The organism is Roseateles sp. GW821-FHT09H10 (assembly GCF_059415865.1).
Map to the genome: position 1 here is coordinate 1 of NZ_JBWKOB010000005.1, position 54748 is coordinate 54748.

Annotated in this window: 56 protein-coding genes and 1 tRNA gene (1 of these 57 cut by a window edge); 19 read left to right on the forward strand and 38 right to left on the reverse strand. The window is 67.2% G+C overall.

What is annotated here, in order from left to right:
- The 8 genes from AC07OY_RS21180 to AC07OY_RS21215 all read left to right on the forward strand — a co-directional run.
- The coding region (locus AC07OY_RS21180) for a hypothetical protein (RefSeq protein WP_495044571.1) at positions 1 to 196 on the forward strand (196 nt) is incomplete at its 5' end.
- 32 nt (positions 197 to 228) lie between these two features.
- A complete protein-coding gene (locus tag AC07OY_RS21185) occupies positions 229 to 1494 on the forward strand; it encodes a hypothetical protein (RefSeq protein ID WP_495044572.1) in 1266 nt (421 codons plus the stop codon).
- A gap of 28 nt (positions 1495 to 1522) precedes the next feature.
- Positions 1523 to 3505, forward strand: coding sequence for a hypothetical protein (locus AC07OY_RS21190; RefSeq protein WP_495044573.1), 1983 nt, complete (start codon positions 1523 to 1525; stop codon positions 3503 to 3505).
- Positions 3506 to 3535: 30 nt separating this feature from the next.
- On the forward strand, positions 3536 to 4204 hold the full coding sequence (locus AC07OY_RS21195) for a hypothetical protein (RefSeq protein WP_495044574.1): 669 nt from the start codon (positions 3536 to 3538) through the stop codon (positions 4202 to 4204).
- Positions 4205 to 4247: 43 nt separating this feature from the next.
- Positions 4248 to 5342, forward strand: a complete 1095-nt coding sequence (locus tag AC07OY_RS21200) for a hypothetical protein (RefSeq protein WP_495044575.1) — start codon at positions 4248 to 4250, stop codon at positions 5340 to 5342.
- Between the two features lie 12 nt (positions 5343 to 5354).
- Entirely contained in the window at positions 5355 to 5855 is a 501-nt protein-coding gene (locus tag AC07OY_RS21205) for a hypothetical protein (RefSeq protein WP_495044576.1), read from the forward strand.
- A 2-nt stretch (positions 5856 to 5857) separates the two neighbouring features.
- Positions 5858 to 6625 (forward strand): hypothetical protein, encoded by a 768-nt coding sequence (locus AC07OY_RS21210; RefSeq protein WP_495044577.1) that lies wholly within the window; start codon positions 5858 to 5860, stop codon positions 6623 to 6625.
- Positions 6626 to 6639: 14 nt separating this feature from the next.
- The gene (locus AC07OY_RS21215; RefSeq protein WP_495044578.1) at positions 6640 to 7665 is read left to right on the forward strand and encodes a DUF4438 domain-containing protein; all 1026 of its coding nucleotides are present in this window, start codon (positions 6640 to 6642) and stop codon (positions 7663 to 7665) included.
- Between the two features lies 1 nt (position 7666).
- Here AC07OY_RS21215 and AC07OY_RS21220 read toward each other — a convergent pair whose 3' ends face one another.
- Positions 7667 to 8620 (reverse strand): NAD-dependent epimerase/dehydratase family protein, encoded by a 954-nt coding sequence (locus AC07OY_RS21220; protein WP_495044579.1) that lies wholly within the window; start codon positions 8618 to 8620, stop codon positions 7667 to 7669.
- Positions 8617 to 9813, reverse strand: coding sequence for a glycine C-acetyltransferase (kbl, locus tag AC07OY_RS21225; RefSeq protein WP_495044580.1), 1197 nt, complete (start codon positions 9811 to 9813; stop codon positions 8617 to 8619). The genes AC07OY_RS21220 and kbl overlap by 4 nt, the downstream gene beginning before the upstream one ends.
- 99 nt (positions 9814 to 9912) lie before the next feature.
- On the opposite strand from kbl, the gene AC07OY_RS21230 reads away from it, so the two are divergent.
- Complete coding sequence (locus AC07OY_RS21230) at positions 9913 to 10476, forward strand: helix-turn-helix domain-containing protein (protein WP_495044581.1); 564 nt, start codon at positions 9913 to 9915, stop codon at positions 10474 to 10476.
- Between the two features lie 28 nt (positions 10477 to 10504).
- On the forward strand, positions 10505 to 11482 hold the full coding sequence (locus tag AC07OY_RS21235; RefSeq protein WP_495044582.1) for a Bug family tripartite tricarboxylate transporter substrate binding protein: 978 nt from the start codon (positions 10505 to 10507) through the stop codon (positions 11480 to 11482).
- Between the two features lie 3 nt (positions 11483 to 11485).
- Here the strand turns inward: AC07OY_RS21235 and AC07OY_RS21240 are convergent, their stop codons facing one another.
- Together AC07OY_RS21240 and AC07OY_RS21245 are read right to left on the reverse strand one after the other, a co-directional pair.
- The gene (locus tag AC07OY_RS21240; protein WP_495044583.1) at positions 11486 to 11941 is read right to left on the reverse strand and encodes a YccF domain-containing protein; all 456 of its coding nucleotides are present in this window, start codon (positions 11939 to 11941) and stop codon (positions 11486 to 11488) included.
- A 17-nt stretch (positions 11942 to 11958) separates the two neighbouring features.
- Positions 11959 to 13251, reverse strand: coding sequence for a YihY family inner membrane protein (locus AC07OY_RS21245; RefSeq protein ID WP_495044584.1), 1293 nt, complete (start codon positions 13249 to 13251; stop codon positions 11959 to 11961).
- A gap of 21 nt (positions 13252 to 13272) precedes the next feature.
- Between AC07OY_RS21245 and AC07OY_RS21250 the strand changes: the two genes are divergently transcribed.
- Entirely contained in the window at positions 13273 to 13653 is a 381-nt protein-coding gene (locus AC07OY_RS21250; RefSeq protein WP_495044585.1) for a DUF2069 domain-containing protein, read from the forward strand.
- Positions 13650 to 15053 (forward strand): FAD-binding oxidoreductase, encoded by a 1404-nt coding sequence (locus AC07OY_RS21255; protein ID WP_495044586.1) that lies wholly within the window; start codon positions 13650 to 13652, stop codon positions 15051 to 15053. The genes AC07OY_RS21250 and AC07OY_RS21255 overlap by 4 nt, the downstream gene beginning before the upstream one ends.
- On the opposite strand, the gene AC07OY_RS21260 is transcribed toward AC07OY_RS21255, so the two are convergent.
- The 24 genes from AC07OY_RS21260 to rpsO form a co-directional block, all read right to left on the reverse strand.
- A complete protein-coding gene (locus AC07OY_RS21260) occupies positions 15050 to 18271 on the reverse strand; it encodes an efflux RND transporter permease subunit (RefSeq protein ID WP_495044587.1) in 3222 nt (1073 codons plus the stop codon). The two genes, AC07OY_RS21255 and AC07OY_RS21260, sit on opposite strands and share 4 nt — an antisense overlap.
- 18 nt (positions 18272 to 18289) lie before the next feature.
- Positions 18290 to 19456, reverse strand: a complete 1167-nt coding sequence (locus AC07OY_RS21265; protein WP_495044588.1) for an efflux RND transporter periplasmic adaptor subunit — start codon at positions 19454 to 19456, stop codon at positions 18290 to 18292.
- A gap of 245 nt (positions 19457 to 19701) precedes the next feature.
- Positions 19702 to 20346, reverse strand: coding sequence for an NUDIX domain-containing protein (locus tag AC07OY_RS21270; protein ID WP_495044589.1), 645 nt, complete (start codon positions 20344 to 20346; stop codon positions 19702 to 19704).
- Positions 20267 to 20569: a DUF2818 family protein gene (locus AC07OY_RS21275; protein WP_495044590.1), complete on the reverse strand. Its 303-nt coding sequence runs from the start codon at positions 20567 to 20569 to the stop codon at positions 20267 to 20269. The genes AC07OY_RS21270 and AC07OY_RS21275 overlap by 80 nt, the downstream gene beginning before the upstream one ends.
- 151 nt (positions 20570 to 20720) lie before the next feature.
- On the reverse strand, positions 20721 to 22202 hold the full coding sequence (gene nuoN / locus AC07OY_RS21280) for an NADH-quinone oxidoreductase subunit NuoN (protein ID WP_495044591.1): 1482 nt from the start codon (positions 22200 to 22202) through the stop codon (positions 20721 to 20723).
- Positions 22203 to 22223: 21 nt separating this feature from the next.
- Positions 22224 to 23696 carry an NADH-quinone oxidoreductase subunit M gene (locus AC07OY_RS21285; RefSeq protein ID WP_495044592.1) on the reverse strand — a complete coding sequence of 491 codons (1473 nt, stop codon included), beginning with the start codon at positions 23694 to 23696 and terminating at the stop codon, positions 22224 to 22226.
- Between the two features lie 21 nt (positions 23697 to 23717).
- Positions 23718 to 25760 carry an NADH-quinone oxidoreductase subunit L gene (nuoL, locus tag AC07OY_RS21290; protein ID WP_495044593.1) on the reverse strand — a complete coding sequence of 681 codons (2043 nt, stop codon included), beginning with the start codon at positions 25758 to 25760 and terminating at the stop codon, positions 23718 to 23720.
- A gap of 12 nt (positions 25761 to 25772) precedes the next feature.
- Positions 25773 to 26102, reverse strand: a complete 330-nt coding sequence (gene nuoK / locus AC07OY_RS21295) for an NADH-quinone oxidoreductase subunit NuoK (RefSeq protein WP_310270317.1) — start codon at positions 26100 to 26102, stop codon at positions 25773 to 25775.
- Positions 26099 to 26740 (reverse strand): NADH-quinone oxidoreductase subunit J, encoded by a 642-nt coding sequence (locus tag AC07OY_RS21300; RefSeq protein ID WP_495044594.1) that lies wholly within the window; start codon positions 26738 to 26740, stop codon positions 26099 to 26101. Before AC07OY_RS21300 ends, nuoK begins: the two co-directional genes overlap by 4 nt.
- Positions 26741 to 26794: 54 nt before the next feature.
- A complete protein-coding gene (gene nuoI, locus AC07OY_RS21305; RefSeq protein WP_119046407.1) occupies positions 26795 to 27283 on the reverse strand; it encodes an NADH-quinone oxidoreductase subunit NuoI in 489 nt (162 codons plus the stop codon).
- Positions 27284 to 27293: 10 nt separating this feature from the next.
- On the reverse strand, positions 27294 to 28391 hold the full coding sequence (gene nuoH / locus AC07OY_RS21310) for an NADH-quinone oxidoreductase subunit NuoH (RefSeq protein ID WP_495044595.1): 1098 nt from the start codon (positions 28389 to 28391) through the stop codon (positions 27294 to 27296).
- Positions 28392 to 28405: 14 nt separating this feature from the next.
- Entirely contained in the window at positions 28406 to 30712 is a 2307-nt protein-coding gene (gene nuoG / locus AC07OY_RS21315; protein WP_495044596.1) for an NADH-quinone oxidoreductase subunit NuoG, read from the reverse strand.
- Positions 30713 to 30733: 21 nt separating this feature from the next.
- Positions 30734 to 32074 carry an NADH-quinone oxidoreductase subunit NuoF gene (gene nuoF / locus AC07OY_RS21320; protein ID WP_495045048.1) on the reverse strand — a complete coding sequence of 447 codons (1341 nt, stop codon included), beginning with the start codon at positions 32072 to 32074 and terminating at the stop codon, positions 30734 to 30736.
- An 8-nt stretch (positions 32075 to 32082) separates the two neighbouring features.
- The gene (locus AC07OY_RS21325; protein ID WP_495044597.1) at positions 32083 to 32586 is read right to left on the reverse strand and encodes an NADH-quinone oxidoreductase subunit NuoE family protein; all 504 of its coding nucleotides are present in this window, start codon (positions 32584 to 32586) and stop codon (positions 32083 to 32085) included.
- Positions 32583 to 33839 (reverse strand): NADH-quinone oxidoreductase subunit D, encoded by a 1257-nt coding sequence (locus tag AC07OY_RS21330; protein ID WP_495044598.1) that lies wholly within the window; start codon positions 33837 to 33839, stop codon positions 32583 to 32585. Before AC07OY_RS21330 ends, AC07OY_RS21325 begins: the two co-directional genes overlap by 4 nt.
- A gap of 3 nt (positions 33840 to 33842) precedes the next feature.
- On the reverse strand, positions 33843 to 34439 hold the full coding sequence (locus AC07OY_RS21335; protein ID WP_495044599.1) for an NADH-quinone oxidoreductase subunit C: 597 nt from the start codon (positions 34437 to 34439) through the stop codon (positions 33843 to 33845).
- Positions 34440 to 34458: 19 nt separating this feature from the next.
- Positions 34459 to 34935 carry a NuoB/complex I 20 kDa subunit family protein gene (locus AC07OY_RS21340; protein ID WP_046113908.1) on the reverse strand — a complete coding sequence of 159 codons (477 nt, stop codon included), beginning with the start codon at positions 34933 to 34935 and terminating at the stop codon, positions 34459 to 34461.
- A gap of 33 nt (positions 34936 to 34968) precedes the next feature.
- Positions 34969 to 35328, reverse strand: a complete 360-nt coding sequence (locus tag AC07OY_RS21345; RefSeq protein WP_310270349.1) for an NADH-quinone oxidoreductase subunit A — start codon at positions 35326 to 35328, stop codon at positions 34969 to 34971.
- Positions 35329 to 35547: 219 nt separating this feature from the next.
- Positions 35548 to 35632 (reverse strand) — tRNA-Leu (locus tag AC07OY_RS21350).
- 113 nt (positions 35633 to 35745) lie between these two features.
- Positions 35746 to 36126: a preprotein translocase subunit SecG gene (gene secG / locus AC07OY_RS21355; RefSeq protein ID WP_495044600.1), complete on the reverse strand. Its 381-nt coding sequence runs from the start codon at positions 36124 to 36126 to the stop codon at positions 35746 to 35748.
- Positions 36127 to 36186: 60 nt separating this feature from the next.
- Positions 36187 to 36930 carry a triose-phosphate isomerase gene (gene tpiA, locus AC07OY_RS21360; RefSeq protein WP_495044601.1) on the reverse strand — a complete coding sequence of 248 codons (744 nt, stop codon included), beginning with the start codon at positions 36928 to 36930 and terminating at the stop codon, positions 36187 to 36189.
- A 9-nt stretch (positions 36931 to 36939) separates the two neighbouring features.
- Positions 36940 to 37926, reverse strand: a complete 987-nt coding sequence (locus tag AC07OY_RS21365) for an NAD(P)H-quinone oxidoreductase (protein WP_495044602.1) — start codon at positions 37924 to 37926, stop codon at positions 36940 to 36942.
- Positions 37927 to 37937: 11 nt separating this feature from the next.
- Entirely contained in the window at positions 37938 to 40097 is a 2160-nt protein-coding gene (pnp, locus tag AC07OY_RS21370) for a polyribonucleotide nucleotidyltransferase (RefSeq protein WP_495044603.1), read from the reverse strand.
- Between the two features lie 201 nt (positions 40098 to 40298).
- A complete protein-coding gene (gene rpsO / locus AC07OY_RS21375) occupies positions 40299 to 40565 on the reverse strand; it encodes a 30S ribosomal protein S15 (protein WP_057299620.1) in 267 nt (88 codons plus the stop codon).
- A gap of 386 nt (positions 40566 to 40951) precedes the next feature.
- Between rpsO and AC07OY_RS21380 the strand changes: the two genes are divergently transcribed.
- Entirely contained in the window at positions 40952 to 41341 is a 390-nt protein-coding gene (locus AC07OY_RS21380; protein ID WP_495044604.1) for an Hsp20/alpha crystallin family protein, read from the forward strand.
- A 7-nt stretch (positions 41342 to 41348) separates the two neighbouring features.
- On the opposite strand, the gene tsaD is transcribed toward AC07OY_RS21380, so the two are convergent.
- The 9 genes from tsaD to uvrB all read right to left on the reverse strand — a co-directional run bounded on the left by tsaD (position 41349) and on the right by uvrB (position 50010).
- Positions 41349 to 42389: a tRNA (adenosine(37)-N6)-threonylcarbamoyltransferase complex transferase subunit TsaD gene (gene tsaD / locus AC07OY_RS21385; RefSeq protein WP_495045049.1), complete on the reverse strand. Its 1041-nt coding sequence runs from the start codon at positions 42387 to 42389 to the stop codon at positions 41349 to 41351.
- The gene (fdx, locus tag AC07OY_RS21390; RefSeq protein WP_495044605.1) at positions 42389 to 42727 is read right to left on the reverse strand and encodes an ISC system 2Fe-2S type ferredoxin; all 339 of its coding nucleotides are present in this window, start codon (positions 42725 to 42727) and stop codon (positions 42389 to 42391) included. The genes tsaD and fdx overlap by 1 nt, the downstream gene beginning before the upstream one ends.
- A 9-nt stretch (positions 42728 to 42736) precedes the next feature.
- Positions 42737 to 44581 carry a Fe-S protein assembly chaperone HscA gene (gene hscA / locus AC07OY_RS21395; protein WP_495044606.1) on the reverse strand — a complete coding sequence of 615 codons (1845 nt, stop codon included), beginning with the start codon at positions 44579 to 44581 and terminating at the stop codon, positions 42737 to 42739.
- Positions 44582 to 44583: 2 nt separating this feature from the next.
- Positions 44584 to 45102 (reverse strand): Fe-S protein assembly co-chaperone HscB, encoded by a 519-nt coding sequence (gene hscB, locus AC07OY_RS21400; RefSeq protein ID WP_495044607.1) that lies wholly within the window; start codon positions 45100 to 45102, stop codon positions 44584 to 44586.
- A 63-nt stretch (positions 45103 to 45165) separates the two neighbouring features.
- Positions 45166 to 45489 carry an iron-sulfur cluster assembly protein IscA gene (gene iscA / locus AC07OY_RS21405; RefSeq protein WP_057299626.1) on the reverse strand — a complete coding sequence of 108 codons (324 nt, stop codon included), beginning with the start codon at positions 45487 to 45489 and terminating at the stop codon, positions 45166 to 45168.
- A gap of 2 nt (positions 45490 to 45491) precedes the next feature.
- A complete protein-coding gene (gene iscU / locus AC07OY_RS21410; protein WP_495044608.1) occupies positions 45492 to 45884 on the reverse strand; it encodes a Fe-S cluster assembly scaffold IscU in 393 nt (130 codons plus the stop codon).
- A gap of 21 nt (positions 45885 to 45905) precedes the next feature.
- A complete protein-coding gene (locus AC07OY_RS21415) occupies positions 45906 to 47126 on the reverse strand; it encodes an IscS subfamily cysteine desulfurase (protein ID WP_495044609.1) in 1221 nt (406 codons plus the stop codon).
- A 34-nt stretch (positions 47127 to 47160) separates the two neighbouring features.
- The gene (iscR, locus tag AC07OY_RS21420; protein ID WP_025563988.1) at positions 47161 to 47694 is read right to left on the reverse strand and encodes a Fe-S cluster assembly transcriptional regulator IscR; all 534 of its coding nucleotides are present in this window, start codon (positions 47692 to 47694) and stop codon (positions 47161 to 47163) included.
- A gap of 186 nt (positions 47695 to 47880) precedes the next feature.
- On the reverse strand, positions 47881 to 50010 hold the full coding sequence (uvrB, locus tag AC07OY_RS21425; RefSeq protein WP_495044610.1) for an excinuclease ABC subunit UvrB: 2130 nt from the start codon (positions 50008 to 50010) through the stop codon (positions 47881 to 47883).
- Between the two features lie 115 nt (positions 50011 to 50125).
- On the opposite strand from uvrB, the gene AC07OY_RS21430 reads away from it, so the two are divergent.
- From AC07OY_RS21430 to AC07OY_RS21455, 6 genes are all read left to right on the forward strand, one after another.
- On the forward strand, positions 50126 to 51313 hold the full coding sequence (locus AC07OY_RS21430) for an amino acid aminotransferase (RefSeq protein WP_495044611.1): 1188 nt from the start codon (positions 50126 to 50128) through the stop codon (positions 51311 to 51313).
- A gap of 132 nt (positions 51314 to 51445) precedes the next feature.
- A complete protein-coding gene (locus tag AC07OY_RS21435) occupies positions 51446 to 52777 on the forward strand; it encodes a polyhydroxyalkanoate depolymerase (protein WP_495044612.1) in 1332 nt (443 codons plus the stop codon).
- Positions 52774 to 53418: an electron transport complex subunit RsxB gene (rsxB, locus tag AC07OY_RS21440; RefSeq protein WP_495044613.1), complete on the forward strand. Its 645-nt coding sequence runs from the start codon at positions 52774 to 52776 to the stop codon at positions 53416 to 53418. Before AC07OY_RS21435 ends, rsxB begins: the two co-directional genes overlap by 4 nt.
- Positions 53419 to 53428: 10 nt before the next feature.
- Positions 53429 to 54073, forward strand: a complete 645-nt coding sequence (gene nth, locus AC07OY_RS21445) for an endonuclease III (RefSeq protein WP_495044614.1) — start codon at positions 53429 to 53431, stop codon at positions 54071 to 54073.
- A gap of 13 nt (positions 54074 to 54086) precedes the next feature.
- Positions 54087 to 54302, forward strand: coding sequence for a DUF904 domain-containing protein (locus tag AC07OY_RS21450; RefSeq protein ID WP_495044615.1), 216 nt, complete (start codon positions 54087 to 54089; stop codon positions 54300 to 54302).
- The gene (locus AC07OY_RS21455; RefSeq protein ID WP_495044616.1) at positions 54299 to 54598 is read left to right on the forward strand and encodes a cell division protein ZapA; all 300 of its coding nucleotides are present in this window, start codon (positions 54299 to 54301) and stop codon (positions 54596 to 54598) included. The genes AC07OY_RS21450 and AC07OY_RS21455 overlap by 4 nt, the downstream gene beginning before the upstream one ends.
- Here AC07OY_RS21455 and AC07OY_RS21460 read toward each other — a convergent pair.
- Positions 54595 to 54748, reverse strand: the final stretch of a protein-coding gene (locus AC07OY_RS21460) for a M48 family metalloprotease (protein WP_495044617.1). It continues 1709 nt past the right edge of the window; 154 of the gene's 1863 nt are visible here — the last part of the coding sequence; the start codon falls outside the window, past its right edge; the stop codon is at positions 54595 to 54597. The genes AC07OY_RS21455 and AC07OY_RS21460 overlap by 4 nt on opposite strands.

Here is a 54748-nt window from a genome sequence, read left to right on the forward strand (position 1 = left end):
CCGCGCTACGCCGCGCGGCCAGGCCGCCCAGGCGGTGGCCCGCCAGGTCGCGCCTATCGCCCGCCAGGTGGCCGCCACGACCGGCCGCGCCGCCGCCGGCGCCCCCTTGCGAGCGGGCCATGTCTGCGCCAACTGCCGCGGCAACCGCCGCATCCTGGCGCGCGGCCCGGTCGTCATCAACCTGCGCTGCCGCTGAGCGGCGGACGGCATCAAGCGGAGGAGCGGGCCATGAGCGTGCGACGTTTCCTGCAGGCCAAGATCACCGGGCTGTCGGCCCGGCTCTCCCGGCTCGCGCGGGTGGACAACGCCTTCGTCGGCCTGCGTCCCCAGGACATGCCCTATGCCCCCTCGCCCGAGCATTTCCGCGTGGCCAACGCGCGGCTGGCGGCGGTGGAGCAGCGCATCAAGCAGCGCTTCGACGAGCTGCAGACCGATGCCGGCCAGCGCGCCCCGCAGCGCGTGCTCGTCGACATCGCCCTGGTCGAGCGCGAGCTGGACCGGGCGCGGCGCCTGTTCGGCATGTTCTACGAGGTGTTCGCCCAGCGCGGCACGGCCTTCGGACCCTCCCTGGCCGCGCACGACAACATCGCCGCCGACTGCTACGCCGCCATCCGCCAGTCCTCCCCGCGCCTGTTCGAGGGGCCTTTGCTCAAGCCGGTGTCCTATATGGAGCACGGCTACTCGCCGGCGACCATGCGCCGAGGCGTGTCGCTGTCGCGCCTGCTGGGCGAGGCCAACCCCTTTCCGCTGATCCGCATCCCCTGGGATAGAGACCAGCCCTGGCAGTCGGTCTTCCTGCATGAAGTGGCCCACAACATCCAGGCCGACGCCGGCATCTGGCAGGAGAACCGCCAGGCCGTGCTGCGCCGTGTCATGGGTCGCGCAGGCAGCCCCATGCTGGCCTCCACCTATGGCCGCTGGCACAAGGAGATCTTTGCCGACCTGGCCGCCATCCTGCTCGGCGGGCCGGCGGCAGCCTGGGGCATGGCGGACTTCCTCGCCCACCCGCAGCCGCGCACCATGACCTTCCGCCCCGGCGGCGCCCATCCGACGGCCTATCTGCGCGTCTACATGCTGGCCGAGATGCTGCGCCGCATGGGCTTTGCCAGCGAGGCGACGCAGCTGCTGCGCGTCTGGCAGGCCCTGTACCGCAGTGAAGGCGGCCATCGCATCCCCGCCGGCCTGATGAGCAGCGCGCCCCGGCTGATCCCCGAGGTGGTCGACGAGATCGCCTTCCAGACGCGCCGCAACCTGGCGCACCGGGCGCTGGCCGACATCATCCATTTCAGCCGCGGCGACCAGGACGCCATCCTGGAAGGCGCACGCCGCCTGCAGGCCGGCCAGACGGCCGATCTGCCGCCCCGCCACGTCGTCAGCGCGGCGCACTACGCGCTGGAAAGCGGCCGCATCCCGGCGCAGCGCCTGGCGCATGCCGTGACCGACCAGCTCAGCGGCAGCAGCAAGCGACGCCCTGCCCTGCGCCTGGCCGCCTGAACCGAACCCCAACACCCAAGGACCCCTCATGGCCTCCTCCAACACCCTGTCCACCGTGCACACCGGCCAAGACCGGCTGGTGCTGGACAACCTGATCCGCCGGGAGCTCAAGGTCGGCGACCCGAACGACCCCAACCAGGTGGCCCAGGCCCTGCTGACCCGCTACAACGCCGACCCGCGCGCCCAGGCCATCGGCCAGGAGTCGCGCGGCCTGCCCTTCCTGCAGGCGGCCAATGCCGGGCCGCCCGTCGTGCAGATGCTGACCGCCGCCGGCGGCGCCGAGTGGCAGCAGGCCCTGGAGGACATCAATGTCGACCTCGACCACCTGACCCGCAGCGCCATCCTGAAGGACGTGGCGCCCGAGCTGCGCGGCTGGGGCCATGCCATCCGGGCCGCCCTCACCGAGGGCTACAACGCGGCCCGTTTCGGCCTGGACCCGCGCAACCGCGACAAGGGCTTCGCGATGCGCCGCCAGCTCAATGACTATGCGCGCCTGTCGCGCCTGGTCGGCACGCACACGCCGTCCATGCTGACGGACTTCCGCAAGTTCGCGCAGAGCCTGGACGAGGCGGCCAATCTGCTGCTGGTCATCATGGGCGAGGCCCTGGCCAATGTCGGCTTCGGCGGCGGCCGCTATGTGCCGCAGGTGGCCTACAACGACCTGCAGACCCGCCGCGACGCCGTCATCTATGCGCTGCGCAATCTCGTCGGCAGCACCCAGCAGGCCTATGGCCCCGACGACTGGCCGCGCGGCCTGGACGCCTACCGGCAGCTGAACAACCTGCTCGACGCCCAGGGGCAGAGCGACCTGCGCTCCCTGTTGGTCGAGACCGAGCTGGCGCGGACCATGGACGAGCTGGTGCAGCGCAGCGGCGACAACACCGCCGAGGGCCTGCGCGCGGTCGGCTCGACTTCGCTGCTGGGGCTGGAGCGCTTCCGCCGCTTCATCGTCGTCACGCGCCGCGGCGTCAGCCCCGAATCACCGGCCCTGTATGCCTTCCTCGAGGCGCTGCAGCTGTTCGCCTCGGCCTTCGACTCGGCCGGCGGCTTCCGCCTGATGAAGATCGCGCGGCCGCCCATCCTGTTCTACGGCCTGTACGGCAGCTCGGGGCTGGACGCCGCCGACCAGCGCCTGGTGGACCTGGTGTCGCGCCGCAACCTGCTGGCCGACGAGATCGACTGCGTCTCGGGTGCCTGCTGCACGGCCGACCGCAGCTGCGTGGCCCTGCTGGACAAGGTGCTCTACGACGTCGACCGCTCGATCGACCTCTACGCCCTGGGCTTCGTCAACTTCGGCACCGCCGAACGGCGCGCCTCGGCCTACGCCTACCTGATCGACGAGGTGGTCGACCACGACTGCCTGACGGACGGCAACGACGACCCGCGACCGGGCATGCGCACGCTGGTGCGCCTGCTGGAGGAAGTGGCCGACCGGCTGCGCCCCGAGCTGCTGCTGGCCGAGAACCAGTCCGCCTCCGACGCGCTGGTGGCCGCGCGGCGCCTGGCCCAGCGCACCATCGACATCGCCGGCAATGCCAACCCGCCCCTGCTGCTGCCCGATCTGCAGGACGCCCTGGACGATGCACCCGACCCGGCCCTGCCCAATGCCCAGGCCTCGGTCGACGACATCACCGAGCTGTACGCCGAGCTCGGCGGGCTGTTCGCGGCCCAGCCCGGCCTGGCCGCCGCCGTCGGTGGCGACGAGGCCCTGGACGGCTTCGTCGGCCTGGTGGAGCAGGAGCTGTGCATGCAGCTGGACATGGAGCGCAACTGGGCCAACCTGGTCCATTCCCTGGTGGCCAACTGCTCGCAGATCGACGGATCGCTGGCGCGGGTGCAGGACGTCGTCCGGGCCGCCGTGCGGGCGGTGGCCGGCGAGGACTGCGCAGCCGTCACGGCGCTGGATCTGCCGCCGACGCTGGAAACCTCGATGGACACGCTGATCGAGCGCGTCAACCGCCTCGGCCAGGGCCGCCCCAATCCCGCGCGCAACGGCCAGGTCCGCTTCTGAGGCCGCATCGAACCACTGGAGCCAAACACCATGCAGACCCTGCACACCCCAGCCCTGCACAAGCTGCTGGGCACCCCCGTCACCCTCGACCTCGGCAGCACGGCCCACGACATCACCGAGACCCGCAACCTCGTCGTGGCCCTGCCCAACTATGTGGACACGGCGTTCAAGCCCACCCAGGACATCATCGCCAAGCTGCCGACCCAGCTGACCAGCGAGTCCGACCGCGTCGTCCGCGAACTGGCCAAGGCCCAGACGGACAGCCTCGGCACCGCCGTCACGGCCCTCAAGGCCAATGTGGCCGAAGAGGTCAAGAAGGTGCTGGACAAGCTGGCCAGCCTGCCGGTGCCGGCCCCCGCTCCGACGCCCACGCCGACACCCACGCCGGTGCTGGCCGTGACGCCGAAGTCAGCGCTCTTCGTGCGCTGGCTCACCCAGGTGCAGACGCTGGCCGTGGACGCCAAGCCCGGCCAGCCCGACAAGCAGGTCAAGACGGAATGGGGCGAGAACGTCCAGCTGCAGAGCCTGCTGACGCTCGCCGAACCCGAGGCCCGCCTGCATCTGGCGGCGCGCCCCGACCTGCAGAAGCGCTTCCTGGAAGCCTTCGCCAGGTTCGACAGCGTGGACCTTGCCGTGCGCAGCGTGCGCTACGCGCAAGTGCACGCGCTGATTCCCGAGATCACGGCCCACCTGGGCTAGTCATCGCAACACCCCGAGTGCAACGCCACGCCGGAGCCACACCATGAGCTTCCAGACCACCGAGACCATCCAGCGGCTGTGGGAGACCTTCCTGCGCGACCAGCTGGCGGCCATGCCTGCCGCCGAACGGCAGAAGTTCGAGCAGCCCTTCGAGCAGCGCTTCGGCGAACTGCTCAAGGGCGCCGCCAACGGCGGCGAGGGCCGCGACGGCTTCCTCGACCTCGTCGGCTTCGGCGAGAACGGGCCGCCTGACTTCGACAAGATCGCCTACCCCCACATCACGCCTGACTTCGACGACGCCGTCGTGCCCAGCCAGCTGCATGCTGCGGCCGAGCTGTACTACATCTACCAGCACGAGCGCATGAAGATCTTCGAGGTGGTGGACACGCTGCTGCGCCTGTTCCGCCTCGGCAAGATGCGCATCCAGCGCGGCCCCGGCGCCCGCGGCCTGTATCTGCTGGAGAAGTGGCAGCCGCTGCGCTACAAGCGCGCCGACCGCATGGTGGCCTACCGCCGCGCCTTCAACTACGGCACGGCCCAGGCGCCGGCAGGGGCGGTCACCAACCGCAACTTCCACCGCCAGATGGTGGGCTTCATGGTGTCCCTGGGCCAGTACTTCCGCGACCTGCTGATCGGCGAGGTCATCCGCGGCGGCCAGGTCATCGAGCAGCGGCCCTTCGGCAGCGTCGCCACGGTGCAGCGCATCGGCCTGGACCTGCGCTATGCGCTGGACCGCTCCACCTACGGCAACATCTTCTCGCTGGCCATGGAGACCGGCCACCACCTGAAGACGGTGCTGCAGCTGCTGGATGCGCCCGACATCAAGAAGGCCTTCGATGCCAACACCAAGTGGGATGTGGTTGAGATCGTCTCCAACCGCTACCTCGGCGGCGTGGCCGAGCCCAGCCAGCGCGCCAAGATGGCCGAGAGCGGCCGCCGCATCCTGCAGTTCATCGCCGACAACGACTTCAAGACGGCCATCGATCCCATCCTGTTCCAGAGCGTCGTGCGGCCCATGGGCGCTCACGCCGAGGCCTGGGTGGCGGCCTACCGCATGACGCCGGAAGGCCGTGGCTTCCCCGGCGTGACGCCGGCCCTGCAGAGCGTGCTCGGCGTGCGCCAGGCTCAAGCCGCCTGACGGAGGACGCCCATGGACGCCAGCTGGGACGCCGCCGTCATCGACGACGCGCTGGCGGAGGTGGATGCGGGCATCGACGCGCTGACGCAGTTGCCGCGCCACCAGCGCGGCCTGTCGCCCAATCTGACGCATTGGCATGTGATCGGCAGCCTCACCAACGACCTGAGGCGCTGGTTCCCGGGCACGCTCGTGCGCGTCGACAAGGGCCGTGGCCGCGGCCAGCCGCGCTCGCGGCTGCGCCCTGACGCCAACTTCAACAACCCGCGCCGCGGCAATGCACCCACGCACATCGAGGTGGACACCAACCCCACCCAGATGCAGCGCCACATCGACGCCCGCAACACCGCCATCCGCAACGTCTTCCTGCAGCTGGACCCGGCCAGCGGCGCCGTGCTGCGCAAGCTCGTCTACGCCGCCGGCGCCGCCGCGCCCACGCTGGACCGCAGCGGCACCCAGCGCGCGCCGGTGCGCCTGCGCCCCGGCGATGTGTTCGACGAGTTCGACGGAGGCTGAGCATGGGCGCCAGCGATCTGCGCGTCACCGTCGATGGCGTCAAGCTGCGCTGCGTGCTGGACCCGGCCCTGGTGCTGGGCCAGGCCTGCGGGTTGAAGCTGGCCCTGGGCCTGACGCGCGTCTTCGAGACCTGGCTGCCGCGCTCCTTCTGGCAGGTGCTGGACGCCAGCGAGCTGCTGGGCGCCAGCGACCAGCCCCAGTCGGGCCTGCACCCCCTGGCCCTGAGCGACTGGACGGCCCTGCGCGACGGCACCGACGCCGGCTCCTGGACGCTGCGCTGGGTGGGCGACAACCTGGCGGAATCGCAGCTGCGCGGCAGCGCCTCGGACGACTCCCTGGTGGAGCGCTTCGAATGGCATGCCGAGGCCTTGCTGGCCCATCAGGCCAGGCCCGCGGGCCGCGGCTGGTGCCAGGGCTTCGACCCGGTGGCCAGCGCCCATGACGCCCTGGCTCTGTCGGCCGCGCTGGATGGCGCGCTGATCCTGTGCCGCGCGCCGGATGCCCTGGCCGAACCCGGCCCGGTGCAGGCGCTGGCCCGCCTGAACGGTGTGCCCGAGCTGCTGGCCGAGGTCGACGGCAGCAGCCTGATGGCCGCCGAGCGCGCCTTCGTGCGCCAGGCCATTGCGGCGGCCGGCCTGGCGGCCCTGCTGCAGTCGGTCGAGCATGCCTGTGTCGTGCATGTACTGACGCTGCCGCCCGATGCCGACGCCTCCAACGACGACACCCAGGACCCCTGGCAACGCTGCCGGGCCTGGTGGTATCGGCTTTGATCCGGAGCCTGCCCATGTATGCCGAGCCCCGCAGCCCCACGCCGCCCAGCGCCAGTGTCCCGCGCTTCAACCGCGACGAACTCGTCGCCGTGACCGTGCAGGGCCAGATCGCCCACCCGGTGGCGCGCGCCATGCCCTACCGCGTCGGCTATGACGGCGTGCCGCGCGTGCTGCCCGGCACCGGCGGCATCGTGCTGAACCGGCGAATCGGCGACCTCTGCGTCGGCCTGGCGGGCGACCACATCGAACCCGGCGTCTCGCTGCACAACAACAACCGCGAGGTCATCGGGCCGCGCGACGGGCCCAACAACGCGCTGATCACCTATGCCTGCGTGGGCAACCGCGCGCTGGTGCTCAATGGCGCGGCGCGCGGCCAGCAAGGCTGGGTGACGGGCAAGCATGGCGGCGTCAACCATGTGATGGTGGATTTCCCGCCCGAGGTGCTGCGCCGCCTGGCCATCGGCGACCGCATCGCCATCACGTCCATCGGCCAGGGCCTGCGCCTGCCCCGGCATCCGCGCATCGAGCTGATGAACTGCGCGCCGCTGCTGCTGTCACGCTGGGGCATCACCGAGAGCGACGGGCAGCTTCATGTGCCAGTGACCCACCTGATCCCGGCGCGGCTGATGGGCTCGGGCCTGGGCAAGAACACCGCCTGGCGCGGCGACTACGACATCCAGCTGGCCGACCGCGCCGCCCGCGAGCGCTACCGCCTGGGCAGCCTGCGCTTCGGCGATTTCGTCGCCATCACCGATGCCGACACGCGCCGCGGCCCCAGCATGCGCGCGGGCCGCGTGACCATCGGTGTCATCGTGCATGGCGACAGCACCGTCAGCGGCCATGGGCCGGGCGTCACGCCCCTGCTGACGGGGCCGGCCGAGCTGCTGCGGCCGCGACGGTCCGCGGACGCCAATCTTGCGGCAGCGCTGGGGGTGCGTCAGCCCGTACCGCCTCAGGAGCGGCTGACGCTTGCCGAGCGGGACCGCCGCGTGCGCTGCAAGCTGCGCGAGGTGCCGCCCAAGCTCGCTTTCAAGACCTGATTCAGGACTTGAGCTGTGGACCCAGATTGGCCAGCATGTCGTCGACCATCGCGTCGAGGTCGTACTGCAGCTTCCAGCCCCAGTCGGCCTGGGCGTCGCTGTCGTCGATGCGCTGCGGCCAGCTGGCGGCGATGCTCTGGCGGAAGTCAGGCACGCAATCCATCGAGAACGCCGGCAGACGGCGGCGGATGGAGGCGGCGATGCCTTCCGGCGTGAAGCTGACGCCCGCCAGGTTGTAGCTGCCGCGCTGCTTGATCTGGTCGGCCGGCGCATTCATCAGCTCGATGGTGGCGCGCAGCGCATCGGGCATGTACATCATCGGCAGGGCCTGGTCCTGCTCCAGGAAGCAGGTGTAGCGGCCTTCCTTCAGCGCCGAGTGGAAGATCTCCACGGCGTAGTCCGTCGTGCCGCCGCCGGGCGGCGTCTTCCAGCTGATGAGGCCGGGGTAGCGCAGGCTGCGCACATCCACGCCGTGCTTGGCGTGGTACCAGGCGCACCAGCGCTCGCCGGCGAGCTTGGAGATGCCGTAGACCGTGGTCGGGTCCATGACGGTGGTCTGCGGCGTGTCCACAGAAGGCGTGTTGGGGCCGAAGGCGGCGATGGAGCTGGGCCAAAAGATCTTGTCCAGCTTCTCGTGCCGGGCCAGCTCCAGCACATTGAGCAGGCCCTTCATGTTCAGGTCCCAGGCCCACATCGGGTGCTTCTCGCCATTGGCCGACAGTGCCGCGGCGAGGTGGTAGATCTGGGTGATGTGGTGGCGCTTGACGATGGTGGCCAGTGCGCCGGCGTCGGTCACGTCCAGGGCCTCGTGGTGCAGGCTGGGCACGCGGCCCTTGGGCGCCAGGTCGCTGGTGACGACGGCGTCATTGCCGTGCAGCTTGGCCAGCTCCGTCGCCAGCTCGGTGCCGATCTGGCCGTTGGCGCCGATGATGAGGATGCGCGGGGTGGTGCTCATTTCAGGATGCCCAGTTCCTTGCCGGCTTGCGTGAAGGCGGCGACGGCCTTCTCCAGATGCTCGCGCTCATGCACGGCCGAGATCTGCACGCGGATGCGGGCCTGGCCCTTGGGCACGACGGGGAAGAAGAAGCCGACGGCATAGATGCCCAGCTCCAGGATGCGCTTGGACAGCTCCTGCGCCTTGACGGCGTCGTAGACCATGATGGGCACGATGGGGTGGGTGCCGGGCTTGATCTCGAAGCCGGCCGCCTGGATGGCTTCGCGGAAATAGGCGGTGTTGGCTTCCAGCTTGTCGCGCAGCGCGGTCGAGCCTTCCAGCAGGTCCAGCACGGCGAGCGACGCACCGGCGATGCTGGGGGCCAGGGTGTTGCTGAACAGATAGGGGCGCGAGCGCTGGCGCAGCAGCTCGACGACTTCCTTGCGCGCGGCCGTGAAGCCGCCCGAGGCGCCGCCCAGGGCCTTGCCGAAGGTGCCGGTCACGATGTCGATCTTGCCGAACACACCGCGGTGCTCGGCCGTGCCGCGGCCGGTCTTGCCGAGGAAGCCGCTGGCATGGCATTCGTCGATGCCCAGCAGCGCGTCGTACTGGTCGCACAGCGCGCGGATCTTGTCGAGCTGGGCGATGGTGCCGTCCATGCTGAACACGCCGTCGGTGAAGACCAGCGTGAAGCGGGCGCCCTTGGCCTTGGCTTCCTTCAGGCAGCGCTCGAGGTCGTCGAGGTTGTTGTGCTCGTAGCGATAGCGCTGGGCCTTGCACAGGCGGATGCCGTCGATGATCGAGGCGTGGTTGAGCGCATCGCTGATGATGGCGTCCTGCTCACCCAGCAGGGGCTCGAAGAGGCCGCCGTTGGCGTCGAACGCCGCGGCGTACAGGATGGCGTCCTCGCAGCCGACGAAACGGGCGATGCGGCCCTCCAGCTCCTTGTGCAGGTCCTGGGTGCCGCAGATGAAGCGCACCGACGACAGGCCGAAGCCATGGGTGCGCAGGGCTTCATGCGCCGCCTCGATGACCTGGGGGTGGGACGACAGGCCCAGGTAGTTGTTGGCGCAGAGGTTGATGACCTCGCGGCCATCGGCCGTCCTGACGACGGCGCCCTGGGGCGTCGTGATGATGCGCTCGGCCTTGAAGAGGCCGGCGGCACGGATGCCGTCGAGTTCCGTCTGCAGATGTTGATAGAAGGCCTGGCTCATGGCGCTGCTCCTGATGCACAATTCGGTAAATTGAACGCGTTCGATATATCGAACTTTCGTGCAGTATCTGAAAAACGTCTATTCACGTCAAGCATGAACATGTCGGACACCGAACCGCCCCGCGTCGGCGCTGCCCTGCAGGCCCTGCGCAGCAGCCGGGGCCTGTCGCTGGATGATCTCTCCAAGCGGGCCGGCGTGAGCAAGTCCATGTTGTCGCAGATCGAGCGCAACCAGGCCAATCCCACGGTGGCGGTGGTGTGGCGGCTGGCGAATGCGCTGGGCGTGGACATGGGCGAGCTGCTGGGCACCGAGCGCGTCGCGGCACCCGCCATCGAGACGGTGCCGGCCCACGCGACGCCGGGGCTGACCAGCCCGGACGGGCTGTGCAAGCTGCGCATCCTCGGCCCCATCGAGCTGGCCGGCCAGTTCGAGTGGTACGAGCTGGCCATCCAGCCCGGCGGCGTGCTGGACAGCCAGGCCCATGAACCCGGTTCGCGCGAGCATCTCAGCGTGCTGACCGGCAGCCTGGAAGTGACCGCTTCGGGGCTGACAAGCAAGCTCAAGGCCGGCGAGACGGCGCGTTATGCGGTGGACGGGCCGCATGCGATCCGCAATTTGAGCAAGTCGGCGGCGACTGCCCTGCTGGTCGTCCTTCATCCGTAGACTGCAGCCTCCGCTCAAGGAGGCATGCATGCAGATTTCCCGTCGCCTAACGCTAACCTCGCTGGCCGCTCTGGCCGCCCTGCCACTGGGCCCTCTGGCCGCGCAGGCCCAGGACAACAAGCCCATCCATCTTCTCGTCGGCTTCCCCGCCGGTGGTGGCACCGATGCCATTGCGCGGCTGATCGGCGAGGCGCTGCAGGCGTCCCTGGGCACGACGGTCCTCGTCGAGAACAAGCCCGGCGCGGGTGGCCAGATCGCGGCCCAGGCATTGAAGGCCGCCCCGCCCGACGGCACGACCTTCTTCGTCTCGCACGATCACACCATCTCCATCCTGCCGCTGGTGCTGAAGAATCCCGGCTTCGACCCGGCCAGGGATTTCGTTCCGGTGGCGGGCTTCGCCACATTCGCCAACGCGCTTGCGATCTCGGGCGGAACGCCGGCGGCCAGCCTGCCCGACTACCTCGCCTGGGTGAAGAAGCAAGGCGGCCAGGGCAATGTCGGCGTGCCGGCACCGGCCTCGGTGCCCGAGTTCCTCGTCAAGCTGCTGGGCGAGAAGAACGGGCTGAACCTGCTCAGCGTCCCCTACCGCGGCAGCGCTCCCATGATTGCCGACATGCTGGGCAACCAGATCAGCGCCGGCGTGGGCTCGGTGCCCGACCTCATCGTCAACCACCAGCAGAAGAAGCTGAAGATCGTCGCGGTCATGGGCCAGCAGCGCCAGGGCGTGCTGCCCGAGGTGCCGACCTTTGCCGAGCTCGGCATCCCCGGCTTCGAGGACCTGCCCTATTACGGCCTGTTCGCGCCGGCTGGCACACCGCCCGCCGTCGTCGAGCGCATGTCCAACGCGCTCGCGGGCGTCATCGCCCAACCGGTGGTGAAGGCGCGGCTGACCGAGCTGGGCCTGTCGGTCGGCATGATGACTTCGGCGCAGCTCGCCACGCGCGAGCGCGCCTACTCGGCCAGCTGGGCCCGCATCATCAAGGCCGGGGGCTTCCAGCCGCAGTGAGGCTCAGCGGCGCATGGCCGCAACGCTGGCCTGGGCCTCGTGAGCCCGCGCGGCGGCTGCCACCTCCTTGTCGACGATGGTCTTGCCGATGGGCGCGAGGGCGATACCAGCCAGCTTCAGATGCTGGATCGCGAACGGGATGCCGATGATGGTGCAGAAGCAGGCAACGGCCGAGAACACATGGCCGATGGCCAGCCACACGCCGGCGAAGATGAACCAGAGCACATTGCCGATCAGGCCGAGGCCACCGGTGCCGATGTCATCCACCCCCGACAGCGCCTTGCGGCTGACCGCCTCCTTGCCGAAAGGGAAAAAGGCGAACTGGCCGATGACGAAGCAGGCACGTCCCCAGGGAATGCCGATGATGCTGACGAAAGCCAGCAGACCGGCCACCCACCAGGCCAGGCCCATGAAGACGCCGCCCAGGACAAACCAGATGAAATTGCCAATCGCACTCATTCATTTCCTCCAGACGGTCAGCGCACAGGGGTGACGCCAGTGAACAGATCGGCCAGCTGCAGGCGCTGCCAGCCGCTGCGCTGCCAGAGCGGGTCCAGCGTGGACCCGCGCTCGGCCAGAAAGCCGAGCAGCAAGCCTTCGGCCGGCGTGCGCTCCGGCGTGCAAAGCAGCACCAGGCGCTGGGCGCCCTCCTCTTCCAGCAGGCCTATCCATTCCATGGCCCGCAGCTTGTCGAGCACGGGTGCAAGTTGCAGCGGGTCGACGCGCAGCGCGCCCGCCAGGGCCAGATGCGACAGCCCCTGCTGGCCGGCCTCGCGCACCCGCCACAGCTCGCGCAGCGTTTCCAGCGCCAGGGCCATGGACTGGCCCGGCACGTCGGGGCGCAGATGCAGCCGGCCCGTCAGGCTGGGCGTGTTGGCGGCCAGGATGGCCCCGAGCAACACGATGACCCAGCCGAGATAGACCCAGACCAGGAAGACCGGCACGGTGGCGAAGGCGCCGTACAGCGTCGAATAGGTCGGCACCTGTTTCACATACCAGGCCAGCAGCGATTTCGCCAGCGTGAAGCCGATGGACACGAAGGCGCCGCCCAGCAGCGCATGGCGCCAGCGCACATGGGTGTTGGGCACATAGTGGAAGAGGCCGGCCACGGCCAGGCCGAGCAGCACGATGTCGGCGCCGCCCAGCAGCGTGGACAGGCTGGCCGGCAGCTTGGTGATCAGGCCCTGGCCGGCGCTGACGGCATAGCTCGTCAGCGTCAGGCTGCCGCCCAGCAGCAGCGGGCCCAGCGTCAGCGCGGCCCAGTAGACAAGGACGCGCTGGGCCATGGGCCGCGGCCGCTTGACGCGCCAGATCGCGTTCAGCGTGCGGTCGATGGTCAGCATCAGCGCCAGCGCCGTGACGCCGAGCACGATCAGGCCGACCGCGCCCAGCTTGTTGGCCTTGGCCGCGAACTGCGTCAGCGAGGCCAGCACCGGCTTGGCGATATTGCCCGGGATCAGGCTCTTCAGGAAATACTGCTCCAACGCCGTCTGCAGGCTGGCGAAGATGGGGAAGGCCGTGAAGATGGCCAGCATCACCGTCAGCAGCGGCACGAGTGAAATGAGGGTCGTGAACGTGAGGCTGCCGGCCGTGAGGCCGAGCTTCTCTTCGCGGAAACGCTGGCGGAAGGTGTGCAGGGTCTGCAGCCAGGGCCAGGCCAGCAGGTCGGCGATGAAGTTGCCGGCGAAGGCGATGGGGTTGCGGGCCAGCGGCGCATCCAGGGCTTCGGGCGCGTCGGGCGGAACGGGAGGAACCGGTGTCGTGGACATGGCTTCTATGATGCCGCAGCTATGTCCCCTGCCCCCGAAAGAACCGAACCGAATGCCAACGAGCGCCTGTCGCGCAACCTGGCCACGGCCAGCGTCGTTGCGCTGATCCTGCTCTGCCTGGCCTGGGAGCTGTGGCTGGCGCCGACCGGCCGTGGCACGCTGGCGATCAAGGTGCTGCCGCTGCTGCCGGCGCCGCTGGGGCTGTGGCGCTATCGCATGTACACCTACCGCTGGGTGGCCCTGGCCATCTGGCTCTATGTGCTGGAGGGCCTGGTGCGTTCCACCAGCGAGAGCGGCACCGGCCAGTGGCTGGCGCTGGGCGAGGTCATCCTCAGCGTCATCGCCTTCACGGCCTGCACGGCCCAGATCCGGCTGCGACTGGCGGCGGCCAAGACCGCATGAAGGACTTCCTCGCCGCGCTGCGTGAACGGCTCGGCGAGGCCGGGCTGCTGGTTGGCGGCGACCTGGCGGCCTACGAGAACGACTGGCGCAAGCGCTATGCAGGCAAGGCGCTCGCGGTCGCACGACCGGCTTCGACCGAAGAAGTGGCTGCGGTGATGCGCCTGTGCCACGAGCACCGCGTGGCCGTCGTGCCCCAGGGCGGCAATACCGGCCTGGTGGGCGGCTCGACGCCCGATGACAGCGGCCGCCAGTTGGTGCTGAGCCTGTCGCGCATGAAGCGCTTGCGCGGCATCGACATCGCCAACGCCAGCCTGACGGCCGAGGCGGGTTGCGTGCTGGCCGAGGTGCAGGCGGCCGCCGCCGGTGCCGGCATGCTCTTCCCGCTCAGCCTGGCGGCCGAGGGCTCCTGCACGCTGGGCGGTAACCTCGCCACCAATGCCGGCGGCACCCAGGTGCTGCGCTATGGCAATGCGCGCGAGCTTTGCCTGGGGCTGGAGGTGGTCACGGCGACCGGCGAGGTCTGGCATGGCCTTTCGGGCCTGCGCAAGGACAACACCGGCTACGACCTGCGCGACCTCTTCATCGGCAGCGAGGGGACGCTGGGCGTCATCACCGCCGCGACGATGAAGCTCTATCCCATGCCGAAGGAAAGACTGACCGCCCTCGCCGCCTGCGACTCGATGCAGGACGCGGTGGCGCTGCTCGGCCTGGCGCGCGAGCGGGCCGGCGATGCGCTGACCGGCTTCGAGGTCATGAACCGCGCCTCGCTGGCCCTGGTGGCGCGCGAACTGCCGCAACTGGCCCAGCCGCTGCCGGGCGCGGCCTGGACGGTGCTGCTGGAGTTGTCCGACGCCGAAAGCGCCGAGCATGCCCGCACGGTTTTCGAAGGCCTGCTGGAAGCGGCCGTCGAGCGCGGCTGCGTGCAGGATGCGGCGATTGCCCAGAACCTGCAGCAGGCCAAGTCCTTCTGGCATCTGCGCGAGTCCATCCCGCTGGCCCAGGCTCAGGCCGGGCTGAACATCAAGCACGACATCTCGCTGCCGGCCTCCAGCATTCCCGGCTTCGTCGCCGAGATGGATGCCGCCCTGGCGGCCTATCTGCCCGGCATCGAGGTCATCGACTTCGGCCACCTGGGCGACGGCAATCTGCACTACAACGTGCAGGCGCCGGCCGGCGTGGCACCAGCCGGGTTCCTGGCCGCGCACGAAGCGGCCATCAACGAATTGGTCTACGACGCCGTGCAGCAGCGCGGCGGCTCGATCTCGGCCGAGCACGGCATCGGCCGGCTCAAGCGCGAGGAGCTCGGCGCACGCAAGGACCCGACGGCCGTGGCGCTGATGCGGGCGATCAAGCGGGCCCTGGACCCGCTCGACCTGCTCAACCCTGGGCGCCTGCTTTAGGCCGGAGCCACCACCAGCGTCTTGGCCGGCCGTGCCTTCTTGAACACCCACTCGGCGACCCAGTACAGGAAGATCGTCAGCGTCAGGAAGCCGGCGACCAGCAGCAGCACTTCACCCGCGGTCAGCACGGCGGCGCCCACGATGGTCCAGCGCTGGCGGCGGATGGAGAAGCGGCGGATCAGGCTGTCGCGCTTGACTTCGATGCTGTCGTAGAAGGTGGGCACCACCAACAGGGTCAGCAGCGTCGACGTGATCGTGCCGCCGATGATGGCCACGGCCATCGGGCGGTAGAACTCGCCGCCCTCGCCGATGCCGACGGCGACCGGCAACATGCCCGCGATCAGCGCCAGCGTCGTCATCAGGATGGGCCGGAAGCGCTTGCGGCCGGCGTGCATCAGGGCCTCTTCGCGGTCGATGCCGGCCTTTTCCTCCTGGCGCGTCGCGTCCAGCAGCAGGATGGCGTTCTTGGCGACCAGGCCCATCAGCATGATGACGCCGATCAGGCTCATCAGGTTCAGCGTGCCGCGGGTCAGGATGAGTGCCACGACGACGCCGAACAGCGACAGGGGCAGCGACAGCATGACGCCCAGCGGTGCCGTGAAGCTGTTGAACTGGATGACGAGCACGAAGTACATCAGCGCGATGCCGGACAGCAGCGCGGTGATCATGGCCGTGAAGACGACCTGCTGGTCACGCGCCGAGCCGGCCAGCTCGATGCCGAAGCCGGGCGGGAAGTCGATCTTCTCGGCCAGCTTCTTGGCCTCGGACGTGATCTCGCCGGGCGCGCGGCCCTGGGCGTTCGCGCTGACCGTGATGGTGCGCTTGCCGTCGCCGTGCTGGATCTGGCCCGGGCCCTTGCCCATGGTGACGGTGGCGATCTGGTCCAGCGGCACCATGCGGTTGGTGCCGGTCACCGTGATTGGCAGGCGTTCGATGTTGGCGGCGTCGACGCGGTCGGACGGGTGCAGGCGCACGGCCACGTCGCGGGCTTCACCGGTCGGGTCGATCCAGTCGCCGACCTCGACGCCGGCAAAGGCCACGCGCAGGGCCTGGGCCGCGTCGTTGACCGAGATGCCCATCTGGTTGGCCAGGCTGCGATCCAGTTCGATCTGCAGCTCGTTCTGCGGGTCCTGCTCGGAGTAGCCGACGTCGACCGCGCCCTTGACGCCGCGCAGCGTCTGCACGAAGCCCTGGGTGATCTCCTGCAGCTTGCGCGAGTCGGCGCCGTAGAAGCGGATCTGCACGGGCTTCTGGGCGCCGTTGTTCAGGTCGTCCAGCACGACGTACTCGGCGCCCACCAGGCGGCCGACCTTCTCGCGCAGGTCCTTGGCGATGTCGCCCGCCGAGCGCTGGCGCTCGGTGCTCTTGCCGATGTCGATGTAGATGCGGCCACCGCTGGCGTTCGGGTAGGCCGTCGTCGCCTTGGTTTCCTTCATCGTCGAGGCCAGGGCCGCGGCGGCGTCGAGCTTGAGCTTGGAATAGTCCAGGCTGCTGGAGGCCGGCGCGCGGACGTCGACGGCCAGGAAGCCGGCGTCGGACTGCGGCAGGAAGCTGGAGCCGCCGACCGTGGCCTGCAGGCCGATCGCACCGAAGAAGCTCACGACGGCGAACACGGCCATCCAACGGCGGTGATGCAGGGCCCAGGCGATGACATGGCCATAGCTGTTGGCGACGCCGTCGAACCAGTGGTTGAAGCGCTCCAGCAGCCTGCCGAAGCCCTTCTTGGGCTGCTCGTGGTAGCCCGGGGGATCACCCCAGAAGGCCGACAGCATGGGGTCCAGCGTGAAGCTGATCAGCAGCGACACGATGACGGAGGCGACCACGGTCAGCGCGAAGGGCTTGAACCACTGGCCGGGGCCGTTGCCCATGAAGGCAACCGGCACGAAGACGGCCACGATGGCGAAGGTCGTCGCGGCGACGGCCAGGCCGATCTCGGCCGTGCCCTCGCGCGCCGCCGTCACGCGGTCGCTGCCTCTTTCCATATGCCGCACGATGTTCTCTCGCACGACGATGGCGTCGTCGATGAGCACGCCGATGGCCAGCGACAGGCCCAGCAGGCTCATGAAGTTCAGCGAGAAGCCCAGCAGCCAGACCGCGATGAAGGCCGCCAGCACCGAGGTCGGCAGGGACAGCGCCGTGATCAGCGTCGAGCGCCAGCTGTTCAGGAAGGCGTAGACGACGAAGATGGTCAGGCCGGCGCCGAAGACCAGCGCGTGGGTCACGTTGTTCAGGCTGTTCTCGGCATCCTTGCCGCCGTCCTGCGTGATCTCCAGCGTCGTGCCGCTCGGCAGTTCCTTCTCGACCTCCTTGAGCAGCGCGCGGGCGTCGTTGGCGACGCTGACCGTGGAGCTGTCGCGCGAGCGCGTGATGGAGATGCCGACATTGGGGCGGCCGTTGCGCAGCGAGTAGCCGGTCATCTCGGCGAAGCCGTCCTTGACCTCGGCCACCTGGCCCAGGCGCACCACGGTGCCGGCGCTGCGCTTGATGATCATCTGCTCGAACTCGGCCGGGCTTTCCAGGCGGCCCAGCAGGCGGATGCTCTGGTCCTCCAGCTCGCCACGCACCTTGCCGACCGGCGCCGTCGTGTTCTGGGCGCGTACGGCATTGGTGACTTCGGTGACCGAAACGCCGAACTCGCGCAGCTTCTCGGCGCGCAGCAGGATGGACAGTTCACGACGCAAGGCGCCGTTGACGTTGACGACCGACACGCCCGTGATGCCGCGGAAGCGCTCGGCCAGTTTGTCCTCGGCCAGGCGGCTCAGCTGGGCATGCGTCAGCGTCGTGCTGGACAGCGACAGCTGCAGGATGGGCTGGGCGCCGGGATCGGCCCGCGTGATGATGGGTTCGCGGATCTCGGTCGGCAGCTTGTAGCGCACCGAGGCGATCGCGTTTCGCACCTCGTCGGCGGCCTCGATCATGTTCTTCGAGAAGTCGAAGATCAGCACCAGGGTGGCGCTGCCCTCGCGCGAGGTCGAGTTGGAGCGGTCCACGCCCGAGATGCTCTGCAGCGCCTTCTCGATGCGGTTGACGACTTCCCGCTCCACCGTCTCGGGTGAGGCGCCCGGATACGGGATGTTGATGACGAGCACCGGCGGCTCGATCTCGGGGAACTGGTTGACCTTGAGCTTGGACAGCGCCAAGAGGCCCACCAGCATCAGCCCGATGACCATGACGACGGTCGCGACGGGCCTGCTGATGCTGAAGTTGGAGAGGAACATGGCTGGACCTCGAGGCGGTTACTTGCTGGCCGCAACGGCGGGCTGGGCAGACGCGACGGCGGAAGCGGCGCCGGAACCGGCCGCCACACGTTGCACCGCAGCGCCGTCGGTCAGGCTGCTGGTGGGGGCGCGCAGCACCTCGTCGCCCTGGGCCAGGCCCGAAGCGATGACGACCTCGCCACGACGCTCGTCGCGCTCGCCCAGGGTCACCGACACCTTCTTCAGCTGGCTGCCGGCGATCTTCCAGACGAAGGCGCTGTCGCCCTGGCGGACCACCGAGCCCTCGGCCAGCACCAGGGCCTTGCGCTCGGCGCTTTCGACACGTCCCTCGGCATAGAGGCCCGAAACCTGGGGCGCCTTGGCGCGGTCGTTGAACTCGGCGATCAGCTCGACCTGGCGCGTCGTCGCATTGGCGGCGGCATCGATGCGGGCCAGCTTGCCCTTGAACTCGGCGTCGCCGAAGCCGTTGATGCGGAAGGACACGGGCTGGCCGAGCTTGAGCTCGCCGAGGCGGTCGGCCGAGACCTGGCCTTCGAAGCGCATGGAGGTCGGATCGATGACCTTGATCAGTTCGCGGCCGACCTGCACGGTGTCACCGGTGGAGATCTTGCGTTCGCTGACGACGCCGTCAAAGGGCGCGCGGACCTCGGTGCGCGAGACCTGCTGGCGGGCCGTCACGGCACGGGCCTTGGCGGCGGCCAGTTCGCTCTGGGCGGCATTGCGGCGCACCTCGGCGTCTTCCAGGCCTTGCATGGAGATCATGCCCTGCTGGTTCAGCGTGCGCTGGCGGGCCAGCACGCGCTCGGTCTGCTCGAAGCTCTGTTGGGCGGCGCGCAGGGCCTCCTCGGCGGAGGTCAGGCCGTCGCGGATGGAGGTGGGATCCAGGCGGATGATGAGATCACCCGCGCGCACGCGCTCGCCGTTGTCCTTGGCCACCTGCAGCACCACGGCTGCGACTTCGGCGCGCAGGTCGGCGCGGCGGGCCGGCTGGATGGCACCCGTGATGACGGGGGCGCCGATCAGGCCGCTCTGTCCCACCTGTCGCAGATCCTCGGGCGCCAGCAGCAGCGACGCGGCAGCCGGCTTGGCGGCTGCCTTGGCATCGTCAGGCTTGCCGCCCTTGCCGCAGGCGGTCAGCAGCAGGGCCAAGGACAGGGCTGTCAGGATCGGCGTTGCACGAGTCATGGGAGGGTAGCTTTCCTCAGAGGACAGAAGTAACGGACGGCTCAAACGCCTGAGCTTAACGGGCTGGCAACAACTCGCCAGAGGTCATGTACGAAATGTTTTCGAACGTAATCAGGTGCGTATTTCGGGCCGAGCGCCGGGCCGCTCCCTAGCCGGCCCGTCCTGGCGATGTGCTTGTGGCTCAACGCCGCAAGCATCGCCGTCCCCTCGGGGGACCGGCCAAGGTACACCTTGGACGAGGGGCACTACTTTTGCCATGGCAGGGGCCAGGCGCCCTGGCGCCAGCGCTGCAGCCACAGCAAGCCGATCAGCGTCTTGGCATCCGTGAGCTCGCCTTGAGCGGCGAAGCGGTCGAGATCCTCGACCGTGTGCGTGACGAGTTCGAGGAACTCGCCTTCATCCAGCTGCTGCTCGCCCCTCACGAGGCCGCGCGCAAAGTAGATGTGGATGCCTTCGTCCGAGTAGGCGATGGCGTTGTGCAACACCCCGGCATAGGCCCATTCAGCGGCGCTGTAGCCGGTTTCCTCGAGCAGCTCGCGCTGGCCGCAGGCCAGCGGATCCTCGCCGGCGTCGAGCTTGCCGGCCGGGAACTCCAGCATCACGCGGCCCATGGGATAGCGGTACTGGCGCTCCATCAGCAGGCGGCCATCGTCGAGCAGGGGCACGACCATGACGGCGCCGGGATGGCGGATGTATTCGCGCTGGGCCTCACCGCCGTCGGGCAGCGCGACGCGGTCGCGGCGCACGTCCAGGAAGCGCCCGCGGTAGGCCTGGCCGGCCTCGATCAGCGTCTCGACCAGATGCTTGTCGTCAGTCCCTGCCACGGCGCAGATATCTCCAGACGAAGCCGGGGAAGCCCAGCGTGATGAAGAGACAGCTGGCCGCCGCATAGAACTCCCAGCCCTGGGCGTGGCGCTGGCCGATGCGGGCCTCGAGCGCGGAGCCGATGGCGAAGGTCAGCCCCGCCATCAGCAGCAGCTCCAGCAGCCGCCACCAGGCTGACTTGGACGCCTGGCGCGGGCCGACGAGCAGCAGCCTCTCGTTGAAGTAAGGCAGGTTGGCCGCGACGACGGCCGCGGCCAGGACCAGCCAGACGGCGACGGATTGATCCATTATCTTGCGGGCCGAGCGCCGGGCCGCTCCCCAGCCGGCCAGCGCTGGCGATGTGCTCGCGGCTCAACGCCGCGGGCATCGCCGTCCCCTCGGGGGACCGGCCAGGACCGCCCGCGTTCAGCGGCGCGGTCATGGACGAGGGGCTGCATTGTCAAGTAGCGAGCGCCTGGCGGATGGCGACCTTACACATCTCCAGCAGGCCGCCCGGCAACAGGCCGAAGACCAGCACGGCGGCGCCGTTCAGCGTCATGACGAAGCGCACATCGCCCGGGGCGGCCAGCGGGGCCGTGTCGGTCGGCGCGTCGAAGAACATGACCTTGACGATGCGCAGGTAGTAGAAGGCGCCCACCAGGGAGACGACGACGGCGAAGCCGGCCAGCCACAGGTAGAAGGGCAGCTGCGTGGCCACCAGGGACTGCAGCACGGCCAGCTTGGCGTAGAAGCCCACCGTCGGCGGCACGCCGGCCAGCGAGAACATGAACAGGGTCATGACCAGGGCGAACCAGGGGCTGCGCTTGGCCAGGCCGGCCAAATCCTTGATCTCCTCGGCCTCATGGCCCTGGCGCGACAGCAGGATGACCATGCCGAAGGTGCCCAGCGTCGTCAGCACATAGGTGATGACGTAGAACATGGCCGAGCTGAAGGCGTTCTGGCCCCAGTTGGCGCTGTCGTTGACGAAGCCGCCGGTCATGCCCAGCAGCATGAAGCCCATGTTGGCGATGGTGGAGTAGGCCAGCATGCGCTTCAGATTGCTCTGGGCGATGGCGGCGAGGTTGCCGATGAGCAGCGACATGACGGACAGCACGACCAGCATCTGCTGCCAGTCCACGGCCAGGCCGCTCATGCCCTCGACGAGCAGGCGCACGGTGATGGCGAAGGCGGCCAGCTTGGGCGCGCCACCGATCAGCAGCGTGACAGCCGTCGGCGCCCCCTGGTAGACGTCGGGCACCCACATGTGGAAAGGCGCGGCGCCGAGCTTGAAGGCCAGGCCGGCCACGACGAAGACGGTGCCGAAGACCAGCACGCTCTTGTTCGGGATGCCCTGGGAGATGACGCCGAAGACTTCCGGGATGGTCAGCGAGCCGGTGGCGCCGTACATCATGGACAGGCCGTACAGCAGGAAGCCGCTGGCCAGGGCGCCCAGCACGAAATACTTCATCGCGGCTTCGGTCGAGACCGCATGGTCGCGGCGCAGGGCCACCAGCGCGTACAGCGACAGGCTCATCAGTTCCAGGCCGAGGTAGATGACCAGGAAGTTGTTGGCCGACAGCATCACGTTGATGCCGAGCAGCGCGAACAGGCTGAGGATGAAGAGCTCGCCCTTCAGCATCTCGCGGAAGGCGGCGTAGGGGCGCGCGTAGACCAGGGCGATCAGCGTCGCGGCGCAGGCGAAGCCGGCCAGCAGATGGCCCATGGGGTCGGCGACGACCATGTCCTGCATGGCATAGGTGGTCACGCCGGCGCTGAAGTAGCCGAAGTGCAGGCCGCCCACGACGAGCAGGGTCAGCTGGGTCAGCCAGTAGGTCGGGCGACGCTGTTCGTCGGTGACCCACAGGTCCACCAGGGCGACCACGCAGCCCATGGTCAACAGCAGGACTTCGGGAAAGATCGCGAGCCAGTTCATGTCGTTCATTGTTCTTGCCTCTGCTCGGGATCAGGCCGGAATCTTGGTGAGCGCGACGTGCTTGAGCAGCTCGGTGACCGACTCGTGCATCACGTCCGTGAAGGGCTTGGGATAGAGGCCCATGTAGAGCGTCGCCACCGCCAGCAGCGCGAGCATCAGGAACTCGCGGCCGTTGATGTCGGTCAGGGCGCGCACGTCGTCGTTGGCGATGTCGCCGAAGTAGACGCGCTTGACCATCCACAGCGTGTAGGCCGCGCCGAAGACCAGGGCCGTCGCCGCGATGGCGCCGAGCCAGAAATTGGCGCCCACCGCACCGAGGATGACCATCCACTCGCCGACGAAGCCGGCCGTGGCGGGCAGGCCGCAGTTGGCCATGCCGAAGAAGACGGCGAAGGCGGCGAACTTGGGCATGGTGTTGACCACGCCACCGTAGGACGCGATCTCACGCGAATGCACGCGGTCGTAGAGCACGCCGATGCACAGGAACATGGCGCCCGACACGAAGCCGTGGGCAATCATCTGCACCAGGCCGCCGGAGACGCCCAGCTCGTTGAAGATGAAGAAGCCCAGGGTGACGAAACCCATGTGGGCGATGGACGAATAGGCCACCAGCTTCTTCATGTCCTTCTGCACGAGGGCCACCAGGCCGATGTAGACGACGGCGATGAGGGACATCGCGATGATGAGCCAGGACCATTCACGCGCGGCATCGGGAGCGATGGGCAGCGAGAAGCGCAGGAAGCCGTAGCAGCCCAGCTTCAGCATGATGGCGGCCAGTACGACGGAGCCGCCCGTGGGCGCCTCGACGTGGGCGTCGGGCAGCCAGGTGTGCACCGGCCACATCGGCACCTTGACCGAGAAGGCGGCCAGGAAGGCGAAGAACAGCCAGGTCTGGGCGCCGCCGGTCAGCGGCAGCTGGTGCCAGGCCTGGATGTCGAAGCTGCCCGTCTTGGTGTACAGATAGAGCAGCGCGATCAGCATCAGCAGCGAGCCGGCCAGCGTGTACAGGAAGAACTTGAAGGCCGCGTAGACGCGGTTCGCACCGCCCCAGACGCCGATGATGATGTACATCGGGATCAGCGTGGCCTCGAAGAACACGTAGAACAGCATGCCGTCCAGCGCGCTGAACACGCCCACCATCAGACCCGACAGGATCAGGAAGGCGCCCATGTACTGGTTGACGCGCGTCTCGATGACCTCCCAGGCCGAGATCACCACGATGACGGTGATGAAGGCCGTCAGCGGCACGAACCACATCGAGATGCCATCCACGCCGAGGTGGTAGCTGATGTTGAAGCGGTCGATCCAGGGGTGGTTCTCGACGAACTGCATGGCAGCCGTCGTCGTGTCGAAGCCCGTGATCAGCGGGAGGGTGACGAGGAAGCTCGCCACGGCCGCGACCAGCGCCATCCAGCGCACGGCCTTGGCCTGTTCGTCGCGCCCGAGCGCCAGCAGCAGCGCACCGCAGGCGATGGGTAGAAAAATCGCAAGACTCAGCAACATTCTTGTTCTCCGCCTCGTCGCTCAGAACCCGAACAGGGCATTGAACTGGGGCTTGATATACGGCCACAGCTGCCAGGTCATCAACCCGGTGACACCGAGGATCATGACGAGGGCGTACCAGTACAGATAGCCGGTCTGGAAGCGGCGCACCAGGCCCGCAATGCCGCCGACTGTCTTGGCCGAGCCATTGATGATGAGGCCGTCGATCAGCGCGCCATCGCCGCCCTTCCACAGGCCGGTGCCCAGGGCACGGGCCGCGCGGGCGAGGATGTTCTCGTTGATCCAGTCCATGAAGTACTTGTTCTCCAGGACGACGATGACGGGGCGCAGCACGCGGGCGAAGGCCGCCGGGATGCTGGGCGCCACCATGTAGAACACATAGGCGGTGACGACGCCGGCCAGCGCCAGCCAGAACGGCAGCGTCATCAGGCCGTGCGTCGCCATCGCGACCGCACCATGGAAGTGGTGGGCCAGGTCCGCCATGGCCGGGTGGGCCGCCGTGTTGACGGTGATCGCATCCTTGAAGAAGTCGCCGAACAGCATCGGCTGGATGGTCATGAAGCCGATGATGACGGACGGGATGGCCAGCAGCACCAGCGGCGCGGTGACGACCCAGGGCGACTCGTGCGGCGTGTGGTCATGGCCGTGGCCATGGTCATCGTCGTGGTGGTCGTGCTCGCCCGGGAAGGGCTTGTGGTGGAAGTTCTCCTTGCCGTGGAAGACCAGGAAGTACATCCGGAAGGAATAGAAGGCCGTCACGAACACGCCGGCGATGACGGCGAAGTAGGCGAAGTGGGCACCCGGCAGATTGCTGGCGTGCACGGCCTCGATGATGGAGTCCTTGGAGTAGAAGCCCGAGAACAGCGGCGTGCCGATCAGGGCCAGCGAGCCCAGCAGCGACGTGATCCAGGTGATGGGCATGTACTTGCGCAGGCCGCCCATGTTGCGGATGTCCTGGTCATGGTGCATGCCCATGATGACGGAGCCGGCACCGAGGAACAGCAGGGCCTTGAAGAAGGCGTGCGTCATCAGGTGGAAGACGGCGACCGAGTAGGCCGAGGCGCCCAGGGCCACCGTCATATAGCCCAGCTGCGACAGCGTCGAGTAGGCGACGACGCGCTTGATGTCGTTCTGGATGATGCCCAGGAAGCCCATGAACAGGGCCGTGATGGCACCGATGACCAGCACGAAGTTCAGTGCCGTGTCGCTCAGCTCGAACAGCGGCGACATGCGCGCCACCATGAAGATGCCGGCCGTCACCATCGTCGCGGCGTGGATCAGCGCGGAGATGGGCGTCGGGCCTTCCATGGAATCAGGCAGCCAGACGTGCAGCGGGAACTGCGCGCTCTTGCCCATCGCGCCGATGAACAGGCAGATGCAGGCGACGGTCAGCAGGGCCCAGTCGGTGCCCGGGAAGACCATCTTGGACAGCACATCCGCCTTGGCGAAGGTCTCGGCGTAGTTCAGCGTGCCGCCGAAGGCCACCAGCAGGCCGATGCCCAGGATGAAGCCGAAGTCGCCGACCCGGTTCACCAGGAAGGCCTTCATGTTGGCGAAGATGGCCGTCGGCTTCTTGTACCAGAAGCCGATCAGCAGATAGGACACCAGGCCCACCGCTTCCCAGCCGAAGAAGAGCTGGAGCATGTTGTTGCTCATGACGAGCATCAGCATGCTGAAGGTGAACAGCGAGATGTAGGAGAAGAAGCGCTGGTAGCCGTCGTCCTCTTCCATGTAGCCGATGGTGTAGATGTGCACCATCAGCGACACGAAGGTCACGACCACCATCATCATGGCCGTCAGGCCGTCGATGAGGAAGCCGACTTCCATCTTCAACGCGCCGAGGTTCATCCACTCGTAGAGGGTGGCGTTGAAGCGCGCGCCGTCGACGGCGACGCTGTACAGCGTCTGCGCCGACAGGATGAAGGCGATCAGCACCCCGAGGATGGTGATGATGTGCGAGCCGCGGCGGCCCACCGTCTTGCCGAAGAAGCCGGCGACGATGGCGCCCGCCAGCGGCGCCAGCGGCACCGCGAGCAGCGTGTTCTGGGAAAGTGTTGCAGACATCTTGTTGTGCCCTTAGCCCTTGAGCGCGTCGAGTTCCTCGACGTTGATGCTGGCCCGGTTGCGGAACAGCACGACCAGGATGGCCAGGCCGATGGCCGATTCAGCGGCCGCGACGGTCAGGATGAAGAACACGAAGACCTGTCCGTCCATATTGCCCAGGTAGTGGGAAAAGGCGACGAAGTTCAGGTTGACCGCCAGCAGCATCAGCTCGATGGCCATCAGCAGCACGATCAGGTTCTTGCGGTTCAGGAAGATGCCGATCACCGACAGCGCGAACAGCATCGCGCCCAGCGTCAGGAAGTGGCCCAGGGTCAGGCCGCTCAGTCCGGCAATGGCGGTCATGCCTGGCCTCCTTCGGTGGGTGCGGCCGGCTGGGCCGGCGCGCTAACGGTCGGGTCCATCTTGACGATCTTCAGGCGCTGGGCCTTGGTGACCTTGACCTGCTCGGAGGCGTCCATGGCGCGCGAGTCCTTGCGGCGGCGCAGCGTCAGTGCGATGGCGGCGACGATGGCCACCAGCAGCAGCACGGCGGCGATCTGCAGCGGGTAGAGGTAGTTGGTGTAGATCTCGATGCCGAGCAGCTTGGTGTTGCCTTGGCTGATCTGCGCTGCGGTCGCGGCCGGGGCCTCGGACAGCTGGAAGCCGCCCATCAGCACGATGCCCATCTCGAACGCGATCAACGCGCCGACGATGGCGGCCACGGGCAGATGCTTCCAGAAGCCCTCACGCAGGCTGTCCGTGTTCAGGTCCAGCATCATGACGACGAACAGGAACAGCACCATGACGGCACCGATGTAGACGAGGACCAGCGCGATGGCCAGGAACTCGGCCTTCAGCAGCATCCAGATGCAGGACGCGGTGAAGAAGGACAGGATGAGGAAGAGCGCGGCATGCACGGTGCTGCGCGCCGTGATGACACGGAACGAACTCACCAGCAGGATGCCGGAGAAAACGTAGAAGAGGATGGTCGTGATGTCCATGCGTATCCAGGCCAGCTGTGCCGGACCGCTGTGCGCCTCGCGGCGCCCCAGCGATCAGCGGTACTTGGCGTCGGCCTCCTTCTGGGCTGCGATCTGCGGCTCGTACTTGTCACCGACAGCCAGCAGCATGTCCTTGGTGAAGTAGAGATCGCCGCGCTTTTCGCCGTGGTATTCGAAGATGCTGGTTTCGACGATGGAGTCCACCGGGCAGCTTTCCTCGCAGAAGCCGCAGAAGATGCACTTGGTCAGGTCGATGTCGTAGCGCGTCGTGCGGCGGCTGCCGTCGGCGCGCACGTCGCTCTCGATGGTGATGGCCATCGCGGGGCAGACGGCCTCGCAGAGCTTGCAGGCGATGCAGCGCTCTTCACCGTTCTCGTAGCGGCGCAGCGCATGCAGGCCACGGAAGCGCGGCGACAGCGGCGTCTTCTCTTCCGGAAACTGGATGGTGATGTTGCGCGACAGGAAGTGGCGACCGGTCAGCTTCATCCCCTTGAGCAGTTCCCAAAGGAAGAAGGTCTTGGCGAAATTCGTGATTGCAGTCATGGTCGCCGCCTCACTTCCAGGGGTTGAACGGCGTCTGCATGACAGCACCGACAACAACCAGCCAGATCAGCGTGATGGGAATGAAGATCTTCCAGCCCAGACGCATGATCTGGTCATAGCGGAAGCGGGGGAACGTGGCGCGCACCCACAGGAACATCGTGACGACGAAGAAGGTCTTGGCGAACAGCCAGAACCAGTTCCAGAACGCCATCGTGTGCTGGATGAAGCCTGGCACTTCCATGCCGAGCAGGCTCCAGGAGATCGGCGCGCTCCAGCCGCCCAGGAACATGATGACGGCCAGGGCCGACACCAGGATCATGTTGGCGTACTCGGCCAGGAAGAACATCGCGAACGACATGCCCGAGTACTCGATCATGTGGCCGGCGACGATTTCCGACTCGCCTTCGACGACGTCGAACGGGTGGCGGTTGGTTTCGGCCAGGCCCGAGATGAAGTAGACGATGAAGATCGGGAACAGCAGCACCCAGTTCCAGGAGAAGATGTTCAGGCCCATATTGGCCCACATGCCCTTTTCCTGCACCTGCACGACCGTGGTCATGTTCAGGCTGCCCGTCACCATCAGCACGACGACCAGGGCGAAGCCCATGGCGATTTCGTAGCTGACCATCTGGGCCGAGGCCCGCAGCGCGCCCAGGAAGGCGTACTTCGAGTTCGACGCCCAGCCGGCGATGATGACGCCGTAGACCTCGAGCGAGGTGATGGCCATCAGGAAGAGCAGGCCGGCATTGACGTTGGCCACCGCGGCATCCGGGCCGAAGGGCACGACGGCCCAGGCAGCCAGGGCCGGCATGATGGTCATGACGGGGCCGAGGAAGAACAGGCCCTTGCTGGCGGCGGCGGGCTTGATGATCTCCTTGAAGATCAGCTTGACCGCATCGGCGATCGGGGTCAGCAGGCCGTAGGGGCCGACGCGGTTCGGGCCCGGGCGGATCTGCGACCAGCCGATGGCCTTGCGCTCCCACAGCGTCAGATAGGCCACGCAGCCCAGCAGCGGCAGGATGACGGCGACGATCTTCAGCAGGCTCCACACCAGGGGCCACAGGGCCCCCAGCAGCGAGGCGCCGTTTTGGTAGAGAGAGTCGATCATTCGGTGTTGCTCCCTCAGACCTTGCTGATGCTCAGCGTGCCGAAGGCGGCGCCCAGAGCTGCGGTTTGTGCCAGGCCGGACGGCACGCGGGCCACGCCCTCGGGCAGGCCGGCTTCGAGGCGGGCGGGCAGTTGGGCGGCACCGCCGTCCTGCACGATGCGGACCTGGTCGCCCTCGGCCAGGCCGAGCTGCTGCCACAGGCTGGCGGGCAGGCCGACCGTGGCGGCTTCGCGGCCGTCGGTGGTCAGCTGCAGCGACGTGGAATTGCGCACCAGCGCATCGGTCGCGTAGATGGGCAGGTTGGCGAAGCGCTCGACGCCCTCACCCTTCGCTGCGGCTTGCGCCGTGGCCGAGGTGGCGTTGGAGAGGCGACCGGTGAGGTCGCCACCGAGGGCCTGTTCGCGGACCTGCTCGGAGCTCTCCTGGTCGAAACCCGGCAGACCCAGCAGATTGCCCAGCACGCGCAGCACCTTCCAGGCCGGACGCGTCTCGGCCAGCGGGCGCACGACGCCGACGAAGCTCTGCAGGCGGCCCTCGGCGTTGACGAAGCTGCCGGAGGTCTCGCTGAAGGGGGCGATGGGCAACAGCACATCGGCGTACTCGAGACCCGACTTGAACGGGCTCAGCACGACGACCATCTCGGCCGCGTCCAGCGCCTTGGCGGCAGCAGCGGCGTTGGCGGAGTCCAGCACCGGGTCGGTGTTCAGCAGCACCACGGCCTTCAGCGACGTGCCGTTCAGCATCTGGCCGGCGTTCAGGCCGTCGACCTGGGGCTGGGCCTTCACGAGCTGGGCGCCGACGGTGTTGGCGGCTGCGGTCAGGTAGCCGACGCTCGCGCCGGTCTGCTGGCCAATCCGCTGCGCCAGGGCCAGCAGGCTGGTGGCCTGCGGGTGTTCAGCAGCGGCATTGCCCAGCAGGATGGCCTTCTTCTGGCCGGATGCGAGGCTGGCGGCAATGGCCTTGGCTTCATCCGTGGCGTTGCCGGCGAGTGGTGCGCCAGCGCCGATGGCGGCGGCGACGTCGGCCAGGGCTTGCACCCAGCCCGACGGGGCGACCGAGGTCGAACCGGCCAGCGGCATCAGCCATTCATCATTGCTGACGCCGACGCGATGCACGGCGGCACCGCGGCGCGCGGCGTGGCGCAGACGGGCGGCGAACAGCGGATGATCCTTGCGCAGGTTGGAGCCGACGACGAGAGCGCGGTCCAGCTCGGACAGGCTCGCGATCGACGTGCCCAGCCAGCGCGCCTGGCCGGCGGCGGCGGCATTGCCGAAGTCGCTGTGGCGCAGGCGGTGGTCGATGTTGTCGCTGCCCAGGCCGCGCACGATGTTGCTCAGCAGATGCAGTTCTTCCACCGTGCTGTGGGCCGAGCCCAACGCGCCAATCGACGCAGCGCCGTGGTCGGCCTTGATGCTCTTCAGACCATTGGCGATGTATTCCAGGGCCGTCGTCCAGTCGACCTGCTTCCAGGCACCGCCCTGCTTGATCATGGGCGCCGTCAGGCGGGCGTCGCTGTTCAGGGCCTCGTAGCTGAAGCGGTCGCGGTCGGCGATCCAGCATTCATTGACGTCCTCGTTCTCCAGCGGAACGACGCGCAGGACCTGGTGGTTCTTGACCTGGACGATCAGGTTGGCGCCGGTCGAATCGTGGGGGCTGACGCTCTTGCGGCGCGACAGTTCCCAGGTGCGGGCGCTGTAGCGGAAGGGCTTGCTGGTGAGAGCGCCGACCGGGCAGATGTCGATCATGTTGCCCGACAGCTCGGAGTCCACCGTGCGGCCGACGAAGGTCTGGATCTCGCTGTGCTCGCCGCGGTGGGCCATGCCCAGTTCCATCTGGCCGGCGATCTCCTGGCCGAAGCGCACGCAGCGGGTGCAATGGATGCAGCGGCTCATCTCCTCCATGGAGATCAGCGGGCCCACGTTCTTGTGGAAGACGACGCGCTTCTCTTCGCTGTAGCGGCTCTTGCTGCCACCGTAGCCGACGGCCAGGTCCTGCAGCTGGCACTCGCCGCCCTGGTCGCAGATGGGGCAGTCCAGCGGGTGGTTGATCAGCAGGAATTCCATGACGCCCTGCTGGGCCTTGATCGCCTTGTCGCTCTTGGTGCGGACGATCATGCCCTGCGTGACCGGAGTCGCGCAGGCCGGCATGGGCTTGGGCGCCTTCTCCACGTCCACCAGGCACATGCGGCAGTTGGCGGCGATGGAGAGCTTCTTGTGATAGCAGAAGTGGGGGATGTAGGTCCCGGCCTTCTCGGCGGCATGCATGATCATGCTGCCTTCCTTGGCCTCTACCTTCTGACCGTCGAGTTCGATTTCAACCATGATGGTGTTTCCCTAGGCAGCTCAGGTCGGAGCCACCAGGGGCTTCTTGTGTTCAATCAGGTGCAAGAACTCATGCTTGAAGTTCTTGATCATGGCGCGCACGGGCATCGCAGCAGCGTCGCCCAGCGCACAGATCGTGCGGCCCTGGATGTTGTCGGCCACGGAGTTCAGCAGGTCGATGTCCTCTGCCCTGCCCTCGCCGTGATAGATGCGTTCCAGCACGCGGTGCATCCAGCCCGTGCCTTCGCGGCAGGGCGTGCACTGGCCGCAAGACTCGTGGGCGTAGAAGTAGGACAGGCGCAGCAGGCTCTGCACGGCGCAGCGCGAGTCGTCCATGACGATGACGGCGCCCGAGCCCAGCATGGAGCCGGCCTTGGCGATGGAGTCATAGTCCATCGTGCACTGCATCATCACTTCCGCCGTCAGCACCGGTGCGGACGAACCGCCGGGAATGACAGCCTTCAGCTTGCGGCCCTTGCGCACGCCGCCGGCCATTTCCAGCAGCACCGAGAACGGCGTGCCGAGAGGAATTTCGTAGTTGCCGGGCTTCTCGACGTCGCCCGACACCGAGAACAGCTTGGTGCCGCCGTTGTTGGGCTTGCCGATCTCGAGGTAGGCCTGGCCGCCGTTGCGGATGATCCAGGGCACCGCGGCAAACGTCTCGGTGTTGTTGATCGTCGTCGGCCGGCCGTACAGGCCGAAGCTGGCGGGGAAAGGCGGCTTGAAGCGCGGCTGGCCCTTCTTGCCTTCAAGAGACTCCAGCAGGGCCGTCTCCTCGCCGCAGATGTAGGCGCCGAAGCCATGATGGCCGTGCAGCTGGAAGCTGAAGCCCGAGCCCATGATCTTGTCGCCGAGATAGCCCGCGGCACGGGCTTCTTCCAGAGCCGCCTCGAAGCGCTCGTAGACCTCGAAGATCTCGCCGTGGATGTAGTTGTAGCCCACCGTGATGCCCATCGCGTAGGCGGCGATGGCCATGCCCTCGATGACCTGATGCGGGTTGAACATCAGCAGGTCACGGTCCTTGCAGGTGCCCGGCTCGCCTTCGTCGCTGTTGCAGACGAGGTATTTCTGGCCCGGGAACTGGCGGGGCATGAAGCTCCACTTCAGGCCGGTCGGGAAGCCCGCGCCGCCGCGGCCGCGCAGGGCCGAGGTCTTGACTTCGGCGATGACCTGGTCAGGGGTCAGGCCTTCGCCGCCGTCGGCAGCCAGGATCTTCTTCAGCGCTGCGTAGCCGCCACGCGCTTCGTAGTCCTTGATCGACCAGTTCTTGCCGTCCAGGTCCGCATAGATCTGCGGGGTGATGTGGCGGCCGTGGAAACAGGTCTCGGCGCCGGTGCTTTGGAATTTGGTGAGGTCCAGCATCGTCTTCCTCAAGCCTTGGCAGCTTCAGCGCGCAGCACGTCGACCAGCTCGTCCAGGCGGTCGTTGCTCATGAAGCTGCACATCTGGCGGTCGTTGACCAGCATCACCGGCGAGTCGGCGCAGGCGCCCAGGCACTCGCTCTTCTGCACGGTGAACAGGCCGTCGGCCGTCGTGCCGCCCTGCTCGATGCCGAGCTTGCTGCACAGATGGTCCAGGGCCTTCTGGCCGTCGCGCAGCTGGCAAGGCAGGTTGGCGCAGACGTTCAGCTTGAACTTGCCGACGGGCTTCTGGTTGTACATGTTGTAGAAGGTCGTCACCTCGTACACGGCGATGGGCGCCATGCCGAGATGAGCGGCGATCGCGTCTTCCGCGGCGCGGGACACGAAGCCTTCTTCCTGCTGCACGATGGTCAGGCAGGCCATGACGGCCGACTGGCGCAGCTCGTAGGGGTATTTGGCGACCTCGCGGTCGAAGCGCGCGCGGGTGGCGTCGGAGAGTTGGTAGCTGCTCATCGGTCGATCTCGCCGAAAACAATGTCCATCGTGCCGATGATGGCCACGGCGTCCGCGATCATGTGGCCACGGCCCATTTCGTCCAGGGCCGCGAGGTGCGGGAAGCCCGGTGCGCGGATCTTCAGGCGGTAGGGCTTGTTGGCACCGTCGCTGACCATGTAGATGCCGAACTCGCCCTTGGGGTGTTCGACGGCCGCATAGGCCTCGCCTTCCGGCACATGGAAGCCTTCGGTGAAGAGCTTGAAGTGGTGGATCAGCTCTTCCATGTTGGACTTCATGTCCACGCGGCCCGGCGGCGCCACCTTGTGGTTGTCGGTGATGACCGGCAGGCCGGGGTTGGCCTTCAGCCAGGCCACGCATTGCTGGACGATGCGGTTGGACTGGCGCATCTCTTCCACGCGCACGACATAGCGGTCGTAGGTGTCGCCGTTGGTGCCGACCGGGATGTCGAAATCCATCTTGTCGTACACGTCGTAGGGCTGCTTCTTGCGCAGGTCCCAGGCGATGCCCGAGCCGCGCAGCATGGCGCCCGTGAAGCCGAGGTTGAGCGCGCGCTCGGGCGACACGACGCCGATGCCGACCGTGCGCTGCTTCCAGATGCGGTTGTCGGTCAGCAGCGTCTCGTAGTCGTCGATGTTGGCCGGCAGGCGCTTGCAGAAGTCCTCGATGAAGTCCAGCAGCGAGCCCGAACGGTTCTCGTTCAGCTGGGCGATGGCCTTGGCATTGCGGATCTTGCTGACCTGGTACTGCGGCATGCTGTCCGGCAGGTCGCGGTAGACGCCGCCCGGACGGAAGTAGGCCGCGTGCATGCGCGCACCCGACACCGCCTCGTACATGTCGAAGATGTCCTCACGCTCGCGGAAGCAGTAGATGAGGATGTTCATCGCACCGCAGTCCAGGCCATGGCAGCCCAGCCACAGCAGGTGGTTCAGGATGCGGGTCAGCTCGCCGAACATCACGCGGATGTACTGGGCGCGGATGGGCACTTCCAGGCCGAGCATCTTCTCGATGGCCAGGCAGTAGGCATGCTCGTTGGACATCATCGACACGTAGTCGAGGCGGTCCATATAGGGCAGCGACTGGATATAGGTCTTGCTCTCGGCCAGCTTCTCGGTGGCGCGGTGCAGCAGGCCGATATGGGGGTCGGCGCGCTGGATGACTTCGCCGTCCAGCTCGAGCACCAGGCGCAGCACGCCGTGGGCGGCCGGATGCTGGGGGCCGAAGTTGAGGGTGTAGTTCTTGATTTCGGCCATGGTTCAGAGCCCGCCGTACTTGTCTTCGCGAATGATGCGCGGCGTGATCTCGCGCGGCTCGATGGTCACCGGCTGGTAGATGACCCGCTTCTGCTCGGCGTCGTAGCGCATCTCGACATGGCCCGACACCGGGAAGTCCTTGCGCATCGGATGGCCGATGAAGCCGTAGTCGGTCAGGATGCGGCGCAGGTCGTCATGGCCGTCGAAGATGACGCCATACATGTCGAAGGCCTCGCGCTCGAACCAGTTGGCCGCGCTCCACACCGGCGTGACCGAGGCCACGCAGGGGAAGTCGTCATCGGCGGCGAAGACCTTGAGGCGCAGGCGCCAGTTCTTGCTGACCGACAGCAGGTGGCTGACAACCGCGTAGCGCTGGCCTTCCCAGGCACCGTCGCCGAAGCTGCTGTAGTCGACACCGCAGAGGTCGATCAGCTGCTCCAGCTTCAATTCGGGGTGGTCGCGCAGCGTCGTCGCCACTTCGAAGTAGTCGGCCGCGCGCACGGTCAGCGTCAGTTCGCCCAGGGCGTTCTTCAGGCTGACGACGCGCTCGCCAAGGACGGCACCAATCTGCTGGGCCAGGGTTTCGAGATTCAGGCTCATACCGTGTGCTCAGCGGCTGTCATCGGGCGATGGTGTTTTCGCGGCGGATCTTGGCCTGCAGCTGCAGGATGCCGTACAGCAGGGCCTCGGCCGTCGGCGGGCAGCCTGGCACGTAGACGTCCACCGGCACGATGCGGTCGCAGCCGCGCACGACGGAATAGCTGTAGTGGTAATAGCCGCCGCCGTTGGCGCAGCTGCCCATGGAGAGCACCCAGCGCGGCTCGGCCATCTGGTCGTAGACCTTGCGCAGGGCCGGCGCCATCTTGTTGCACAGCGTGCCGGCCACGATCATCAGATCGGACTGGCGCGGGCTCGGCCGGAACAGCATGCCGAAGCGGTCGATGTCATAGCGGGCGGCGCCCGCATGCATCATCTCGACGGCACAGCAGGCCAGACCGAAGGTCATCGGCCAGAGCGAGCCCGTCTTGGACCAGTTGATCAGCTTGTCGACCGAGGTGGTGACAAAGCCCTCTTTCAAGACGCCTTCAATACCCATTTCGAATTCCCAGCAGCGTGTTTGGCGTAGCGCTTATTCCCAGTCCAGGGCGCCTTTTTTCCATTCGTAGGCAAAGCCCACGACCAGAATGCCGAGGAAGATCATCATCGCCCAGAAGCCCGTCGCACCGATTTCCTTGAGCGCGACGGCCCAGGGGAAGAGGAAGGCGATTTCCAGGTCGAAAAGAATGAACAGGATGGCGACGAGGTAGTAGCGCACATCGAATTTCATGCGCGCGTCTTCAAAGGCCTCGAAGCCGCATTCGTAGGGGGAGTTCTTGGCCTGATCCGGCCGATTGGGGCCCAGCAGGGCGCCGAGCACCTGGGGTGCGATCCCGACTACTGCGCCGACCAAGATGAAGAGGATGACGGGCAGGTATTGTTCGAGATTCATTTGCGCCTTCTCGGGTCGACTAGAACGTCTTCGTCCACGCAGCCCCTGCACGAGCAGGCCACAAAAGCAAACAGGCGCGCCACCAGCGAATCGAAAGAGTCGCTCGCGGATCGCGCCCGCCTTGAACCTTGCATCAGCCGCCCCGACTTGCGTCCGGGAGACCTGGCGACAGGCCGCTTTGGCCGGCCTCCGATTGAACCGGAGGCCTTGCCGATTATCTGGTGCCGTCGGCGAGACTCGAACTCGCACAGCTTTCGCCACTACCCCCTCAAGATAGCGTGTCTACCAATTTCACCACGACGGCAGGTACTTCAAATAGGCCTGGCAACTGGGGAGGGATTGCTTGCCAGACAGCCTCGCATTCTATACCGGGAATTAGGGGTGACCCGGTGAAGAGGCGAGGTTTTTAGTCGGACTTCAGTTGGCTGCAGCAGACGCTGCGGCCGAGGCCGTGGCGGCGGGCGCGACGACGGCGCCAGGGATGGCGGCGGCACCCGAAGCGGCCGGGGCCACGACGGCAGCGCGGTCCAGCACGCTGTCGGTGGTCGTCGCCGACGGGCGGTTGTTGGACAGGAAAGCCAGGCCCAGCGTGCAACCGAAGAACAGCGTGGCGGCGACGGCCGTGCTGCGCGACAGGAAGTTGGCACTGCCCGTGGCGCCGAACAGGCTGCCCGAGGCGCCGCTGCCGAAGGAGGCGCCCATGTCGGCGCCCTTGCCGTGCTGAACCAGCACCAGACCGATGATCGCCAGGGCCGAGAGCAACTGAACGATCAACACCAGATTCGCAAAGACCTGCATTCCAAACACTCCATCAAAACTCTAGTGGCGCCCCGCCCCATTGGCCGGCGCCGGGAAAACTCAGTGGGCCGCGGCCCGGCAAATGGCGGCGAAATCGGCCGCCTTCAATGACGCACCGCCGATCAGGCCGCCATCGATGTCGGGCTGCGAGAACAGCTCGGCCGCGTTGTCAGCCTTGACGCTGCCGCCGTAGAGGATCCGCATGGCGGCGGACTTGTCCGTCGCCGCATGCAGCTGGGCACGCAGCACGGCATGCACGGCCTGCGCTTCGGCCGGCGTGGCCGTCAGGCCGGTGCCGATGGCCCAGACGGGCTCATAGGCCACGACCATCTCGCCGGTGCAATGGCCCAGCGTGTGGATGACGGCGGCGAGCTGGCGCTTGACGACGGCTTCGGTCTGGCCGGCCTCGCGCTCGGCACGCGTCTCGCCGACGCAGACGATGGGCGTCACGCCATGGGCCAGGGCCGCCTTGGCCTTGTCGGCGACGAGCTGGTCGCTCTCCGCGTGATAGGCACGGCGCTCCGAGTGGCCGACGATGGCATAGCGGCAGCCGACATCGTGCAGCATGGCCGACGACACCTCGCCGGTATAGGCGCCCTGCTCGTGCGAGGAGCAGTCCTGCGAACCGTAGGCGATGCTGGTGCCGGTCAGGGCCAGCGCCGCCTCGGCGATGTAGAGGAAGGGCACGCAGACGGCGACGTCGGCGTTCCAGGGGCCGGCTTCCTTGAGGCCGGCGAGCAGCTGGGCATTTGCAGCGCGGCTGCCATGCATCTTCCAGTTGCCCACGACGAGTTTTCTTCTCATGTCATCTCCTCACCAGGTCAGCACGATCTTGCCGATGTGCTGGTTGGATTCCATCAGTGCATGCGCCTCGGCCGCTTGCGCGGCCGGCAGTTCGCGATACACCACGGGCTTGATGCGTCCCGCCTCGATCAGCGGCCAGACCTTGTCGCGCAGCGAACGCGCGAGCTGGGCCTTGAAGGCCGCCGTGCGCGGGCGCAGCGTCGAGCCGGTGATCGTCAGGCGCTTGCGCAGCACGAGGCCGGCATCGATCTCCGACTTCACGCCGCCCTGCACCGCGATCAGCGCCAGGCGCCCGTCTTCGGCCAGCGCTTGCACGCCACGACCGATGTAGTCGCCCGCCACCATGTCCAGGATCACGTCGACACCGCGGCCACCCGTGGCGGCCTTGGCTTCGATGACGAAATCCTGTTCGCGGTAGTTGATCGCCACCTCGGCGCCCAGGGCCTTGCAGGCCTCGGCCTTGTCGGCGCTGCCCACCGTCACCAGCACGCGGGCACCCAGGGCCTTGGCCATCTGGATGGCCGTCACGCCGATGCCGCTGGAGCCACCGTGAATCAGCAACGTCTCGCCGGCTTTGAGGCCGGCGCGGTCGAACACATTGGCCCAGACCGTGAAGCAGGTTTCCGGCAGCGTCGCGGCTTGCGTCAGCGTCCAGCCTTGCGGCACCGGCAGGCACTGGCCCACAGCCACCGCGCACAGCTCGGCGTAGCCACCCCCATTGACCAGGGCACAGACCTTGTCGCCCAGCTTGAAGCCATGCGCGGCCAGGGCCTGAGCGTCGCCAGCGACGATCTCGCCCGCGACCTCCAGGCCGGGCAGCTCGCTCGCACCCGGCGGCGGCGGGTAGGCGCCCTTGCGCTGCAGCACGTCCGGGCGATTGATGCCCGAAGCTGCAACGCGGATCAGGCACTCGCCCAGGCCCGCGACTGGATCTGGCCTGTCGGCCAGCTCCAGCACCTCGGGCCCGCCGGGGCGGGTGATCGCGATGGCTTTCATCGCTGCAGGAATTACTCCGCGGCGGGCGGCGTGCTGTCAGCAGCCGGAGCCGGGGCGGCTTCGCGCGGCTGCTGTTCAGGACGCTCGATCAGCGCCTTCATCGACAGCTTGATGCGGCCCTTCTCGTCGGTCTCGAGCACCTTGACCTTGACCACTTGGCCTTCCTGCAGGAAGTCCGTGACCTTCTCGACGCGCTGGTGGGCGATCTGGCTGATGTGCAGCAGGCCGTCCTTGCCGGGCAGCAGGTTCACGAGGGCACCGAAGTCCAGGATCTTGGTGATCGGGCCTTCGTAGACCTTGCCGACTTCGACTTCGGCCGTGATCTCGGCGATGCGCTTCTTGGCCATCTCGGCCTTCTCGGCGTCCGTCGAGGCGATGGTGATGGTGCCGTCTTCGCCGATGTCGATGGTCGTGCCGGTCTCTTCGGTCAGCGCACGGATGGTGGCGCCGCCCTTGCCGATGACGTCACGGATCTTCTCCGGGTTGATCTTCATCGTGTACAGGCGCGGGGCGAACTGCGACACCTCGGTGTTGGCGCTGCCCATGGCTTCGACCATCTTGCCCAGGATGTGCAGGCGGGCTTCCTTGGCCTGAGCCAGGGCGACCTGCATGATTTCCTTGGTGATGCCCTGGATCTTGATGTCCATCTGCAGGGCGGTGATGCCGGTCGTCGTGCCGGCCACCTTGAAGTCCATGTCGCCCAGGTGATCTTCGTCACCCAGGATGTCGGTCAGCACGGCGAAGCGGCTGGCGTCCTTGATCAGGCCCATGGCGATGCCGGCCACGTGGGCCTTCATCGGCACGCCGGCGTCCATCAGAGCCAGGCAGCCGCCGCAGACGGAAGCCATCGACGAGGAGCCGTTGGACTCGGTGATTTCGGAGACGACGCGCAGCGAGTAGGGGAAGTCTTCCTTGCTCGGCAGGGCAGCGATCAGAGCGCGCTTGGCAAGGCGGCCGTGGCCGATTTCGCGGCGCTTGGGGCTGCCGACACGACCCGTCTCGCCGGTGGCGAAGGGGGGCATGTTGTAGTGCATCATGAAGCGGTCTTCGAACTCGCCGTCCAGCGCATCGATGCGCTGGGCGTCGCGGTCCGTGCCCAGGGTCGCGACGACCAGGGCCTGCGTCTCACCACGGGTGAACAGGGCCGAGCCGTGCGTGCGCGGCAGCAGGCCGTTGCTGATCTCGATGGGGCGCACGGTGCGGGTGTCGCGGCCGTCGATGCGCGGCTCGCCGGCCAGGATCTGGTTGCGCACGATGCGGGCTTCGATCTCGAACAGCAGGCCTTCGACCTCGACCTTGTCAAAGGCCGCGCCTTCGTCCTTCAGCGCGGCGAAGACGTTCGACGTCACGCTGCGGCAGGCTTGCGTACGGGCTTGCTTGGAGCGGATCTGGTAAGCCTCGCGCAGCGGGCCTTCGGCCAGGCCGTTGACCTTGGCGATGAAGGCTTCGTCCTTGGCGGGAGCGGTCCACGTCCAGGCCGGCTTGCCGGCTTCCTTGACCAGGTCATTGATGGCGGCGATGGCGACGTTGCCTTGCTCGTGGCCATAGACGATGGCGGCCAGCATGACCTCTTCCGACAGGCCGGAGGCCTCGGACTCGACCATCAGCACGGCAGCTTGCGTGCCGGCGACGACCAGGTCCATCTGGCTGTTGGCCAGCTCGGACTTGCTCGGGTTCAGCAGGTACTCGCCGTTGACGTAGCCCACGCGGGCAGCGCCGATCGGGCCGCTGAACGGGATGCCGGAGATCGCCAGCGCGGCGGACGAGCCGATCAGCGCGGCGATGTCGGCCTGCACTTCGGGGTTCAGGCTCACCACATGGACGACGACCTGGACTTCGTTGAAGAAGCCTTCGGGGAACAGCGGGCGGATCGGGCGGTCGATCAGGCGGCTGGTCAGCGTCTCGTGCTCGCTCGGGCGGCCTTCACGCTTGAAGAAGCTGCCGGGGATCTTGCCGGCGGCGTAGGTCTTCTCGAGGTAGTCGACGGTCAGCGGGAAGAAGTCCTGGCCGGCCTTGGCTTCGGTCTTGGCGACCACGGTGGCCAGCACGACGGTGCCTTCGATGTTGACGAGGACGGCGCCGCTGGACTGGCGGGCGATCTCACCCGTTTCCAGCACGACGTTGTGGCGGCCCCATTGGAAGGACTTCGTGACCTTGTTGAAAATGGACATGCTCATCTCCTGGTTTTGGTGGGTGCGGGGGCACCCGGGGGAACCGGGAACGAGACTGGGTTTGGTCCAGATGCCATTCCAAGAAGGCTCAGCAAACCGTCTTGGAATGATCCGACACCACGTCAGCTCGGTTCCGGCAGATGGACAAAGAGCCTGTACTGGGCTTGAGGACCAGACAGGCTCCGTGTCGGATTCGGGGAATTACTTGCGCAGGCCCAGCTTGGCGATCAGCGCGACATAACGGCTGGAGTCAACGCGCTTCAGGTAAGCCAGCAGGCTCTTGCGGGTGTTGACCATCTTCAGCAGACCGCGACGGCCGTGGTGGTCCTTGGCGTGGGTCTTGAAGTGGGGGGTCAGATCGTTGATGCGGGCGGTCAGCAGAGCGACCTGGACTTCCGGGCTGCCGGTGTCGTTGGCGCTGCGTGCGTTGGCCTTGACGATCTCGGCCTTCTTTTCGGCGATGGACATTTGTTTTCCAAAAGGTTTCGGAAGTCCGGCCGGGCGAGACGCACTACAAAAGCGCTGCCGCAGACGGTTTCCGGGGTTGACTTGCGGACACGGGGGAAACCACCCCGAGCCGTGCTGGTGCCCTGTGTACAGGAGACCCCATACGCAGAACTCGCGGATTCTAGCCCAAAGCGGCGGGAGCCCCAAACCGCGGCTGGCCAAGCGGGCGGACGTAGGGGCGGCCACCACGGGTTTCAAGGGCAAAAACCGCCCTGCCCTGCAAATGCGTGACTTCTCTGCCACGTCGCAAAAAAGCCTCTTGAAGCGCTTTTGGGCCGCCCTATCTCGGGTTCATCGGGTGCTGCTCCCGACTGGTTCAGCAGCGCAAACCTACGGAGTTGATCCCCATGTTCTACCTGACCCACCCCGCCCGAGTCGCCCGTGCCCTGCGCCAGTTCGATGCCGACGTGGCCCGCACCCCGGCCCTGGACATCAGCGAAGACGACAAGGCCTACAGCGTCACCGTCGACATGCCCGGCGTCGCCAAGGAGGCCGTCAAGGTCCGCGTCGAAGGTCGCCGCGTGCACATCGAGACCACCACGGCAGAAGCCGCTGCGCCGACCGATGGCTCCCGCGTCCTCTATCGCGAGCGCCGCGCCGCCAGCTATGCCCGCAGCTTCTCGCTGCCGGTCGAGATCGACCAGACCCAGTCGCAGGCCCGCTTCGAGAACGGCGTGCTGACGCTGAACCTGGTCAAGCGCGTCGCCGAGAACGGCGGCCAGCTGAACGTCCTGTAAGACGGTTTCAGGCAGCCGAAAGATCCCAGCGCGGGCGGACTGCAAAGCCCCCATCGTGGCTGGGCCTGGCCATGCCGCGCTGCACCCGCAGCGCGGCGGCCATCGCGATCATGGCGCCGTTGTCGGTGCACAGAGACAGCTCCGGATAGTGCACGCGCACGCCCCGCTTGGCGCAGGCGGCATTCAGCTGCTCGCGCAGCTTGGCGTTCGCGCCCACGCCACCTGCCACGACGAGGCGCTTCAGCCCCGTCTCCTTCAAAGCCAGCAGCGATTTCTTCACCAGCACTTCGACGATGGCGGCCTGAGTCGACGCGGCGAGATCAGCCTTGGTCTGATCGCAAGGCGAGTCACCGATCTTCTTCACCTGCGTCAGCACGGCCGTCTTCAGGCCGGCAAAGCTGAAATCCGGCTTGCCGCTGTGCAGCAGCGGACGCGGCAGCGCATAGGCCTCGGGGTTGCCGAACTCGGCCATGCGAGCGAGATGCGGGCCGCCGGGATAAGGCAGGCCCAGCAGCTTGGCGCTCTTGTCGAAGGCCTCGCCGGCCGCGTCGTCGATGGTCTCGCCGAGGATCTCGTAGGAACCCACGTCATCCACGCGCATCAGCTGCGTGTGGCCGCCGCTGACCAGCAGCGCGACGAAGGGGAATTCCGGCGGGTCGGCCGACAGGAAGGGCGACAGCAGATGCCCTTCGAGGTGATGCACGGGGAGAGCCGGCACGTCCAGCGCCGCCGCCAGCGACACGGCCACACCCGCGCCGACGAGCAGCGCACCCGCCAGACCGGGACCCTGCGTATAGGCGACCAGGTCTACGTCGTGCAGCGCCAGGCCGGCTTGCGACAACACCTCACGCGTCAGCGGCAGCACGCGGCGCACATGGTCGCGCGAGGCCAGCTCGGGCACCACGCCGCCATAGGCCTGATGCATGGAAATCTGGCTGTGCAGCGCCTGAGCCACCAGACGCGGCGGCTTGTCGCCATCGACCTCGACAAGCGCAACCCCGGTCTCGTCGCAGGACGACTCGAAACCCAGGACGCGCTGGACGGAAATCACTTGCCTTCCTTGGCGTGGTTGATGGAGTACTTCGGGATCTCGACCGTCACGTCCTGCTGGCGCAGCAGGGCCTGGCAGGACAGACGCGAATCAGGCTCCAGACCCCAGGCGCGGTCCAGCATGTCTTCCTCGTCCTCTTCCATCTCGCTCAACGAGCGGCCACCCTCACGCACGATGACGTGGCAGGTCGTGCAGGCGCAGACCTGGTCGCAGGCGTGCTCGATCTCGATGTGGTGGGCCAGCAGGGCTTCGCAGATCGAGGTGCCGGGCTCAGCCGTGATGCTGGTGCCGTCCGGGCAGTATTCGGCGTGCGGGAGGATCTTGATGACGGGCATGATGTTCTCTTAAAGGGCCGACACGTTCCGGCCGGTCAGCGCGCGGGCGATGGAGCGGTTCATGCGCTCGGCGGCAAAACCCTCCGTCGCTTCGGCCAGGGCCTTGACGGCGGCATCGATGGCATCGGCGTCATCGGTCATGGCGGCCAAGGCCGACAACCGGGCTTCCAGCGCTTCGCGCTCGGCTTCGGGCAGCAGGTCGCCGTCAACAGCCAGCGCACTGCGCGTGGCGAGCACCATGCGCTCGGCCTCGACGCGCGCCTCGCGCAGCTTGCGCGCGGCCATGTCGGCGTCGGCGCTGGCAAAGCCATCCTTCAGCATGCCGGCGATCTGGTCGTCGGACAGGCCATAGCTGGGCTTGACGGTGATGGCCGCCTGCACGCCCGAGGTCAACTCCTCGGCCGACACGCTGAGCAGGCCGTCGGCATCGACCTGGAAGCTGACGCGGATGCGCGCCGCGCCGGCCACCATGGGCGGGATGCCGCGCAGCTCGAAGCGAGCAAGTGACCGGCATTCGCTGACCAGCTCACGCTCGCCCTGCACGACATGGATGGCCATGGCCGTCTGGCCATCCTTGAAGGTCGTGAAGTCCTGGGCCTTGGCGACGGGGATGGTGGAGTTGCGCTCGATGACGCGTTCGACCAGGCCGCCCATGGTCTCGAGACCCAGGGACAGCGGGATCACATCCAGCAGCAGGATTTCGCCATCGGCGGCATTGCCGGCCAGCTGGTTGGCCTGGACGGCGGCACCCAGCGCGACAACTTCGTCGGGGTTCAGGTTGGTCAGCACCTCGCGGCCGAACAGCTCGCTGACGGCGCGGCGCACGACGGGCATGCGCGTCGAGCCGCCGACCATGACCGTTCCCGCCACGTCCGCTGCCTTGACCTTGGCATCACGCAGCACGCGCTTCACCGAGGACAAGGTCTTGGCGATCAGCGGCTGGGCGATTTCTTCGAATTGAGCGCGGGTGACGACCACGCGAAGCTCGCCGGCGTCGAGCGTGGCGACCAGTTCGGTCGAGTCGGCGTCGGAAAGCGCTTCCTTGGCCGCCCGCGCGGCGACGAGGACGGCGCGCTTGTCGTGGGCCGAACTGAGGACGCGATCGCCCAGGGCCCAGTCGGCCAGCACGCGGTCGAAGTCATCACCGCCCAGGGCCGCATCGCCACCGGTCGCGACCACTTCGAAAACGCCACGCGTCAGGCGCAGCAGCGAGATGTCGAAGGTGCCGCCGCCCAGGTCGTAGACCGCATACAGGCCTTCGCTGGCATTGTCCAGGCCGTAGGCGATGGCCGCGGCCGTCGGCTCGTTGATGAGGCGCAGCACCTTGAGGCCGGCCAGTTCGGCGGCGTCCTTGGTGGCCTGGCGTTGGGCGTCGTCGAAATAGGCAGGCACCGTGATGACGGCGCCGAACAGGTCGTCGAGGAAGCTGTCCTCGGCGCGGAAGCGCAGCGTGGCCAGGATCTCGGCCGACACCTCGACGGGGCTCTTCACGCCGTCGCGCGTGGCGATGGCCAGCATGCCGGGGCGGTCTTCGAACTGATAGGGCAGATGCTCGCGGTTGGCGATGTCGGCGAGAGCCCGGCCCATGAAGCGCTTGACGGAGACGAGGGTGTTCTCGGGGTCCTCGGCCTGCGCTGCCAGCGCGTCGGCGCCGATCTGGCGGCGGCCTTCGGGCAGGTAGCGCACGGCGGACGGCAGGATGACGCGACCCTGCTCATCGGGCAGGCATTCGGCCACGCCATGGCGCACGGAGGCAACCAGGGAGTGCGTCGTGCCGAGGTCGATGCCGACGGCGATGCGGCGCTGGTGCGGGTCGGGCGAGGCGCCGGGTTCGGAGATCTGGAGGAGAGCCATGGTCAGGCGTCGAGCGCCGCGAGGCGCTGGTCGATATCGGCGCGGAAACGCTGGATGAACATCAGCGCCCTCACCTGCGCGGCTGCCGCCGGCGCGTCGTTGTTGTCGTCGAGCAGGCGCTGGGCCTGGGCCAGAGCTGCCGTTTCGGCCCGGGCCGCGTCTTCATCGAGGGCCTCGAGGGCCGCTTCACCGCTGGCCTCGTCCAGGGACTCGCGCCATTCCATCTGCTGCATCAGGAAGGCCGCCGGCATCTGCGTGTTGTTCTCCGCCCCCACCGACGCACCACGCAGCTCGCACAGATAGGCCGCGCGCTTGAGCGGGTCCTTCAGGCGCTGGTAGGCCTCGTTGACGCGCATGGCCCATTGCATGGCCAGGCGCTGGGCGGCGGCGCCTTCAGCCGCAAAGCGATCCGGGTGCACCTCGGCCTGCAGCGCCTTCCAGCGCGCCGCGATGGCGGTGCCGTCCTGGGCCTGCGTTTCAGGCAGGCCGAAGAGCTGGAAGTCGTTGTCGGTCAGGCGCATGGCGAGGTGGCGAAAAAGCAAAAGGCGCGGTTCTCACCGCGCCTGTCGTCGAGTCAGCGAATCTCAGACACGGAAGGACTCGCCGCAGCCGCACTTGTCTTTCTCGCGCGGGTTGCGGAACTTGAAGCCTTCGTTCAGGCCTTCGCGGACGAAGTCCAGCTCGGTGCCGTCGAGATAGGGCAGGCTTTTGGGGTCGATGAGGATCTTGACCTCATGGCCTTCGAAGACCACGTCCTCGGGCGCCACGTCGTCAGCGTACTCGAGCTTGTAGGCCAGGCCCGAGCAACCCGTCGTCTTCACGCCCAGGCGCACGCCCACGCCCTTGCCGCGCTTGGCGATGTAGCGCTTGACGTGGCGGGCTGCGGCTTCGGTGAGCGTGACGGACATGATCAGGCGGTCTGCGCGTGCTTGGCGCGGTAGTCGTCCACGGCGGCCTTGATGGCGTCTTCGGCCAGGATGGAGCAGTGGATCTTGACCGGCGGCAGGGCCAGCTCTTCAGCGATGTGCGTGTTCTTGATGGTCAGCGCCTCGTCCAGGCTCTTGCCCTTGACCCATTCGGTCACGAGGGAGCTGGAGGCAATGGCCGAACCGCAGCCATAGGTCTTGAACTTGGCGTCCTCGATCAGGCCCGTAGCCGGGTTGACCTTGATCTGCAGCTTCATCACGTCGCCGCAGGCCGGGGCGCCGACCATGCCGGTGCCGACGTCTTCGTCGCCGTTCTCAAACTTGCCGACGTTGCGGGGGTTCTCGTAGTGGTCAACGACCTTTTCGCTGTATGCCATGGTGTTCTCCTGATTCGACCTTCAGTGGGCAGCCCATTGAATGGTCGAGATGTCGATGCCGTCCTTGTACATGTCCCAAAGCGGGGACAGTTCGCGCAGCTTGGCCACGCGGTCGGTCAGCACGCTGATCGCGTAGTCGATTTCTTCTTCGGTCGTGAAGCGGCCGATGGTCATGCGCAACGAGCTGTGGGCCAACTCGTCGCTGCGGCCGAGAGCGCGCAGCACATAGCTGGGCTCGAGGCTGGCCGAGGTGCAGGCCGAGCCCGACGACACCGCCAGACCCTTCACGCCCATGATGAGAGACTCGCCCTCGACATAGTTGAACGAGATGTTCAGGTTGTGCGGCACGCGGTGCTCGAGGTCGCCGTTGATGAAGGTCTGCTCGATGCCCGACAGGCCCTGGATCAGCTTGTTGTGCAGCGCGCGGATGCGTTCACTCTCGGCGCCCATTTCCTCGCGGGCGATGCGGAAGGCCTCGCCCATGCCGACGATCTGATGCACCGGCAGGGTGCCCGAACGCATGCCGCGCTCGTGGCCGCCGCCGTGCATCTGAGCTTCCAGGCGCACGCGCGGCTTGCGGCGCACGTAGAGGGCGCCGATGCCCTTGGGGCCGTAGCTCTTGTGCGAGGCCAGGCTCATCAGGTCGATGGGCAGCTTGGCAAGGTCGATCTCGACCTTGCCGGTGGCCTGGGCGGCGTCGACGTGGAAGATGACGCCGCGCTCGCGGCAGAGGTTGCCCAGCGCGACGACGTCCTGGATGACGCCGATCTCGTTGTTCACATACATGACCGACGCCAGGATGGTGTCCGGGCGCAGAGCGGCCTTGAAGGCTTCCAGGTCGACGAGGCCGTTCTCCAGCACGTCGAGATAGGTCACGTCGAAGCCCTGGCGCTCCAGCTCACGCATGGTGTCGAGCACGGCCTTGTGCTCGGTCTTCACCGTGATCAGGTGCTTGCCGCGGGTCTTGTAGAACTGGGCGGCGCCCTTGAGCGCCAGGTTGTTGGACTCGGTGGCGCCGGAGGTCCAGACGATCTCGCGCGGGTCGGCGCCGATCAGCTCGGCGACCTGGACACGCGCCTTCTCGACCGCCTCTTCCGCCTCCCAGCCCCAGGCGTGGCTGCGCGATGCCGGGTTGCCGAAGTGCTCGCGCAACCAGGGAATCATCGCGTCCACCACGCGGGGATCGCACGGCGTCGTCGCGCCGTAGTCGAGGTAGATCGGGAAGTGCGGGGTCATGTCCATGGAACGACTTCTTCTTTGAGTTCTTCTGAAAGACTTACTTGCTGAACGCGCCACCGAGGGCGAAGACCGAGTTCGGGGCCGTCACGCGGATGGGCTTGAGCACCGGCTGGCTGGAGATGGCGCGCTTGACCGGCGCCGCCTCGACCTCGAAGCCCTTGGCCAGTTGCTCGTCGGCCAGCTTGCGCAGCGAGACGGAATCGAGGTACTCGATCATCTTGGCGTTCAGATTGGTCCAGAGTTCATGGGTGATGCAGCGGCCGCTGTCCTCGCCCATGCAGTTTTCCTTGCCGCCACAGCCGGTGGCGTCCAGCGCCTCGTCCACGGCGACGATGATGTCGGCGACCGTGATGTCCTCGGCCTTGCGGCCCAGGGAGTAGCCGCCGCCCGGGCCGCGGGTGCTTTCCACCAGTTCATGGCGGCGCAGCTTGCCGAAGAGCTGCTCCAGGTAGGAGAGCGAAATCTGCTGCCGTTGGCTGATTGCCGCCAGGGCGACCGGGCCGGTGTTCTCGCGCAGCGCCAGATCCAACATTGCGGTGACAGCAAACCGGCCTTTGGTGGTGAGACGCATACGAAACTCCTTTGCGAGGTGCCCGGACCGGATTTGTCCAGGTCAATAATTCGGGGTTAACCCGGGATGGCCGGGACAATAGCCGAGCGAATCATTTCCGATGATTTTACTCGACTAATCCAGCGCGTCCCAGGGTTACTGCCTAGCCCCTAAGTTTTGGCAGGCTTTTTTGCTGCGACGCAGCAGTCAGCGTGGCGAACCGGCCTTGCGGGCGCTTTCCAGCGGCACGATGTTGTCGTGCACCCGGGCGCCGAAGGCCTGTTCACGCAGCTGGCCGAGCTGATCGCGGATGCGGGCGGCCTGCTCGAATTCCAGGTTGCGGGCGTGCTCCAGCATCTGCTTCTCGAGCTGGGCGATACGTTTGGCCAGATCCTTCTCCGACAAGTCCTCGACCTTGGCGGCGGCCAACAATTTCGCGTCATCGCGTCCGGATTCTTCGGAGTAGACGCCGTCGATGAGGTCCTTGATGCGCTTTTGCACGCTGCGCGGCGTGATGCCGTTGGCCTCGTTGAAGGCCATCTGCCTGGCACGGCGCCTCTCGGTCTCGCCGATGGCCTTGCGCATGGACTCGGTGATGCGGTCGCCATAGAGGATGGCCTTGCCGTTCAGGTTGCGCGCCGCCCGGCCAATGGTCTGGATCAGGCTGCGCTCGGCGCGCAGAAAGCCTTCCTTGTCGGCGTCCAGGATGGCCACGAGGGACACCTCGGGGATGTCCAGGCCTTCGCGCAGCAGGTTGATGCCCACCAGCACGTCGAAGGCGCCCAGGCGCAGGTCGCGCAGGATCTCGACGCGCTCCACGGTGTCGACGTCGGAGTGCAGATAGCGCACCTTGACGCCGTTGTCGCTGAGGTAGTCGGTCAGCTGCTCGGCCATGCGCTTGGTCAGCGTCGTGATCAGCACGCGCTCATTGACCTCGACGCGCAGGCGGATCTCCTGCAGCACATCGTCCACTTGGCTGGTGGCCGGTCGCACTTCGACGATGGGGTCGACCAGGCCCGTCGGCCGCACCACCTGCTCGACGACCTGGCCGGCGTTGTCCTGCTCGTACTGAGCGGGCGTGGCCGACACGAACACGGCCTGGCGCATCTTGCGTTCGAACTCGGCGAATTTCAGCGGCCGGTTGTCCAGGGCCGACGGCAGCCGGAAGCCGTACTCGACCAGCGTCGTCTTGCGCGCCCGGTCGCCGTTGTACATGCCGCCGAACTGGCCGATCAGCACATGGCTCTCGTCCAGGAACATCAGGGCATCCTTGGGCAGATAGTCCACCAGCGTCGGCGGCGGGTCGCCCGGCTGGGCGCCGGACAGATGGCGGGTGTAGTTCTCGATGCCCTTGCAGTGGCCCACCTCCTGCAGCATCTCCAAATCAAACCGGGTGCGCTGCTCGACGCGCTGGGCCTCGACGAGCTTGCCTTCCTTGACGAAGAAGTCGACGCGCTCGCGCAGCTCCTGCTTGATGGCGTCGGTGGCGGCCAGCACGCGTTCGCGTGGCGTCACGTAATGGCTGCTGGGGTAGACAGTGAAGCGCGGGATCTTCTGGCGCACCTGGCCGGTCAGCGGGTCGAACAGCGACAGGGCCTCGATCTCGTCATCGAAGAGCTCGATGCGGATGGCCAGTTCGGAGTGCTCGGCCGGGAAGACGTCGATGGTGTCGCCGCGCACGCGGAAATGGCCGCGCTGGAACTCCATCTCGTTGCGCGTGTACTGCATGCGGATCAGGTGGGCAATGACGTCGCGCTGGCCCATCTTGTCGCCCACGCGCAGCGTCATCACCATCTGGTGGTAGTCCGCCGGGGAGCCGATGCCGTAGATGGCCGAGACGGACGCCACGATGACCACGTCGCGCCGCTCCAGCAGGCTCTTGGTGCAGGACAGCCGCATCTGCTCGATGTGCTCGTTGATGGCGCTGTCCTTCTCGATGAAGAGGTCGCGCTGCGGCACATAGGCCTCGGGCTGGTAATAGTCGTAATAGCTGACGAAGTACTCGACCGCGTTGTTGGGGAAGAAGTCCTTGAACTCGCTGTAAAGCTGGGCCGCCAGTGTCTTGTTGGGCGCAAAGATGATCGCCGGCCGCCCCAGGCGGGCGATGACATTGGCCATCGTGAAGGTCTTGCCCGAGCCCGTCACGCCCAGCAGGGTCTGGTAGCTGAGACCGTCATTGATCCCCTCGACCAGCTGGGCGATGGCCGTCGGCTGATCCCCCGCCGGAGGGAAAGGCTGGAACAGCTGGAACGGCGAGCCTTCGAAGCTGACGAATTCGCCCTTGCGTTCCTCCGAGTCACTTTCGGAGCCGGGCATGGCGTTCAAGGCTTCTTGCATGGGGAATTCCCTGGGTTCACGGGCAAAATTGCTGCGCTGCGAAACCAAGCAGGTTAGCGCAGACCCTGACTCTTCAAGCCTCCCCTCCTGCCAACGTCCTTTCAGGAATCCCGTCATGTCCTTGTTCGCCGATGTCGCCCTTGCCCCCCGTGATCCCATCCTCGGCCTGAACGAACAGTTCAATGCCGACACCCGCCCGGGCAAGGTGAACCTCGGCGTCGGCGTCTATTACGACGAAGCCGGCAAGCTGCCGCTGCTGAAATGCGTCCGCGAGGCCGAAGCCGCCATGGCCGCCGCCCCCAAGCCGCGCGGCTATCTGCCCATCGACGGCATCGCCGCCTATGACAAGGCCGTGCAGAAGCTGGTCTTCGGCGCTGAGCTGAAGAACGTCGCCACCGTGCAGGCCCTGGGCGGCACCGGCGCGCTGAAGATCGGCGCCGACTTCCTGAAGCAGCTCAACCCCGGCTCCAAGGTGCTGATCTCCGACCCGAGCTGGGAGAACCACCGCGCCCTGTTCACCCAGGCCGGCTTCACGGTCGAAACCTACCCCTATTACGACGCCGCCAACAAGGGCATCAACTTCGACGGCATGCTGGCCGCGCTGAATGCCGCCCCGGCCGGTACCGTCGTCGTGCTGCACGCCTGCTGCCACAACCCGACCGGCTACGACATCACGGCCGCCCAGTGGGCCCAGGTCGTTGCCGCCGTCAAGGCCAAGGGCCTGACGCCCTTCCTGGACATGGCCTACCAGGGCTTCGGCTTCGGCCTCCAGGAAGACGGCGAGGCCGTGCGCCAGTTCATGGCGGCCGGCGTCGGCTTCTTCGTGTCGACCAGCTTCTCCAAGAGCTTCTCGCTGTACGGCGAGCGCTGCGGCGCGCTGAGCGTGGTCTGCAGCAGCGACGAGGAAGCCGTGCGCGTGCTGTCGCAGCTGAAGATCATGATCCGCACCAACTACTCCAACCCGCCCACCCATGGTGCGCAGGTGGTGGCCGCCGTGCTGTCCGACGACAAGCTGCGTGGCCTGTGGGAGGAAGAACTGGCCGGCATGCGTGTGCGCATCAAGGCCATGCGCTCGGCCCTGGTCGCCGCGCTGAAGGCCGCCGGCGTGACGCAAGACCTCTCCTTCGTCACCGAACAGCTGGGTATGTTCAGCTACTCGGGCCTGACCGCCGCCCAGATGCAGCGCCTGCGCAGCGAGTTCGGCGTCTATGGCGTCGACTCTGGCCGCATCTGCGTCGCCGCACTGAATGAGGGCAATCTGCCTGTCGTCGCCAGCGCCATGGCGGCCGTCATCAAAGGCTGACAAGCCTTCAACGCACCGTCCAAGTGCGCAGGATTGGCGGTTTGACCGCCAATCCGATGTTGCAGCGCACAAAGCCGAAAGCGTTTTCTGGCACCATCGGGCCATTCCACGGCCCCTAGTTCAAGGTTTGCCATGCTGTATCAGTTCTTCGAAACCCAGCGCGCCCTGCTCAGCCCCTTCTCGGAGTTCGCAGCCGCGTCGGCCAAGCTCTACAGCCACCCGCTGTCGCCCTTCGCGCACACGCCGATGGCGCAGCGCCTGTCGGCCGGCCTGGACCTGATGCACCGCCTGGCCAAGGATTACGAAAAGCCCGAGTTCGACATCAAGTCGGTCGAGGTCGATGGCGCCGACGTCGCCGTACAGGAGTTGGTGGCGCTGGAGAAGCCCTTCTGCCGCCTGCTGCGCTTCAAGCGCTACACGGATGACCTCAAGGTGCTGGCCAAGATGAAGGACCAGCCCACGGTGCTGGTCGTCGCACCGCTGTCCGGCCACCACGCCACGCTGCTGCGCGAGACCGTCAAGCAGCTGCTGAAGGACCACAAGGTCTACATCACCGACTGGACCGACGCCCGCATGGTGCCGCTGGAAGTCGGCCCCTTCCACCTGGACGACTACATCCGCTATGTGCAGGAGTTCATCCGCCACGTCGGCGGCGCGGACTGCCATGTGATGTCGGTCTGCCAGCCCACCGTGCCGGTGCTGGCCGCCATCTCGCTGATGGCTTCGGCCGGCGAGGCCACGCCGCGCAGCATGACCATGATGGGCGGCCCCATCGACGCCCGCAAGAGCCCGACAGCGGTCAACAACCTGGCCATGAACCGCAGCTTCAGCTGGTTCGAGAACAACGTCATCTACCGCGTGCCGACCAACTTCCCCGGCGCCGGCCGCGAGGTCTACCCGGGCTTCCTGCAGCACACCGGCTTCGTCGCAATGAACCCGGACCGCCACCTGTCCTCGCACTACGACTACTTCCTGGACCTGGTGCGCGGCGACGACGACAGCGCCGAGGCTCACCGCAAGTTCTACGACGAGTACAACGCCGTGCTGGACATGCCGGCCGAGTACTACCTGGACACCATCAAGACCGTCTTCCAGGACTTCGCCCTGGTCAACGGCACTTGGGCAGTGGACGGCGTATTCGTGCGCCCCCAGGACATCAAGACCACGGCGCTGCTGACGGTCGAAGGCGAGCTGGACGACATCTCCGGCGCCGGCCAGACCAAGGCCGCCCACGAGCTCTGCTCCGGCGTGGCCAAACAGCACCAGTACCACTACGACGCCATCGGCGCCGGCCACTACGGCATCTTCTCGGGCCGCCGCTGGCGCGAGAAGGTCTACCCCGAGGTGCGCGACTTCATCGCCAAGTACGAAGCCGCGCCCTTGAAGAAGACCGCCAAGGCCACGCCGGTCAAGGCGACGGCCAAGCCGGCCGCCAAGCGCACGCGCAGCAGCCGCCAAGCGTGAGCCTCGCGGAGCTGATCGACGCCGCACTGCCGCAGACCCAATGCACCCGCTGCGGCTACCCGGACTGCCGCCGCTACGCCGACGCCATCGCCGCGGGTGAGGCCGAGATCAACCAATGCCCGCCCGGCGGTGCCGAGGGCGTGGTCAGGCTTGCAGCCATCACCGGCCGCCCTGCCCTGGCCCTGAATCCGGTCAACGGCATCGAAGCCACGCGCGGCGTGGCCGTCATCGACGAAGCCTGGTGCATTGGCTGCACCCTGTGCATCAAGGCCTGCCCGGCGGATTGCATCGTCGGCGCGCCCAAGGCCATGCATGTGGTGGTTGCATCCCAATGCACCGGCTGCGAGCTCTGCGTGCCGGCCTGCCCCGTGGACTGCATCACCATGCCCGAGGTCACCACGGCCACAGGCTGGGCCGCCTGGAGCCAGCCCCAGGCCACGGATGCCCGCGAGCGCTATGCCTTCAAGCTCTTCCGCCGCCATCGCGAGGCCGAGGAGAACGATGCCCGCCTGGCCGCCAAGGCCGAGGCCAAGCTGGCTGATCTGCCCGCGGCATCGGCGATCACCGATCCTGGCCAGCTCGATCGCAAGCGTGCGGCCATCGAGGCCGCATTGGCCCGGGCGCGAGCCAGGCGCAGTTGACAATGCCGGCATGAACGCCGCGCAGATCGAACGCTTCTTCGCCACGCTGAAGGCCGCCAACCCGGCGCCCCAGACCGAACTCGAGTTCTCCAGCGTCTTCGAGCTGCTGACAGCCGTGCTGCTGTCGGCCCAGGCCACCGACGTCGGCGTCAACAAGGCCACCAAACGCCTGTTCGCGGTCGCCAACACGCCTGCGCAGATCCTCGCGCTGGGCACCGAAGGCCTGGAGAGCTACATCAAGACCATCGGCCTGTACCGCAGCAAGGCCAAGCATCTGCTGCAGACCTGCCAGATGCTGATCGACCTGCACGGCAGCGAGGTGCCGCGTTCGCGCGAGGCGCTGGAGGCCCTGCCCGGCGTCGGCCGCAAGACCGCCAATGTCGTGCTCAACGTCGCCTTCGGCGAGCCGACCATGGCCGTCGACACCCATATCTTTCGCGTCAGCAACCGCACCGGCCTGGCGCCGGGCAAGACACCGCTGGCCGTGGAGCTGGGCCTGCTCAAGCGTGTGCCGCCGGCCTACAGCGTCGACGCCCACCACTGGCTGATCCTGCACGGCCGCTATGTCTGCCAGGCGCGCAAGCCGCTGTGCCATGCCTGCGCCGTCGTCAATGAGTGCGACTACGGCAGGCAACTAAACTCCGCAGCTGCCTGACACGAGCCCATCCATGGCCAGCCTGACCGACCTGACCGATCGCGTGGAGCGCCTGCTCCTTCGCCACGACGAAATCCTGCGCACCAATCTGCTGCTGCAGGTCCAGCTCACTGCCATCACGCAGGAGCGGGACAGCCTGCGCTCGCGGCTGAATGCCGCACGCGCACGCGTCGACGCCTTGCTGGAGCGCCTGCCCGTCGAGGCTTCGAAAGAGGAGCAGCAGCCATGAAGCAGATGGAAGTGACCATCATGGGCCAGAGCTATCTGCTCGGCTGCCCGGAGGGCGGCGAGGCGGCCCTGACCTCGGCCGTGGCTCAGGTGGACCGCGAGATGAGCGCCATCCGCGACGCCGGCAAGGTCAAGGCACGCGAGCGCATCGCCGTGCTGGCCGCCCTGAACCTGGCCTATCAGCTGGCCGAAGTTCCACGCGAAGCGTCCTCGGCGGCCATGCCTGGCACGCCCGACATGGATGCCCTCATCAAGCGCCTGGACGAGGCCCTCGCCCACGACGGACAACTGCTCTAGGCGCCCAGCCCCGGGTAGACGGGCTCGAAGGCGCCGCGCCGGATCTCCTCCAGCGTCGGCGACTCGCCCGCCCACAACACCAGCACCGGCCCGGGCAGGCTGAGGCTGCGCTCCAGCCAGCGGCAGAGCTCGAAGCGATCCTCGTCCGCC

Bases quoted from the DNA above. Each gene is read 5' to 3' on its own strand.
- iscA (WP_057299626.1), bottom strand. From the start codon at position 45,489: ATGTCCGTCACGCTCACCGAAGCCGCAGCCCGCCACGTCAAGCGCTAC.
- AC07OY_RS21275 (WP_495044590.1), bottom strand. From the start codon at position 20,569: ATGGATCAATCCGTCGCCGTCTGGCTGGTCCTGGCCGCGGCCGTCGTC.
- iscR (WP_025563988.1), bottom strand. From the start codon at position 47,694: ATGCGTCTCACCACCAAAGGCCGGTTTGCTGTCACCGCAATGTTGGAT.
- uvrB (WP_495044610.1), bottom strand. From the start codon at position 50,010: ATGCAAGAAGCCTTGAACGCCATGCCCGGCTCCGAAAGTGACTCGGAG.
- AC07OY_RS21255 (WP_495044586.1), top strand. From the start codon at position 13,650: ATGAAGGACTTCCTCGCCGCGCTGCGTGAACGGCTCGGCGAGGCCGGG.
- AC07OY_RS21200 (WP_495044575.1), top strand. From the start codon at position 4,248: ATGAGCTTCCAGACCACCGAGACCATCCAGCGGCTGTGGGAGACCTTC.
- AC07OY_RS21265 (WP_495044588.1), bottom strand. From the start codon at position 19,456: ATGACTCGTGCAACGCCGATCCTGACAGCCCTGTCCTTGGCCCTGCTG.
- AC07OY_RS21220 (WP_495044579.1), bottom strand. From the start codon at position 8,620: ATGAGCACCACCCCGCGCATCCTCATCATCGGCGCCAACGGCCAGATC.
- AC07OY_RS21330 (WP_495044598.1), bottom strand. From the start codon at position 33,839: ATGGCCGAAATCAAGAACTACACCCTCAACTTCGGCCCCCAGCATCCG.
- AC07OY_RS21205 (WP_495044576.1), top strand. From the start codon at position 5,355: ATGGACGCCAGCTGGGACGCCGCCGTCATCGACGACGCGCTGGCGGAG.
- nuoF (WP_495045048.1), bottom strand. From the start codon at position 32,074: ATGCTGGACCTCACCAAATTCCAAAGCACCGGCGCCGAGACCTGTTTC.
- AC07OY_RS21435 (WP_495044612.1), top strand. From the start codon at position 51,446: ATGCTGTATCAGTTCTTCGAAACCCAGCGCGCCCTGCTCAGCCCCTTC.
- AC07OY_RS21455 (WP_495044616.1), top strand. From the start codon at position 54,299: ATGAAGCAGATGGAAGTGACCATCATGGGCCAGAGCTATCTGCTCGGC.
- AC07OY_RS21450 (WP_495044615.1), top strand. From the start codon at position 54,087: ATGGCCAGCCTGACCGACCTGACCGATCGCGTGGAGCGCCTGCTCCTT.
- AC07OY_RS21345 (WP_310270349.1), bottom strand. From the start codon at position 35,328: ATGAATCTCGAACAATACCTGCCCGTCATCCTCTTCATCTTGGTCGGC.
- AC07OY_RS21335 (WP_495044599.1), bottom strand. From the start codon at position 34,439: ATGAGCCTGAATCTCGAAACCCTGGCCCAGCAGATTGGTGCCGTCCTT.
- nuoG (WP_495044596.1), bottom strand. From the start codon at position 30,712: ATGGTTGAAATCGAACTCGACGGTCAGAAGGTAGAGGCCAAGGAAGGC.
- AC07OY_RS21215 (WP_495044578.1), top strand. From the start codon at position 6,640: ATGTATGCCGAGCCCCGCAGCCCCACGCCGCCCAGCGCCAGTGTCCCG.
- AC07OY_RS21245 (WP_495044584.1), bottom strand. From the start codon at position 13,251: ATGTCCACGACACCGGTTCCTCCCGTTCCGCCCGACGCGCCCGAAGCC.
- pnp (WP_495044603.1), bottom strand. From the start codon at position 40,097: ATGTCCATTTTCAACAAGGTCACGAAGTCCTTCCAATGGGGCCGCCAC.
- AC07OY_RS21210 (WP_495044577.1), top strand. From the start codon at position 5,858: ATGGGCGCCAGCGATCTGCGCGTCACCGTCGATGGCGTCAAGCTGCGC.
- nuoI (WP_119046407.1), bottom strand. From the start codon at position 27,283: ATGACTGCAATCACGAATTTCGCCAAGACCTTCTTCCTTTGGGAACTG.
- hscB (WP_495044607.1), bottom strand. From the start codon at position 45,102: ATGCGCCTGACCGACAACGACTTCCAGCTCTTCGGCCTGCCTGAAACG.
- AC07OY_RS21185 (WP_495044572.1), top strand. From the start codon at position 229: ATGAGCGTGCGACGTTTCCTGCAGGCCAAGATCACCGGGCTGTCGGCC.
- AC07OY_RS21285 (WP_495044592.1), bottom strand. From the start codon at position 23,696: ATGTTGCTGAGTCTTGCGATTTTTCTACCCATCGCCTGCGGTGCGCTG.
- AC07OY_RS21380 (WP_495044604.1), top strand. From the start codon at position 40,952: ATGTTCTACCTGACCCACCCCGCCCGAGTCGCCCGTGCCCTGCGCCAG.
- AC07OY_RS21195 (WP_495044574.1), top strand. From the start codon at position 3,536: ATGCAGACCCTGCACACCCCAGCCCTGCACAAGCTGCTGGGCACCCCC.
- AC07OY_RS21190 (WP_495044573.1), top strand. From the start codon at position 1,523: ATGGCCTCCTCCAACACCCTGTCCACCGTGCACACCGGCCAAGACCGG.
- fdx (WP_495044605.1), bottom strand. From the start codon at position 42,727: ATGCCCGTCATCAAGATCCTCCCGCACGCCGAATACTGCCCGGACGGC.
- nuoL (WP_495044593.1), bottom strand. From the start codon at position 25,760: ATGTCTGCAACACTTTCCCAGAACACGCTGCTCGCGGTGCCGCTGGCG.
- hscA (WP_495044606.1), bottom strand. From the start codon at position 44,581: ATGGCTCTCCTCCAGATCTCCGAACCCGGCGCCTCGCCCGACCCGCAC.
- AC07OY_RS21270 (WP_495044589.1), bottom strand. From the start codon at position 20,346: ATGCGGCGGCCAGCTGTCTCTTCATCACGCTGGGCTTCCCCGGCTTCG.
- nuoH (WP_495044595.1), bottom strand. From the start codon at position 28,391: ATGATCGACTCTCTCTACCAAAACGGCGCCTCGCTGCTGGGGGCCCTG.
- tpiA (WP_495044601.1), bottom strand. From the start codon at position 36,930: ATGAGAAGAAAACTCGTCGTGGGCAACTGGAAGATGCATGGCAGCCGC.
- AC07OY_RS21250 (WP_495044585.1), top strand. From the start codon at position 13,273: ATGTCCCCTGCCCCCGAAAGAACCGAACCGAATGCCAACGAGCGCCTG.
- AC07OY_RS21240 (WP_495044583.1), bottom strand. From the start codon at position 11,941: ATGAGTGCGATTGGCAATTTCATCTGGTTTGTCCTGGGCGGCGTCTTC.
- AC07OY_RS21340 (WP_046113908.1), bottom strand. From the start codon at position 34,935: ATGGGTATTGAAGGCGTCTTGAAAGAGGGCTTTGTCACCACCTCGGTC.
- AC07OY_RS21230 (WP_495044581.1), top strand. From the start codon at position 9,913: ATGTCGGACACCGAACCGCCCCGCGTCGGCGCTGCCCTGCAGGCCCTG.
- AC07OY_RS21365 (WP_495044602.1), bottom strand. From the start codon at position 37,926: ATGAAAGCCATCGCGATCACCCGCCCCGGCGGGCCCGAGGTGCTGGAG.
- AC07OY_RS21415 (WP_495044609.1), bottom strand. From the start codon at position 47,126: ATGGACATGACCCCGCACTTCCCGATCTACCTCGACTACGGCGCGACG.
- AC07OY_RS21260 (WP_495044587.1), bottom strand. From the start codon at position 18,271: ATGTTCCTCTCCAACTTCAGCATCAGCAGGCCCGTCGCGACCGTCGTC.
- nuoK (WP_310270317.1), bottom strand. From the start codon at position 26,102: ATGACCGCCATTGCCGGACTGAGCGGCCTGACCCTGGGCCACTTCCTG.
- AC07OY_RS21430 (WP_495044611.1), top strand. From the start codon at position 50,126: ATGTCCTTGTTCGCCGATGTCGCCCTTGCCCCCCGTGATCCCATCCTC.
- nuoN (WP_495044591.1), bottom strand. From the start codon at position 22,202: ATGAACGACATGAACTGGCTCGCGATCTTTCCCGAAGTCCTGCTGTTG.
- nth (WP_495044614.1), top strand. From the start codon at position 53,429: ATGAACGCCGCGCAGATCGAACGCTTCTTCGCCACGCTGAAGGCCGCC.
- rpsO (WP_057299620.1), bottom strand. From the start codon at position 40,565: ATGTCCATCGCCGAAAAGAAGGCCGAGATCGTCAAGGCCAACGCACGC.
- AC07OY_RS21235 (WP_495044582.1), top strand. From the start codon at position 10,505: ATGCAGATTTCCCGTCGCCTAACGCTAACCTCGCTGGCCGCTCTGGCC.
- kbl (WP_495044580.1), bottom strand. From the start codon at position 9,813: ATGAGCCAGGCCTTCTATCAACATCTGCAGACGGAACTCGACGGCATC.
- secG (WP_495044600.1), bottom strand. From the start codon at position 36,126: ATGCAGGTCTTTGCGAATCTGGTGTTGATCGTTCAGTTGCTCTCGGCC.
- AC07OY_RS21325 (WP_495044597.1), bottom strand. From the start codon at position 32,586: ATGAGCAGCTACCAACTCTCCGACGCCACCCGCGCGCGCTTCGACCGC.
- AC07OY_RS21300 (WP_495044594.1), bottom strand. From the start codon at position 26,740: ATGGACATCACGACCATCCTCTTCTACGTTTTCTCCGGCATCCTGCTG.
- iscU (WP_495044608.1), bottom strand. From the start codon at position 45,884: ATGGCATACAGCGAAAAGGTCGTTGACCACTACGAGAACCCCCGCAAC.